Origin of the sequence: Mesorhizobium sp. C089B (assembly GCF_030323125.1) — a bacterium.
Taxonomy (GTDB): domain Bacteria; phylum Pseudomonadota; class Alphaproteobacteria; order Rhizobiales; family Rhizobiaceae; genus Mesorhizobium.
Genome location: NZ_CP100469.1, coordinates 57,672 through 115,342, shown reverse-complemented (window position 1 = coordinate 115,342; position 57,671 = coordinate 57,672). Strand labels below are relative to the sequence as shown.

At 63.5% G+C, this 57,671-nt stretch carries 44 protein-coding genes and 1 tRNA gene (2 of these 45 cut by a window edge); 20 read left to right on the top strand and 25 right to left on the bottom strand.

Annotated elements, in window-relative coordinates; genetic code table 11:
• From NLY44_RS00470 to NLY44_RS00455, 4 genes are all read right to left on the bottom strand, one after another.
• Positions 1–299 carry the 5' portion of a cytochrome c gene (locus NLY44_RS00470; RefSeq protein ID WP_023673685.1) on the bottom strand. The gene continues 652 nt to the left of window position 1, outside the view, so the window shows 299 of its 951 coding nt (coding positions 1–299); it begins with the start codon at positions 297–299; the stop codon falls past the left edge of the window.
• 9 nt (positions 300–308) lie between these two features.
• On the bottom strand, positions 309–746 hold the full coding sequence (locus NLY44_RS00465) for a c-type cytochrome (protein ID WP_023684552.1): 438 nt from the start codon (positions 744–746) through the stop codon (positions 309–311).
• A 159-nt stretch (positions 747–905) separates the two neighbouring features.
• Positions 906–1,508: a superoxide dismutase gene (locus NLY44_RS00460; RefSeq protein WP_023673687.1), complete on the bottom strand. Its 603-nt coding sequence runs from the start codon at positions 1,506–1,508 to the stop codon at positions 906–908.
• Positions 1,509–1,613: 105 nt separating this feature from the next.
• Positions 1,614–2,492: a branched-chain amino acid aminotransferase gene (locus tag NLY44_RS00455; protein WP_023673688.1), complete on the bottom strand. Its 879-nt coding sequence runs from the start codon at positions 2,490–2,492 to the stop codon at positions 1,614–1,616.
• A gap of 166 nt (positions 2,493–2,658) precedes the next feature.
• Here NLY44_RS00455 and NLY44_RS00450 point away from each other — a divergent pair, with 166 nt between their 5' ends.
• The 9 genes from NLY44_RS00450 (at position 2,659) to NLY44_RS00410 (ending at position 13,684) form a co-directional block, all read left to right on the top strand.
• Positions 2,659–3,321, top strand: coding sequence for a haloacid dehalogenase type II (locus tag NLY44_RS00450; RefSeq protein WP_023673689.1), 663 nt, complete (start codon positions 2,659–2,661; stop codon positions 3,319–3,321).
• Between the two features lie 175 nt (positions 3,322–3,496).
• Positions 3,497–4,306: a L,D-transpeptidase gene (locus NLY44_RS00445; protein WP_023673690.1), complete on the top strand. Its 810-nt coding sequence runs from the start codon at positions 3,497–3,499 to the stop codon at positions 4,304–4,306.
• Positions 4,307–4,595: 289 nt separating this feature from the next.
• Positions 4,596–4,796: a hypothetical protein gene (locus tag NLY44_RS00440; protein WP_023673691.1), complete on the top strand. Its 201-nt coding sequence runs from the start codon at positions 4,596–4,598 to the stop codon at positions 4,794–4,796.
• Positions 4,797–6,010: 1,214 nt separating this feature from the next.
• Positions 6,011–6,541, top strand: a complete 531-nt coding sequence (locus NLY44_RS32890) for a helix-turn-helix domain-containing protein (RefSeq protein ID WP_353654475.1) — start codon at positions 6,011–6,013, stop codon at positions 6,539–6,541.
• A 233-nt stretch (positions 6,542–6,774) separates the two neighbouring features.
• Positions 6,775–7,194 carry a hypothetical protein gene (locus NLY44_RS00430; RefSeq protein WP_023805726.1) on the top strand — a complete coding sequence of 140 codons (420 nt, stop codon included), beginning with the start codon at positions 6,775–6,777 and terminating at the stop codon, positions 7,192–7,194.
• A 1-nt stretch (position 7,195) separates the two neighbouring features.
• The gene (locus NLY44_RS00425; RefSeq protein WP_286456420.1) at positions 7,196–11,917 is read left to right on the top strand and encodes a YadA-like family protein; all 4,722 of its coding nucleotides are present in this window, start codon (positions 7,196–7,198) and stop codon (positions 11,915–11,917) included.
• A 9-nt stretch (positions 11,918–11,926) separates the two neighbouring features.
• Complete coding sequence (locus NLY44_RS00420) at positions 11,927–12,502, top strand: invasion associated locus B family protein (protein ID WP_023670757.1); 576 nt, start codon at positions 11,927–11,929, stop codon at positions 12,500–12,502.
• 13 nt (positions 12,503–12,515) lie between these two features.
• A complete protein-coding gene (locus tag NLY44_RS00415; protein ID WP_023805727.1) occupies positions 12,516–13,211 on the top strand; it encodes a hypothetical protein in 696 nt (231 codons plus the stop codon).
• Positions 13,208–13,684 (top strand): DUF4189 domain-containing protein, encoded by a 477-nt coding sequence (locus NLY44_RS00410; protein ID WP_023687219.1) that lies wholly within the window; start codon positions 13,208–13,210, stop codon positions 13,682–13,684. The genes NLY44_RS00415 and NLY44_RS00410 overlap by 4 nt, the downstream gene beginning before the upstream one ends.
• 4 nt (positions 13,685–13,688) lie before the next feature.
• Here the strand turns inward: NLY44_RS00410 and NLY44_RS00405 are convergent, their stop codons facing one another.
• The gene (locus NLY44_RS00405) at positions 13,689–14,558 is read right to left on the bottom strand and encodes an aldose 1-epimerase (protein WP_023705454.1); all 870 of its coding nucleotides are present in this window, start codon (positions 14,556–14,558) and stop codon (positions 13,689–13,691) included.
• Positions 14,559–14,628: 70 nt separating this feature from the next.
• Positions 14,629–16,179 carry a helicase HerA-like C-terminal domain-containing protein gene (locus NLY44_RS00400; RefSeq protein WP_023805728.1) on the bottom strand — a complete coding sequence of 517 codons (1,551 nt, stop codon included), beginning with the start codon at positions 16,177–16,179 and terminating at the stop codon, positions 14,629–14,631.
• A 349-nt stretch (positions 16,180–16,528) separates the two neighbouring features.
• Here NLY44_RS00400 and NLY44_RS00395 point away from each other — a divergent pair, with 349 nt between their 5' ends.
• From NLY44_RS00395 to NLY44_RS00385, 3 genes are all read left to right on the top strand, one after another.
• Positions 16,529–17,971, top strand: coding sequence for a methylmalonyl-CoA mutase subunit beta (locus NLY44_RS00395; protein WP_023805729.1), 1,443 nt, complete (start codon positions 16,529–16,531; stop codon positions 17,969–17,971).
• A complete protein-coding gene (gene scpA / locus NLY44_RS00390) occupies positions 17,968–20,088 on the top strand; it encodes a methylmalonyl-CoA mutase (protein ID WP_023805730.1) in 2,121 nt (706 codons plus the stop codon). Before NLY44_RS00395 ends, scpA begins: the two co-directional genes overlap by 4 nt.
• A 64-nt stretch (positions 20,089–20,152) precedes the next feature.
• Positions 20,153–20,389 carry an AbrB/MazE/SpoVT family DNA-binding domain-containing protein gene (locus NLY44_RS00385; protein WP_023670750.1) on the top strand — a complete coding sequence of 79 codons (237 nt, stop codon included), beginning with the start codon at positions 20,153–20,155 and terminating at the stop codon, positions 20,387–20,389.
• Positions 20,390–20,396: 7 nt separating this feature from the next.
• Here NLY44_RS00385 and greA read toward each other — a convergent pair whose 3' ends face one another.
• Positions 20,397–20,870 carry a transcription elongation factor GreA gene (gene greA / locus NLY44_RS00380; RefSeq protein WP_023670749.1) on the bottom strand — a complete coding sequence of 158 codons (474 nt, stop codon included), beginning with the start codon at positions 20,868–20,870 and terminating at the stop codon, positions 20,397–20,399.
• 139 nt (positions 20,871–21,009) lie between these two features.
• Between greA and NLY44_RS00375 the strand changes: the two genes are divergently transcribed.
• A complete protein-coding gene (locus NLY44_RS00375) occupies positions 21,010–22,365 on the top strand; it encodes a TIGR03808 family TAT-translocated repetitive protein (RefSeq protein ID WP_023805731.1) in 1,356 nt (451 codons plus the stop codon).
• Here the strand turns inward: NLY44_RS00375 and NLY44_RS00370 are convergent.
• Entirely contained in the window at positions 22,358–23,362 is a 1,005-nt protein-coding gene (locus tag NLY44_RS00370; protein ID WP_023805732.1) for an asparaginase, read from the bottom strand. The genes NLY44_RS00375 and NLY44_RS00370 overlap by 8 nt on opposite strands.
• A 27-nt stretch (positions 23,363–23,389) precedes the next feature.
• Positions 23,390–24,556 carry an acetyl-CoA acetyltransferase gene (locus tag NLY44_RS00365; protein WP_023805733.1) on the bottom strand — a complete coding sequence of 389 codons (1,167 nt, stop codon included), beginning with the start codon at positions 24,554–24,556 and terminating at the stop codon, positions 23,390–23,392.
• 199 nt (positions 24,557–24,755) lie between these two features.
• Here NLY44_RS00365 and betI point away from each other — a divergent pair, with 199 nt between their 5' ends.
• Genes betI through betB form a run of 5 tightly spaced genes read left to right on the top strand, consistent with a single transcriptional unit; the run spans position 24,756 to position 31,056 of the window.
• Entirely contained in the window at positions 24,756–25,346 is a 591-nt protein-coding gene (gene betI / locus NLY44_RS00360) for a choline-binding transcriptional repressor BetI (protein WP_023805734.1), read from the top strand.
• A gap of 8 nt (positions 25,347–25,354) precedes the next feature.
• Entirely contained in the window at positions 25,355–26,884 is a 1,530-nt protein-coding gene (betC, locus tag NLY44_RS00355) for a choline-sulfatase (protein WP_023805735.1), read from the top strand.
• Positions 26,881–27,885: a threonine/serine dehydratase family protein gene (locus NLY44_RS00350; RefSeq protein ID WP_023805736.1), complete on the top strand. Its 1,005-nt coding sequence runs from the start codon at positions 26,881–26,883 to the stop codon at positions 27,883–27,885. The genes betC and NLY44_RS00350 overlap by 4 nt, the downstream gene beginning before the upstream one ends.
• Positions 27,886–27,888: 3 nt before the next feature.
• Positions 27,889–29,541 (top strand): choline dehydrogenase, encoded by a 1,653-nt coding sequence (gene betA, locus NLY44_RS00345; protein WP_023687207.1) that lies wholly within the window; start codon positions 27,889–27,891, stop codon positions 29,539–29,541.
• A gap of 51 nt (positions 29,542–29,592) precedes the next feature.
• The gene (betB, locus tag NLY44_RS00340; RefSeq protein ID WP_023805737.1) at positions 29,593–31,056 is read left to right on the top strand and encodes a betaine-aldehyde dehydrogenase; all 1,464 of its coding nucleotides are present in this window, start codon (positions 29,593–29,595) and stop codon (positions 31,054–31,056) included.
• Between the two features lie 73 nt (positions 31,057–31,129).
• On the opposite strand, the gene NLY44_RS00335 is transcribed toward betB, so the two are convergent.
• Positions 31,130–33,367 (bottom strand): mannose-1-phosphate guanylyltransferase/mannose-6-phosphate isomerase, encoded by a 2,238-nt coding sequence (locus NLY44_RS00335; protein WP_023805738.1) that lies wholly within the window; start codon positions 33,365–33,367, stop codon positions 31,130–31,132.
• A gap of 11 nt (positions 33,368–33,378) precedes the next feature.
• Complete coding sequence (locus NLY44_RS00330) at positions 33,379–34,899, bottom strand: phosphomannomutase/phosphoglucomutase (RefSeq protein ID WP_023805739.1); 1,521 nt, start codon at positions 34,897–34,899, stop codon at positions 33,379–33,381.
• Between the two features lie 200 nt (positions 34,900–35,099).
• Here NLY44_RS00330 and NLY44_RS00325 point away from each other — a divergent pair.
• Positions 35,100–35,176 (top strand) — tRNA-Pro (locus NLY44_RS00325).
• 172 nt (positions 35,177–35,348) lie between these two features.
• Positions 35,349–35,687 carry a hypothetical protein gene (locus tag NLY44_RS00320; RefSeq protein ID WP_023805740.1) on the top strand — a complete coding sequence of 113 codons (339 nt, stop codon included), beginning with the start codon at positions 35,349–35,351 and terminating at the stop codon, positions 35,685–35,687.
• Positions 35,688–35,728: 41 nt separating this feature from the next.
• Here the strand turns inward: NLY44_RS00320 and NLY44_RS00315 are convergent, their stop codons facing one another.
• The 14 genes from NLY44_RS00315 to NLY44_RS00250 form a co-directional block, all read right to left on the bottom strand.
• Positions 35,729–37,348 carry an ABC transporter ATP-binding protein gene (locus NLY44_RS00315; RefSeq protein ID WP_023702233.1) on the bottom strand — a complete coding sequence of 540 codons (1,620 nt, stop codon included), beginning with the start codon at positions 37,346–37,348 and terminating at the stop codon, positions 35,729–35,731.
• 47 nt (positions 37,349–37,395) lie between these two features.
• A complete protein-coding gene (locus NLY44_RS00310) occupies positions 37,396–38,523 on the bottom strand; it encodes an ABC transporter permease (protein WP_023670736.1) in 1,128 nt (375 codons plus the stop codon).
• A 9-nt stretch (positions 38,524–38,532) separates the two neighbouring features.
• Positions 38,533–39,456, bottom strand: a complete 924-nt coding sequence (locus tag NLY44_RS00305) for an ABC transporter permease subunit (protein WP_023670735.1) — start codon at positions 39,454–39,456, stop codon at positions 38,533–38,535.
• A gap of 174 nt (positions 39,457–39,630) precedes the next feature.
• Positions 39,631–41,223, bottom strand: coding sequence for a peptide ABC transporter substrate-binding protein (locus tag NLY44_RS00300; RefSeq protein ID WP_023670734.1), 1,593 nt, complete (start codon positions 41,221–41,223; stop codon positions 39,631–39,633).
• 449 nt (positions 41,224–41,672) lie between these two features.
• On the bottom strand, positions 41,673–43,322 hold the full coding sequence (bglA, locus tag NLY44_RS00295; RefSeq protein WP_023805741.1) for a beta-galactosidase BglA: 1,650 nt from the start codon (positions 43,320–43,322) through the stop codon (positions 41,673–41,675).
• A complete protein-coding gene (gene glgX / locus NLY44_RS00290) occupies positions 43,322–45,322 on the bottom strand; it encodes a glycogen debranching protein GlgX (RefSeq protein ID WP_023805742.1) in 2,001 nt (666 codons plus the stop codon). The genes bglA and glgX overlap by 1 nt, the downstream gene beginning before the upstream one ends.
• Positions 45,323–45,479: 157 nt before the next feature.
• Positions 45,480–47,108, bottom strand: a complete 1,629-nt coding sequence (locus NLY44_RS00285; RefSeq protein WP_023752773.1) for an alpha-D-glucose phosphate-specific phosphoglucomutase — start codon at positions 47,106–47,108, stop codon at positions 45,480–45,482.
• A gap of 3 nt (positions 47,109–47,111) precedes the next feature.
• Positions 47,112–48,557 carry a glycogen synthase GlgA gene (gene glgA / locus NLY44_RS00280; protein WP_023692759.1) on the bottom strand — a complete coding sequence of 482 codons (1,446 nt, stop codon included), beginning with the start codon at positions 48,555–48,557 and terminating at the stop codon, positions 47,112–47,114.
• Positions 48,558–48,576: 19 nt separating this feature from the next.
• Positions 48,577–49,842, bottom strand: a complete 1,266-nt coding sequence (gene glgC, locus NLY44_RS00275; RefSeq protein ID WP_023715696.1) for a glucose-1-phosphate adenylyltransferase — start codon at positions 49,840–49,842, stop codon at positions 48,577–48,579.
• Between the two features lie 131 nt (positions 49,843–49,973).
• Positions 49,974–52,187 (bottom strand): 1,4-alpha-glucan branching protein GlgB, encoded by a 2,214-nt coding sequence (gene glgB / locus NLY44_RS00270; protein ID WP_023805743.1) that lies wholly within the window; start codon positions 52,185–52,187, stop codon positions 49,974–49,976.
• A gap of 70 nt (positions 52,188–52,257) precedes the next feature.
• Positions 52,258–54,720: a glycogen/starch/alpha-glucan phosphorylase gene (locus NLY44_RS00265; protein WP_023687197.1), complete on the bottom strand. Its 2,463-nt coding sequence runs from the start codon at positions 54,718–54,720 to the stop codon at positions 52,258–52,260.
• Between the two features lie 140 nt (positions 54,721–54,860).
• On the bottom strand, positions 54,861–55,643 hold the full coding sequence (locus NLY44_RS00260; protein ID WP_023670726.1) for an ATP-binding cassette domain-containing protein: 783 nt from the start codon (positions 55,641–55,643) through the stop codon (positions 54,861–54,863).
• On the bottom strand, positions 55,640–56,701 hold the full coding sequence (locus tag NLY44_RS00255; protein WP_023670725.1) for an ABC transporter permease: 1,062 nt from the start codon (positions 56,699–56,701) through the stop codon (positions 55,640–55,642). The genes NLY44_RS00260 and NLY44_RS00255 overlap by 4 nt, the downstream gene beginning before the upstream one ends.
• Positions 56,702–56,851: 150 nt before the next feature.
• Positions 56,852–57,671, bottom strand: the 3' portion of a protein-coding gene (locus NLY44_RS00250; RefSeq protein WP_081725578.1) for a sugar ABC transporter substrate-binding protein. Its footprint extends 158 nt past the window's final position; the window shows 820 of its 978 coding nt (coding positions 159–978); its start codon lies beyond the right edge, outside the window — the gene reads right to left on this strand; it ends in the stop codon at positions 56,852–56,854.

Below are 57,671 nucleotides of genomic sequence, written 5' to 3'. Positions count from 1 at the left end.
CCGATGCCGTCCTTGGGATCCTGCGAGATGTTGGGCGGCACAAAGGTGCCGAACGGCGTCTTGAGCTCGAGGCCGCCGACCAGTTGCAAACGGGCGTCACCCTGCGAGCCTGGCTTGGCGTGACAGGAGGTGCAGCCGCCGGCATTGAAAATGCGCTTGCCCCTGGCGGCGTCGCCGGGGCCGAGCTGCGCCAGGGTGTCAGTGTCGAGCTTGACCGACGCCGACAACAGCCAGCCGGCGCCGGCACCGACGACACCCAGGACAAGGGCGGCGCCGACAAATTTTTTCCACAAGGGCATTGCCCGGGATCAGCTCTTCTTCACCCGATAGGTCTTGTGGCAGGTGCCGCAATCACTGCCGAGCGTATCGATCTGCGCCTTCAACGCATCGACATCGGCGGGGGCGGCGGCGACTGCGGCCTTGACGTCGGCGAGGTACTTGTCTTCGGTCGATTTGAAGCCCGCCATGTCTTTCCAGATTTTGGGCGAGGCGGTGGTATCACCGCTGTCGCTGCCGGCCGGGAACAGCGTGTCGACATCGAACTTCTCGGCATTGACTTGCAGCGCCTGCAGCGCCGTCAGCACGGCGGCGGCATCGAAGTCTGCCTCGCCCTTGGCGATTTTTGACAGGCCGCCGACGATCTTGCCTCGTTCCTTCATCAGTCCCTGTCGGTCGAGGATCGGGTCGGCAAAAGCCGCCGAGGCGGCGAGGCTGAGCATAGAGATGGCGATAACAAGCTTTCTCATTCAATTGGCTCCAGGATGATGAGGGGTCGCGACCTAACGTTAACGGAGGGCGGGCCGGGATTATTCCCTGTCCGCCGGCCGGATTCTGCCGAATTTTGTGTGCCTGCTGCTTCAGCTGAGAAAGAAAAGCCCCGGAGTACCGGGGCTTCTCTGGGTCGATCAGGCTTTCGCCTCTTCGTACATTTCAAGGACATGGTCCCAGTTGATGAGGCTGTCGACGAAGGCCTCGAGATATTTCGGCCGCGCGTTGCGGTAGTCGATGTAATAGGAATGTTCCCAGACATCGACGCCGAGGATCGGCGATGCGCCATGGACGAGCGGGTTCTCGCCGTTCGGCGTCTTGGATATCGCCAGCTTGCCGTCCTTGACCGAGACCCAGGCCCAGCCCGAACCGAACTGCGTGGTGCCGGCGGCGATGAAGTCGGCCTTGAACTTGTCGTACCCGCCGAGATCCGCGTCGAAAGCCTTCTGCAGGGCGCCCGGAAGCTTGTTGCCGCCGCCGCCCTTCTTCATCCACTTCCAGAAATGGATGTGGTTGTAGTGCTGGGCTGCGTTGTTGAAGAGGCCGGCATTCTTGCCGAACGACTGTTTGACCACCTCTTCGACCGACAGATCGCCAAGGCCCGCTTCGGCGGCCAGCTTGTTGCCGTTGTCGACATAGGCCTTGTGGTGCTTGTCGTGGTGATACTCCAGCGTCTCCTTCGACATGTAAGGCTGCAAGGCCTCGTAGTCGTAGGGCAAGGCGGGCAATTCAAAAGCCATCGGTCATACTCCTCATGGAAAAATCCGGTGCGGATACCGGATTAAGATAGGGCTGCATTGATCTGGAACAACTCCGGAATGAAGCGCCAATTGCCTTTTAGCGGCTCAACCGGCGGAAGTCGAATGCGCCCATTCCCAATAAAGGTCGCGCGCTTTCTTGGCCACCGGCCCGGGCTGCAGATCGCGGTCCTCGATGCGGGTGATCGGCACGACCTTGGAATGGTTTCCGGTCGAAAAGATCTCGTCGGCTTCGAGAAAGTCGCGCACCGACAGCATCTTCTCCGTGGTCTTGAAGCCGTAATCGCCAAGCAGCGTCATGGTGCGCGAGCGGGTGATGCCGGACAGGAAGGTGCCGTTCGGCGCCGGCGTCAACACGTGGCTGTCCTTGACCAGGAAGATGTTCGAGGTTCCGGTCTCGGCGACATTGCCCAGCATGTCCAGCACCAGCGCATTGTCGAAGCCGCGTCCCTTGGCTTCGAGAATGGCGCGGCCATTGTTGGGATAGAGGCAGCCGGCCTTGGCATTGGTCGGCATGGTCTCGATGGTCGGCCGCCGGAACGGCGACACGGTGATCGAAAAGCCGGTCGGCGAGATCATCGGCGATTCGTAAAGGCAGAGGCAGAAACGGGTCGAGGCCGGATCGGCCGGCACGCCCATATAGCCGCCATGCTCGGCCCAGTACATCGGCCTGATGTAGACCGCTGTCTTGCCGTCGAACTTCTTCAGCCCGTCCCAGGTCAGTCCAACAATCTCATCGGCGCTCATCGACGGCGCGAGGCCGAGCGCGGTCGCCGATGCGTTCACCCTGGCGGCATGCAGCTCGAGATCGGGGGCGACGCCTTCGAACCAGCGGGCGCCGTCGAAGACGCTGGTGCCGAGCCACATGGCGTGGCTGCGCGGACCCAGAATGGCGACGTTGCCTTCGTACCAGTCGCCGTCGACGAAGGTCCATGTCGCCGATAGCGCCGCAGTCGCCAGTGTCATTGTTCGTTCCGCTTCAAAGCTGTTTGTTGCCAGGCATTGGAAGATGCTTTGACCGGCGCCGTCAACCGGCATGGAGCGGATTTGTTGAGGCCAGAGCGCCCGAAGAAGCGCTCAAGACTGTAATCGATGCTTGCACCTTGCGCCGCCTGGCCTCAAAACTGTCGCCATGCATTACGCGGCTTACGTTTTCGACGCCTATGGCACGTTGTTCGACGTGCACGCAGCCGTGCGCCGTCATGACGGCGAGATCGGCCCCGACGGCCCGCTGCTTTCGGAAATCTGGCGCGCCAAGCAGCTGGAATATTCCTGGGTGCGCACGCTGATGGGCGGCTATGCCGATTTCTGGCAGCTCACCGAACAAGCGCTCGATTTCGCCCTGCTCAAGGTTCCCTCCGCCGACAAGGGACTGAAGGCCAAGCTGCTCGAAGCCTATTGGCGGCTCGACTGCTATCCGGAAGTGCCGGCCGTGCTCAAGGCGCTGAAAGCATCCGGCGCCAAGCTCGCAATCCTGTCCAACGGCTCGCCCGAGATGCTGGAAGCGGCGGTCAAGTCGGCCGCCCTCGACCAGGTGCTGGACGATATCTTTTCGGTCGACGCCGTCAGGCGCTTCAAGACCGACCCGTCGACCTACGACATGGTGGCGACGGGCTGGCGACTCTATCCGGGCGCCGTCTCATTCCAGTCGTCCAACCGCTGGGACGTCGCCGGCGCCACCAAATTCGGCTTTCGCACCGTATGGATCAACCGCGCCAACCAGCCCGAGGAATACCGGGATTTCCCGCCGGCGCTGATCCTGCCGTCGCTTGAAGGCCTGCTGACCGGCGGCTGATCACTCTGTTGCCTTCGAGCAACAGTGGCAGGGCGGTCACAGCTTCGCCTTTGTTTGTCCACCCTCAGGCCAGAATCGGAACCGCCTATCGCGTCAGGCATTGGGGGAGGCCGACCACTGCGCCGCTTGAAGGCATTCACGCTTTCTTGCGATTCGAGACTTAAAAAAGGCAACCATGTTGAAGACCGAAATCGACCCCTATCGCCTGAGCCGTCGCGGCTTTCTGAATGCTGCAGCCCTTGGCGCCGCTTCGATTGCGGTCTCCGCCTGCACCACCACCGGACCGGCGCCGGCGCCGGTCGAACCGCCACCGCCGACCTATGACGAGCCGCCGCTCGGCGACTATGCGACGATGTACGGCACGATTTCCGACAGCGGGTTCGAGCTCCCGGCCATCCCGATCAAGAAGATGGACCCGCAGTTCCTGCGCCAGATCGTTCCCGATCCGACCGGCCAGCGGCCAGGCACCATCATCGTCGATACGACCAACCATTTCCTCTATCTGGTGCGCGAAGGCGGCCAGGCGATCCGTTACGGCGTCGGCCTCGGCCGCGCCGGCTTCGAATGGTCGGGAGACGCCGTCGTCCAGTGGAAGCAGAAATGGCCGAAATGGACGCCGCCCGATGAGATGGTTGCCCGCCAGCCTGAACTGGAAGAATACAGCGCCAAGAACGGCGGCATGCCCGGCGGCCTCAAGAACCCGCTCGGCGCCCGCGCGCTCTACCTGTTCCACGACAACGTCGACACGCTCTACCGCCTGCATGGCTCGCCGGAATGGAACTCGATCGGCAAATCCGTCTCGTCAGGCTGCGTGCGCCTGATAAATCAGGACATCATCGACCTCTACGACCGCGTGCCGTCGAAGAGCCCGGTCATCGTGACGTCCGACATCGGCCAGCCGATGGCGGCGAGCGCAAACCGCAGAGCCATCCCGATCGATGGCGGGGTGCCGGATGGCTCGGTCCTGCTCGGCCCGGTGACCTGATCGACTTCATCGATGCCATGAAGCGGCAGGTTCCGCTCCATGCGGCAAAGCTCGCCAGGATCCCGATAGCTTTACGCGAATGCCTGGGGTTCGCATCCAAGATATGCAATGCCGGCAACAGGAGGCCAAAAAAGACATCCAGACGAACCATGGAGCCGCTGCAATCGGGGCGGCCATGCCCTGTCAATCTCGACGCTGCTGTGTTTCGTTACCGATTGATGTATATTAGACGGGAGTATGATTGCAGAGACATACATTTCATTAGATCATTGATGGCGGGGGAACGCCGATGGTGGGATTTGATTTCGATAGTCCGCCTGCCGACGGCGCCCAGGCCAACCTGTCGGCCGAATGCGAGCGCCAATTGCTGCCGCTCGTCCGTGGAATTGTCGAGGCGGCGGTTGCCGCCGGGTGGAGCCAGGAAGACGTTCTTCTGGCCATGGTCGAGCTGTCCTGGGATCTGTACGAGAAACGCCGAGGCGATCTTTAGCAGGCCTGCGTGAGCCGGATAATTCCGTAGCGCCGGCCAAGCCAGGCCATGTTTTTCTCGCGCGAACTTTTTTCTTCACTTACAATGTTTTTTCTATCCGCGGGATGCGCTACGCTGCCTTTGGGCAGGACTATGGGGGATACAAATTACCGTCCGGATTTCCGGGTTGGCTGTTTGCACGGCACGGAATTTCGATGGGCTGGCAAAGCGGCTGAGGCAAGGCTGAATGAAAAATGCGGGCGAGGTTCAGGAACGCAGCGCAGGCGCCGATCGGGTCGATCGGCACGCCCTCGACACAATCCCCGAAAATGCCAATCCCAGAAGAGCAACCATGCGGGGGAGCGGGATATGCTCTGTCCGCAGCCCTGGATCGCTCCTGGAGGGTCGCCATCGCCGAAGTCGCTTACCTCGCGGGATTTTCGGATCAAGGCCATTTGGCCACCGCCATGAAGAAGCACAAGGGAAAGAAGCCATGGTTCGGGCGATAACTGCTGCTGGATCGTCCGTGGCAATGACAGATAGTCGACCAGCTCTGTCAATGGCCGCGCGATCTATATTCAGAATACAACGCTGGATTGTGACGGCGCACTATGCACAATAACTAGGCTAAAAATGGTAAGATAAGATCGGAAAATAGTCAGGTAGCCTTGGCTAAAAATTCAAACCTGTAAATTTATAGTCAAAATCCTGGTAAAATTTTCATTTGAGCTCAAATTCTTCTTTGCAATATAAAGCAGCATCTGTAGGATTCGAAGGAACGCCCAGGAGCAAACGTGAATTCTGGGCGCCTCGATACAGCACAGGATTGGATTGATCGGCGCAGCAGTGGCAGAGACGAAGATGCAACATAGAGGCAACGTCCAGGAAAGCGCCGGGACAGAGCGGCGGCGCGCGGATCGTCGCATCTTCGACGGAATTCCGGAAAGCGCGGGGCGCTACCTGGTCACGTTTCGAGGCGGCGCGGCTCATGTCGTTCATGGGCCGGGATCACACACATTCAAAGCGGCGGAACATTTCGCTTCGGTTCTGCTTACACCCTCACCAGGGATTGCGGCATCGCTGGGCAGCGACAAAGTCCACGAATACGACGGCGACGTCGGCATGATCATGATCGTCCCAGCCGACCTCGGCGGCAAGGTGACCCGGTCATCCACCACGGAAAGCGTAATCGTGGCGCTCACCCCCGAGAGTCTCTTCGAGCTGGCAACGCGTGAATTCGACACCGGCCATGCCGAGCTTCAGCCGCCGCCGTACGGGACCGTCGACTTCCAAGCGCTGCAACTCGCGCAGTTGCTGAAGGCGGAACTGACGGATCGGGAAACTCCAAACGAGTTCTATATCGATTCGTTGGTCACCATGTTCGGCGTCCATTTGCTTCGGAACTACGCAGGAGCGCGAAAGTTGCCACAAGCCCCAAAGGGCGGTCTGTCGAACCGCAGCGCCCGGCGGGTGCGCGAATTCCTGGAGGTAAATTTTTCCAGCAAAATCGCGGTGGCCGAGTTGGCCGCACTCTGTGGCCTTTCGCCGAGCCATTTCATCCTGGCATTCACCAAGACCTTTGGCGAGCCGCCGCACAATACCTGCTGCGGCTGCGTCTCGATTTCGCCGAAAAACTTCTCATCGAGAGCGACCTGTCGATTGCGGAAGTCGCTCATCTCAGTGGATTCTCGGACCAGAGCCACTTGACAGTCACCATGTCCAGATACCGGAACAGAACCCCCAGGCAGGTGAAGCTGCAACGTTAACGACTGTTGCGGCGCGCATGATTGTCCGCGGCGATACCTCGATTGATCTTCAGTATAGTCGAAGGTTGTGTGGCAGAGCAGTCACAGTTGTCGCGCAGGGACCAAATACCGGATTTTCCTACAAAGATTCCGGATTATTCCAAAATACCTGCACCGCGAATGTGCTCATGGTCGCGATTGAAGTCATTTGGGGCGGGGGAGCAACCAGATGATACAGCATGTCGGATTGTCCCATGGACATTCAATTCGCGGAAATCGAGGTCTTCGCGCCTAAGGCCGAAGCGGCCTGGGCTGCACTGCAACGCCAATACGCCAGCCGGATCAGCGCTGCGGAACTCGACCATCTCCTGGCCTGTTTCGTGCTTGGACTGACCTCTCCGGCTTGTGGTGAAGGCGATCCGGGATTTCATTTCGATCTCTGCCGCGCGCTGGTGGCGGTAAACCTGCCGCCGGAACGGACGGAGGCTGCACTGCATGCGGTTCCAGAACCGACGCAGCCATGGGTCGCGAGCGCCTATCAGCTGATTGAAAAACAAGGCGCGAAGGTCGCTCTCTCGTTGCGGGAGAAGACGCGCAATTTCGAAGATTTTTTGGCCACCGAGGCGAATGGTGCGGCACATCAGAGCGCCTCGGCAATTGCGAGGAAAAACTAGCATGACCAAACGCGTCGAGGGGCGGAGAAGGATCGAACTTTCTTCAAGCTTTGTCGGAAACTGGATCGCGGGCGCGGCCGACAGCCGCTCGGTGCGGCGCCGCCTGATGGCGGTGCTGCGCATGGCTCACCGGGTTCTTGGATTCGGTCGCAAGAATATGGGTCTGGGAACATTGGGAAGCGGCACCAGCGTGCGTTCGGCTCTGGCCTGTGGCGTGAGCCCGGCCAGCATGCTCGGCGGCCTGGCCGCGATCGCCGCGCTCGGCCTCGCCACACCGGCCCAGGCACAATATCAGGCTGGCGGCGGTTCGGCGACCGGCGGCAACGCCGTCGCTATCGGTAACGGCGCCGCGACGAATGGCAATAACAGCGTGGCGTTGGGCAGTTCCAACAGTGCAACGGGCGACGGCACGATCGCCATCGGCTATGCGATGGGTGTCAATGGCCTCAATTCCATAGGCATAGGTGTCTTCGCAGGCGCAACCGGCGTCAATGCCCTCGCCGTGGGCGGGAACGCCAAGGCCAACGGGGACGCAGCAAGCGCTATTGGCGTCAATTCGGTTGCAACCACAAGCGCGGCCGCTTTTGGCAATAATGCGCGTGCCGACGGAGTCAACTCGACCGCGATCGGCCCTGTTACCCGGGCGACCGGATTGCGCGCCACCGCGCTCGGGTTCGGGGCAACGGCATCCGGCGTGGATTCGATTGCCCAAGGTAACAGCGCCGTAGCAAGCAACCAGAATGCCGTCGCCATCGGATTCCAGTCGACTGCTACGGCGATAAACTCCGTCTATCTCGGCTCACGTACCGCGGCCGGAACGGGAGCGCTGGCCCAAGGCGCGGTCGGCATAGGCACAGATGTGACAGCATCCCAGGTCGATGCCATTGCGATGGGACGTTCGTCCGTTTCGTCGGCGCAATACGCGGTTGCCATTGGCCTGAATGCGAAGGCTACAGGAGCGGGTGGCGCGATGGCGTTGGGCCAAGGCACGATCTCGAGCGGTGTCAATTCCGTTGCACTCGGCGTTCAGGCTAATGCCACTGGAGCCGGCTCCAACGCCTTGGGCACGTTGTCCGTCGCTTCGGGAGGGAATGCCACTGCTCTAGGCACCAGTTCCACGGCCAGCAACAACTATGCGACCGCCGTAGGCTGGGGAACTGTCGCCAGCGGCGCCGATTCCGCTGCCGTAGGACGTGAGGCCATCGCGTCGGCGCTTGACGCAACGGCGATGGGGTACATATCCAAGGCCTCGGGCCAATACAGCACCGCCGTCGGCGCCAACGCAAACGCCACCGCCACGTCCAGCACGGCGATCGGCCAGAACGCGTTTGCAACCGGCGTTCAAGCATCCGCTTTCGGCGTAGGAGCGAATGCCGGCGCCCAGAATGCGGTTGCGCTGGGCGCCCTCTCCACCGCCAGCGCCACGAGCGCCATCGCCGTGGGCAACAACGCCAAGGCGGATTCGGCCGAAGCGGTCGCCTTGGGCACCAATGCGGTGGCAACCGGCGGCAAGGCCGTCTCCATCGGTTCGGGCAACACGGCTTACGGCAACGGCGCGGTCTCCATCGGCGATCCGAGCTATGCCAGCGGCACCGGCGCCTTCACCGGCGGCGCCAACAACATCGCCAACAGCGACGGCACGGCAACCGCCACAGCCGCAAACCAGGCCGCAGGCGCGGTTGCCATCGGCAACAACAACAAGGCCGTCGGGCAAGGCTCCGTGGCGCTGGGCAATGGCTCGACGGCGGGTGCAGCCGGCCTTGCCGGCAATGTCGCGCTGGGCAACGGCGCGACGGCGACGGCAAGCTCCGGCGACGTAGCGCTCGGTTCGGGCTCGGTGACCGCGACGGCGGTCGGCACCAGCGGCGCGACGATCGGCGGCACGGCCTACAGCTTCGCCGGCACGACGCCGACGAGCACTGTCAGCGTCGGCGCGCTCGGCGCGGAGCGGACCATCACCAATGTCGCGGCGGGCCGGCTCAGCAATTCGTCGACCGACGCCATCAATGGCTCGCAGCTCTTCGCCACCAACCAGCAGGTGACGCAGAACACGACGGCCATCGCTGCCAACACCGCCGACATCACCAATCTCGGCAACACGATCAACAGCATCAGCACCGGTGGCGGCATCAAGTATTTCCACGCCAATTCGACGGCGGCGGACTCGTCCGCAACGGGCACGGACTCCGTTGCTATCGGACCAGTCGCGACCGCGACGGGGACAAACGCCATCGCGGCCGGCACCAATTCGAGCGCCTCCGACGCCAACGCCTCGGCCTTCGGCAGCGGCGCCGTCGCATCGGCGCTTGACGCAACGGCGATGGGATACATCTCCAAGGCCTCGGGCCAATACAGCACCGCCGTCGGTGCCAACGCCAATGCCACAGCCACGTCCAGCACCGCGATCGGCCAGAACGCGTTTGCAACCGCCTTTCAAGCGACCGCTCTCGGCGTAGGAGCGAATGCCGGCGCCCAGAATGCAATCGCGCTGGGCGCCCTCGCCAACGCCAGCAACGCCGGCGACGTGGCGCTCGGCTCGGGCTCGGTAACCGCCGCGGCGGTCGGCACCGCCGGCACGACGATCGGCGGCGTCGCCTACAACTTCGCCGGCACGACGCCGGCAAGCACCGTCAGCGTCGGCGCGGTCGGCGCGGAACGCACCATCACCAATGTCGCGGCGGGCCGGCTCAGCAATTCGTCGACCGACGCGATCAACGGCTCGCAGCTCTTCGCCACCAACCAGCAGGTGACGCAGAATACGACCGACATCGCCGCCAACACCGCCGACATCACCAATCTCGGCAACACAATCAACAGCATCAGCACCGGCGGCGGCATCAAGTATTTCCATGCCAATTCGACGCTGGCGGATTCCCAGGCCCTGGGGACGGATTCCGTTGCGGTCGGCCCGAATGCCGTGGCCAACAATGCCGGCGACGTTGCGATCGGCGCGAATGCGGTGTCGACCGTGACCACGGCGGTCGGCGGCACCACGATCGGCGGCGTTGCCTACACCTTCGCCGGCGCGACGCCCGCGGGTGCATTCTCGGTCGGCTCGGTGGGCGCCGAACGCCAGATCCAGAACGTCGCGGCCGGGCAGTTGAGCAACTCCTCGACCGATGCGGTCAACGGCTCGCAGCTGTTTGCGACCAACCAGCAGGTGACGCAGAACACCACCGATATCGCCGCCAATACTGCTGACATCACCAATCTCGGCAATTCGATCAGCAATATTGCCGGCGACACCTCGCTGGCCTACACCGACGCCAATGGCGACGGCATCCGCTATGTGCGCACCAACGACAGGACGCTTGCCGTCGCGGACTCCTTCGCGCAAGGGATCGGCTCTTCCGCCCTGGGCTACCAGGCGACCGCGAGCGCCGACAATGCGCTGGCGCTCGGCCGCGACACCCAGGCCAGCGTCATCGGCGGCGTGGCGCTTGGCGCCGGCTCGGTTTCGGATCGGGCGGTCGCGCCCGTATCGGGATCGATCCTCTCCGGCACCGGCCTCATTCCCTACAACACCGCGGACATGAGCCTGCTCGGCGCCGTCTCGGTCGGCACCTCCACCTCCTATCGCCAGATCATCAACGTGGCCGACGGCACGCAGGACCAGGACGCGGTCACGCTTCGCCAGTTGAAGGGCGCGCTGAGCTCGTTCGCGGTGACGGGGAGCCTGTACTTCCATGCCAATTCGACGGCAGCGGATTCGCTCGCGGTCGGCGTCGATTCGGTTGCGGTCGGTCCGCGCACCACCGTCAATGGCGACAATGGCATCGGCATCGGCAACGGCGCCATCGTGCAGCAGACGGCGCCGGGAGGCATCGCGATCGGCCAGAATTCGACGGTCAACCAGGCCGACAGCATCGCCCTCGGCACCAACGCGACCACCAACGGAGCGCAGGCGGTGGCGCTCGGCGCCGGCGCAAAGGCCAACGAGCCGGGCAGCGTCGCGCTCGGCGCGGGCTCGACGACGGCGGCGGCGGTCGCCACCACCGGCACCACGATCAACGGCGTTGCCTATACCTTCGCCGGAACAGCTCCGACCAGCACGGTCAGCGTCGGCACCGTCGGCAACGAGCGCACCGTCACCAATGTCGCGGCGGGCCGGATCAGCGGCACCTCCACCGACGCCATCAACGGCAGCCAGCTCTTCGCCACCAACCAGGCGGTCGAAGCCATGCAGGGTAGCGTCGGCGACCTGAATCAGTTCGCCGTCCAGTACGACAAGGACGGGAACGGCAACAAGTCCAACTCGATTACCCTTGCCGGCGGCGACCCGAACACGCCGGTGGTCATCCACAATGTCGGGCCGGGCGTTGCCAACACCGATGCGGTCAATGTTCAGCAGTTCAACAGCGGGTTAGCACTCAACCTAGACAATTCGAAGAACTACACCAACCAGGTGGCGGCCACCACGCTGCAGCAAGCCAATGCGTATGCGGACTCCAAACTCAGCCAGCTCAACATGGACATGGGAGAGGTCAGGGGCGAGGCGCGCCAGGCTGCGGCAATCGGCTTGGCGGCCGGCTCGCTGCGCTACGACGATCGTCCCGGCAAGCTGAGCGTGGCCGCCGGCGGAGGCTATTGGCGCGGTGAAGGCGCCCTGGCCTTCGGCGCCGGCTACACCAGCGAGGAAGGACGTGTTCGAGCGAACCTGTCCGGTACGACGGCAGGCGGACACTGGGGTGTCGGCGCGGGCGTCAGCCTTACGCTGAACTAGAGCCCGGCCATGATCAGGCAGGCAGTCCTTGCTGTCGCGATATCCATGACGTCAATGCTCCTGTCCGGCCCGTTAGCGGCCGGGCAGGAAGCAATCCCTTCCGGCTACAGGGTAAAACCTTCCGACGTAGCGATCCCTGCGGATGCGAAGCTTGGCGAATATCAACGGACCACCCGTCCGTTCGAGAACTGGACGCTGATCTGCGACGAGAACCTGAAGGCGCGCCAAAAGGTCTGCAATGTCACCCAGATCATCGAGGACCAGGCAGGACAGGTTGCGTTCAGCTGGTCGCTTGCCGCCACCAAGGAAGGCAACCCCTACATGATCTTGCGCGCCCCGCCGATCGCCAAGAGCGACGCTCCTGTCTCGCTGACATTCGAGGGGCGCAAGGAGCCGATAAAAATTCAACTCGACGGATGCAATCAGGCCGTCTGCGTCGGCATGCTGCCGGTTGGTCCGATCATGCGCGAACAGATTTCGAAGGCCGCGGCATCCGTCATCTCCTTCCCGACCACGGATGGCAGGACGATCAACGTAACCGCGACCCTCAAGGGCTTGGCCGCGGCCGTTGCGGCGATCAATTGACGAGGCAATCGCGATGAACCAGCAATCGATCCATGACCGGATAATGTCCCGCAACCAGGGAAAGGATGCTGTCCGGGTCGGCATCGAAGACCGGAGCAGACCGCAACGAAACCGCGCGAGGACCGCTGTCTTCTCGTTGCTCGCCATTGCCGTCGTCGCCACGGCCGGCTTCGCGGCCATGCGCTACGACCTGCTCCACAATTTACTGCCGCAGCCGGCGGTCGCGGAGACCAACCAGCCCAATCCGGCCCTGGCCGAGACGCCATTTCTGCAACACGCCAAAGAGGCAGGCTTGCAGTCTTGTTCCAACATTTTCCCAGCCCTTGGGCAGATGCTGACGACCGGCACGACGTACAGCGTCCAGTCGATCTGGAACAACGAGGCCCCCGACAAACACCTCGTGGAAGCCTTGGTCGGCATGAACTACGCTACACAGGGCTACAGCGGCCCGGCGGCAGGTCTGGTGTTCGCGGCACCCACCGCATCCGTTTGCGAAGGTACGATGGTCAGGGTGGCGCCATTCGCGGCCAATTGCGCCGATGTTCCGGCCCTGCTTCCGAAAGACAGCAAGCTCGCCAACAATCTTGGACAAATCAGCGTCTATGAACTGGCCAATGGAGGGGGCAACGCGATGCTGCTGCCAACCGGCAACAGCTGCGTCGTCATTTCCGTGGCCTCGGCAGCAGGTAAACACGGAGGCGTACAATGAGGGTGAATTCCGCCATTGCGGCGATCGGCATGCTGTTGCTTTGCGCCGGGCGGCTGGGCGCGGCGGACCTAGCCCCGGCGGCGGACGTGCCCGAGCCGCCGGCCCAGGAGGAGAGAGGCATCTGGGCGGCGATCGCCTATTCGAGCCCCGACGAGAAGCACGGCTTCTTTTGGGGCGCCGACAAGCGGCAGGAGGCGATGGACATCGCGCTGAAGCATTGCCAGAACGCCGGCGGCGGCAGCTGCGCCGTGGTCAGCGTATTCCGCAATCATCGCCATTGGGACGATGACGACAATACCGGCTTTCCCTACAAGCATTGCGGCGCCCTCGCCGTAGGCGAGAAGCCGGAAGGGCGGCTGACCAGTTGGGGCGCCGAGACGGCGCAAACACGCCGGGATGCCGAAGACCTGACACTGCAGGCGTGCGAGCGGAACGGACAAAAATGCAAGATCCGCGAGTGGGTGTGCACATGACGCATCAGAGCGAAGCAGCGGAACGCCAATCGAGGCGCATGTTTGCACTCAGCGTAGCGCCGTGCTCAAGCGGGGTCAGCCCTTTGCCGTGATGCGCATCGACGGTATGCGACACCGGCTCGAAGCAGAAGAAATCGGCATCCTGCGACGGCGAATAGAGGATGAAGACGTCGAGCAATGGCGAGGCGGTGAGCGAGATGGCGATCCTGTCCTCGGGCCGGGTGATCCTGGCGCGGCGGTCCCAGCCGTCGAAGGCGTTGTTGACCCAGCTTCGCGGCAACAGGGAGGCGTTCGAGAAATTCCACGCGGGGTAATCGGCCACCGGCGCCACGCCGACCGGCAGATGATGCTTGTCCTCCAGCCAGACCCGCGCCGCCTTCGCCTCGAGCGTCGTTCCGGCGCTGCGCGGGAACCACGGATGAAAGCCGAGCCCGTAAGGCAGGCGAATGCCGGTGCGATTCTCCACCGTGAGCGTGGCATCCAAGGCCCCGTCATGCAGCGCATAGGCGACCCGCGCCGTATATCGGTAGGGGCCGATTTCACCGGCGTCGAGGACCAGTTCTGCCTCGGTGGCGCTGTGGCTGGCAATCCGCCACTCCCTCTGGAAGCCGTCGCCATGGATTGGAAAGGCCTCCCCCGGCACGTTCGGCTCGATCGCATGGAAGCGGCCGTCGAAGGCGAAACCGCCGCCTGAGATGCGGTTCGACCAGGGAACCAGAAGCTGGCAGCCGGAGGCGCCGGTGCCATCGTCGGGGCGGAGCAGCGGCACCGTTGCGCCGCAGACCAGTGCGTCGAAGCGGGCGATCGCTGCGCCCTTTTGCGGCGCCAGGACCAGACGGGCGCGGTCGTCGCGCAGTTCCAGGAGGCCGGCCATCCCTACCAACCGCCGTCGATGGCGATATTTTGGCCGCTGATCATGTCCGAGGCGGGCTGGCTGACACTTTTCACCGCCCCCTGGACAGGCTGCCCAGAATCCCGCGCACGATCGCGCGGCCGACCGACGAGCCGACCGAGCGCACCACCGCTTTGATCGCGGCTTCGGCCACCGTCTGGCGGTTGGACGGGCGCGGCGCCGGCACGCGCCGGCCACCGGATTGCTGCGGCGGCGGATCGTCATTGCCGAAGCCCGGAATGGTCCAGCGCGAGCGCCCGCTGTCGGCCTGCTGCGCCTGTTCTTCCGCCTCCTGCGCGCCCATGGCTTTCTTCTGCAGCATCTCGAAGGCCGATTCGCGGTCGATGGTCTGGTCGTACTGGCCCGCGACCGGGCTCTGGTCGATCAGCTTGCGGCGCTCGTCCGCCGTGATCGGGCCAAGCCTGGACGACGGCGGCCGGATCAATGTCCGCTGCACCATGGACGGCACGCCCTTGACCTCCAGCGTCGAGACCAGCGCCTCGCCGGTGCCGAGCTGGGTGATGGCGGTGGCGCAGTCGAAATCGGGATTGGGCCGGAAGGTGTCGGCGGCGGTCTTGACCGCCTGCTGCTCACGCGGCGTATAGGCGCGCAGCGCGTGCTGCACACGGTTGCCGAGCTGGGCGAGAACCTTTTCAGGGATATCCAAGGGGTTCTGCGTAACGAAATAAACGCCGACGCCCTTGGAGCGGATCAAGCGAACCACCTGCTCAACGCGCTCGATCAGCACCTTCGGCGCCTCGTCGAAAAGCAGATGCGCCTCGTCGAAGAAGAACACCAGCTTCGGCCTGTCGGGATCGCCGACCTCGGGCAATTCCTCGAACAGTTCCGACATCAGCCAGAGCAGGAAGGTGGCGTAGAGCCTGGGGTTCATCATCAGCCTGTCGGCAGCGAGCACGCTGATGGCGCCGCGGCCGTCGCGGGTGGTGCGCATGATGTCGGCGATGCGCAAAGCCGGTTCGCCGAAGAAATGCGCCGCGCCCTGCTGTTCCAGCACCAGAAGCGTGCGCTGGATTGCGCCGACCGACGGCTTGGTGACATTGCCGTAGCGCGAGCTGATCTCGTCGGCGCGCGCTGCGATGTTGGCCAGCAGTGCTTGCAGATCCTTCATGTCGAGCAGCAGCAGGCCATCCTCATCGGCGATGCGGAAGGCGATGTTCATGATGCCTTCCTGCGCTTCGGAGAGGTTCATCAGCCGCGACAGAAGCAGCGGCCCCATTTCCGAGACGGTGGCGCGGATCGGATGGCCCTGCTCGCCGAACAGGTCCCAGAAGATGACCGGGAATTCCTGGAAGTCGTAAGGGTCGAGCTTGACCTGCTCGGCCCGCTTGACCAGGAAATCCTGCGCCTTGCCCATCATGGCAATGCCGGACAGGTCGCCCTTGATATCGGCGCAGAACACAGGCACGCCGGCATTGGAAAACCCCTCGGCCAGGATCTGCAGGCTGACTGTCTTGCCGGTGCCGGTGGCGCCGGTGATCAGGCCATGGCGGTTCCCATATTGCAGCAAGAGCTGTTCGGCGCGCTGATAGCTGTCGTCGGGCTTGCGGCTGGCGCCGAGGAAAATGCTGGTGTCGTCAGCCATATGACCATGTCTCCGCAAACTGATGTGTTAAAAGCCTGTGGCCGTGCCGCAGGGTATAGTCAGGCCATTGCGCAGCGACAATGCTATTCTCCAATTGGGCTATCCATCCAGTTGGCTATTCATCCAGATTGGGCCAATCGTCTAAATTGAACCAATCCTCCAAATCGGTTTTTGGAACTTGCGGATTTTGCCGCTGTTTGGCAATCGTTCCATGGTTCGTCCACGCAGGCTGCCCTATGTCAGGGAAGCGAATCCCAACCGCGCAAGCGCATTGCATTGCGATATCTGGCAGGGAACCGTAGACTGGACGGCTGACGCTGGTGCGGCCGCATAAAAACGAGGAGCATGGATGGGCGCCGGAGCCTTGACCAGGAGTGTCGAACCCGCTGACGTCGAGCGCCAGCGTTGGCTGGCCTTGGCCGAAAAGGCGCTCGCCGGCGCCTCCTTCGAGGAAAAACTAGTCTCGCATACCGACGATCAGATTCGCATCGAACCGCTCTACGATCGCGCTGGCGGCGCCGAGCCGCTTGTGCGCGCCAACCCCAAATTGCCCTGGATTGTCAGCCAGCGCATTGACGATCCCGATATCGGCCGCGCCAAGGCGCAGGCCCTGGACGATGTGGCACAAGGCGCGACGGGATTGTCGCTTGTCTTCGAAGGTGCTCCGAATGCGTTCGGCTATGGCCTGCCGAGGACGGCGCAGGCGCTGGAAACGGTGCTGGATGGCGTACCGCTCAACCGCACGCAGATCCGCATCGACGCCCATCCCTGGAGCCGTGCCGTCGCCGACTGGCTGGTGGCGTTCCTGAGCAAGCGCCGCTCCGACCCGGCAAAGCTGAACCTCTCCTTCGGCATCGACCCGGCGGCAATCTTTGCCGGAACCGGCCGGCTGCGCATGTCGATCGAGGCGTTGCAGGCATCGATGCCGCAATCGCTGGCGCATTTCTTCTCGCTGGGCGTGCCGGGTGTGCTGCTGGAGGCCGACGGGCGGGTGTTCCACAATGCCGGCGCCACGGAGGCGCAGGAACTCGGCACCATGCTCGCTTCCGCCGTGTCCTACCTCAGGATGTTCGAGGATGCGCGCCAGCCGCTTGTCTATGCCGCTCCCCATATCGGCTTTGCGCTGAGCGTCGACCAGGACCAGTTCCTGTCGATGGCCAAGGTCCGGGCCTTGCGCAGGCTGTGGGCGCGCATCCAGGAAACCTGTTCCATCCCGGCATCGGCAGCCAACATCCATGCCGAGACGTCGTTCCGCATGATGACGGCGGCGGATCCCGAAACCAACATCCTGCGCACCACCATCGCCAGCTTTGCAGCGGCAGCAGGCGGCGCGGATTCGATCTCAATCCTGCCACACACCATCGCCCACGGGCTGCCGGCCGGCTTTGCCCGCCGCGTCGCCCGCAATGCACAGTTGATCATGGCCAATGAAAGCCATATCGACCATGTCGCCGACCCAGCCTTGGGGTCGGGCGCAGTCGAGGCGCTGACCCTGGGCCTGTGCGAAGCGGCGTGGGAAGAGTTCCAGCGGATCGAAGCGGAAGGCGGCGTTCTGGCAAGCCTGCAGCAAGGGCATATCCAGAAGCGCGTCACGGCAGCATCCGAGCGCCGCGCCGAGGCCTACCGGTCGGGTGAACGGGTAATCATCGGCACCACGCTTTACCCGCTGAAAAACGATGCCCCGGTCGAGACGCTGGCGGCTGAGCGGCGGCCGCCTTTCACAGAGGGCGTGGCGGTGTGCGAGGCGCTGTTTCCGGTCCGCATCGACCAGGCAATCGGAGCCGCACAGTGATCCCGGATTTCAGCCATATTGGCTGGTCGGCGCCACGGCGCGCGCCGGTCGAGGTCAAGGGCCAGCGGCTGACGCCGGAAGGCATCGCCGTCAAGCATCTCTACGGCCAGGGCGATCTCAAGGGGCTGCCGCATCTCGACACCTATCCGGGAATGCCGCCCTTCGTGCGCGGTCCCTATCCGACCATGTATGTCCAGCAGCCGTGGACGATCCGGCAATATGCCGGCTTCTCGACGGCCGAGGAATCCAACGCCTTCTACCGGCGCAATCTCGCCGCCGGCCAAAAGGGCCTTTCGGTCGCTTTCGATCTGCCCACCCATCGCGGCTATGACAGCGACCATCCGCGTGTATCAGGCGATGTCGGCATGGCGGGCGTGGCCATCGATTCCATCCTCGACATGCGGCAATTGTTCGACGGCATTCCGCTGGGCGAGATGACGGTGTCGATGACCATGAACGGCGCGGTGCTGCCGATCATGGCGCTCTATATCGTCGCGGCCGAAGAACAGGGCGTTGCTCAGAAGGATCTCGCCGGCACCATTCAGAACGACATTCTGAAGGAGTTCATGGTCCGCAACACCTACATCTATCCGCCGAAGCCCTCGATGCGGATCGTGTCTGACATCTTCTCCTATACCTCCCAGCACATGCCGAAGTTCAATTCGATCTCGATCTCCGGCTATCACATGCAGGAGGCCGGCGCGACCGCGGACCTGGAGCTCGCCTACACCATCGCCGACGGCATCGAATATGCCCGCGCCGGCGTCGCCGCCGGGCTCGATATCGACCGTTTCGCCCCGCGGCTTTCCTTCTTCTGGGCGGTCGGCATGAACTTCTTCATGGAGATCGCCAAGCTCCGCGCGGCGCGCCTGCTGTGGGCGACCCTGATGCAGAAGAATTTTGCACCGAAGGATGAACGCTCGCTGTCGCTGCGCACCCATTGCCAGACCTCCGGCTGGTCGCTGACGGCGCAGGACCCCTACAACAACATCACCCGCACCATGATCGAGGCGATGGCGGCGACGCAGGGACATACCCAGTCGCTGCACACCAACTCGTTCGACGAGGCGATGGCGCTGCCGACCGACCACTCGGCCCGCATCGCCCGCAACACGCAGCTGATCCTGCAGAAGGAATCCGGCACCACCCGCATCATCGATCCGTGGGGCGGCTCGGCCTATATTGAACGGCTGACGCATGATCTGGCGGCGCGTGCGCTCGCCCACATCGAAGAGGTCGAGGCGCTTGGCGGCATGGCGGCGGCAACCGAACAGGGCATTCCAAAACTGCGCATCGAGGAAGCGGCGGCGCGCACGCAGGCGCGTATCGATTCCGGCGAGCAGATACTGGTTGGCGTAAACGCGCATCGCCCCGAGAACGAAATCGACGTCGACGTGCTGAAGATCGACAATGCCGAGGTCAAGGCCCGGCAATTGTCGAAGCTGCAGAACCTGAAAGGCACGCGCAATGTCGGCGCGGTCGAGAGCGCGCTCGATGCGCTGACCCGCGCTGCGCAGGGTAACGAAAACCTGCTGGAATTTGCCATCCGCGCCGCGCGCGCCAATGCCACGGTCGGCGAGATCTCGCTGGCGCTCGAAAAGGTCTTTGGCCGTCACGTCGCCTCGGTGCAAACGATCTCCGGCGTTTATCGCAATGCGCTTGGCGACAATCTGACGGTCGACCGATTGCTGGAGAAGCTCGAAGCTTTCGAGAAGAAGTCCGGCGGCAAGCCGCGCATCCTGGTCGCAAAGATGGGACAGGACGGCCACGACCGTGGCCAGAAGGTGATCGCCACGGCCTTCGCCGATCTCGGCTTCGACGTGACGGTCGGCGCGATGTTCCAGACACCCGACGAGATCGCCAGGCTGGCGGTGGCGCAGGACGTCCATGTCATCGGCGCCTCATCGCTGGCGGCGGGGCACCTGACGCTGATCCCCGAACTACGCGACGCGCTGAAGAAGCTCGGCCGCAGCGACATGCTGATCGTCGCCGGCGGCGTCATCCCGCCGCAGGATTACGGCGCAGTGCTGGAAGCGGGTGCCGCGGAAATCTTCCCGCCAGGGACGGTTATCCCGGAGGCTGCGGATCGGTTGCTGGACCGGCTGCTGGCGGGCTGATTGAAACAGTTGCACTGCTTATCAAAGTTGCGTTGCAATATCGGGCGCAACCTATGGTATAGCTATGAACACCATCATTCACGGACTTGAGGACGGATCGGGCGTTGTAATCCTGCCGCGGGAAACGCTCGACAGCTTGGGCCTGCAGGTGGGCGATGAACTCCAGATCATCGAAACCGACGACGGCATCATCCTAAGGCCGGTGCCGTGTGACGACGTCGAACGGCAAATGCGTGCTGCTCGCGATGTCATGGACAAGTATGAGCCCGCGTTGCGAAAGCTGGCTGTGCAAATAGGGTGAGCTGGCGTCAGGCGTCCGACAGCTTGACGATTTCCCATTCCTTGCCGTTGACGCTTGCGACGTCGCCGACCTTCTTGCCGAACAGCGCCACGGCCATTGGCGAGACGTGTGAGATGCTGCCCTTTGAGGGGTCGGCCTCGTCCTCGCCGACGATCTTCCAGTGCACTTTCTTGCCGTCATCGCTTTCCAGCGTGACACCCATGCCGAAGCGCACCTGGTCGCTGCCCGGTTCCGGCACGGAAAGCTCGGCGCTTTCGCGGCGCGCTGTCCAGTAGCGCAGGTCGCGCGAGACGACGGCAATGCGCTCGCGATCGGCTTTTCGCTCGGCTTTCGCCAAAATGTCGCGCAGATCGGCCAGATTGTCCTCGATCATCGCCAGGCCGCGCTCCGTCACCAGATTGCGGTGTTGGCTGATCGGCCGCTCGCCGATGCCGGCAATGGCGTTTTCGCTGTCTTCCTCGCGGGTGAAAGCCCTGCTCATCGGATAAACTTAGGCCCGCTTCGGCGACTGTACAAGCCACTTGGCGGACCCGGTCATTGGCCGGACTATGGCCGAGCGGAGACCTATGCGGCTGGCCCAATTCCTGCGAAGAACCATTTCATCGCAGGGATCTGTGCCGATGTTGAACAGACGAACGCTTCTCAAGGGGACTGTCGGCTTTGCGGTGCTCGGCGTTTCGCTGGACAACGCCTTGGCGAAGACGGCAGCGCTTGGCTCGATCAATGCCGCCGAGCTTGGCGTGGAGCCGGACGCACCGGACGACCAGAGCAAGGCCTTCGCCAGGATGCTAGCCGAGGCAAGCCAGCGCAATGCGCCGGTGTTCCTGCCGCCGGGCACCTATGTCGTGTCCAACCTGACCCTGCCCGCCCGCGTCAGGCTTTCGGGCGTGCCGGGCGCCTCGCGCATCCTCTATGGCGGCAATGGCCATTTGCTGACGGCCGAACAGGCCGAGCATATAGAGTTCACCGCATTGGTCTTCGACGGCGCCAACGGCGGGTTGGCCGACGATGCGCAAGGCCTGCTCGACCTGCGCCGCGTCGCCCATCTCGTCATCGACAATTGCACGATCACCGGCAGCGGCAAGCATGGGCTGGCGCTGGAGCATGCGTCGGGCCGCGTCGAGCGCTCCGAGATTTCGGGGGCTGCGGACGCCGGCATCTACTCCGTCGAGGCCGCTGGCCTGGCGATATCCGATAATGCCGTATCCGACTGCGGCAATGGCGGCATTCTTGTCCATCGCTGGCAGCAGGCCGAGGACGGCACGATCGTCAGCGGCAACCGCGTGCAGCGGATCGGCGCGCGCAGCGGCGGCACCGGGCAGAACGGCAATGGCATCAACGCATTCCGTGCCGGCAATGTCTCGGTCACCGGCAACATCGTCTCGGACTGCGCCTTCTCGGCGATCCGCGCCAACAGTTCCAGCAATCTGCAGATGACCGGCAACACCTGCTCGCGGTCGGGCGAAACCGCGCTCTATTCCGAATTCTCCTTCGAAGGCGCCATCATCGGCAACAACATCGTCGATGGTGCCGCTAACGGCATCTCGATCGTCAATTTCAACGACGGCGGCCGTATGGGTGTCTGCTCAAACAACATCGTGCGCAACCTCTCGACCACCGGCCCCTACCCCGCCGACGCGCCGGGCTTCGGCGTCGGTATCAGCGTCGAGGCCGACACCACCGTCTCGGGCAATGTCATCGAGAACGCGCCGCTCTACGGCATGCAGATCGGCTGGGGCGCTTATATGCGCAATGTTGTGGCTACGGGAAACATCATCCGTCAGGCCGGAACCGGCATCGCCGTCACTGTGGTAGAAGGCGCTGGAAACGCCATCATTTCCGACAACGTCATCGACGGCGCCAAGAACGGCGCCATCATCGGCCAGCGCTGGGCCGAACCGGCGACCGGCGACCTCGCGCGGTCAAGCGTAAGCGGCTATGCGCATCTGACGGTCGAGCGAAACAGGGTCAGCTGAGCGCCGTCGTCGGCCGCAGCGAGCCGACCTTGGCGCCGATGCGGCTTTCGATCGGCGGATTGGCCCGCTCCAGAAGGTTCGCCGCCAGTGCGCCGTCGGCGCTGAGAAGTTTTGCCAGCACAGTGGCAATCATCACCTCGGCGGCGCGGCCGGCGCCGTCATCGCATTTTAGCGCGATGCCGAGGCCAAGCTCCGGAACGGCAGCGCAATAGACACCCTCGGCGCCCGTCTTGACGAATATGCGGCCGGGCGCGGCCTGCATCAGCGCCACATCCACTTTGCCGGTGCCGGCGACCAGGTAAGGCTCGGCCATACAGGCAGACAGCAGGCGTTTGGCCGCCTTGGCGCGCTCAGGGCCAAAGCTCCTGCCCGTCGCCATGCGGGCAAAGCCAAGGGCAAAACTTTTCAGCGGCACGGCATAGGTGGGGATCAAGCAGCCATCGGTTGCCCGGTGATCCGCATCGTGGGCAGCGCCGGTCACCGCCTGCATGGCGTCGCGCACCATCTCCTGCAAACCATGGCCTGCCTTGACGTAGCCTTGGTGGGCAATCCCTGAGTGCACGCAGGTGCAGAGAAATCCGGAATGCTTGCCCGAGCAATTGTTGTGCAGTGCGTTCGGCGAGACGCCTGTGCGGGCCAGTGCGATCGTCGCGTCGTGGCTCGACGGCCAATGCGCGCCGCATTCCAGCGCCGACTTGTCGAGCCCGGCCTTGGCCAGCATCGCCTGCGCCAGTTCGACATGCGCGGGTTCGCCCGAATGCGAAGCGCAGGCCAGCGCCAGTTCGCGGTCGCCCAAGCCGTACGCATCGGCAGCACCCGTTTCAACCAGCGGCAGCGCCTGGATCGCCTTGACCGCCGAGCGCGGAAACACCGGCCGCGCCGTATCGCCGATCTCCAGGACAGGCTTGCCGTCACCGTCGAAGATTGCGACAGCGCCGCGATGGGCGCTCTCGACGATCGCGCCGCGCAAGACTTCGACCAGAACCGGATTTGTCATCACCACCCCGAAATATACGGGCCGCTTCTACCTGATCCGGTCGAGGATGGAAACGTAGTTGGCGACGGCAGCGCCACCCATGTTGAAGATGCCGCCAAGCTTTGCGTCCGGCACCTGGATGCCGTCTGCTTCGCCGGTCAACTGCATGGCGGTCAGCACATGCATCGACACACCGGTGGCGCCGATCGGATGGCCCTTGGCCTTCAGCCCGCCCGAAGGATTGACCGGGAGCCTGCCGTCTTTTGCCGTCGTGCCGTCCAGCGCCAGCCTGGCGCCCTCGCCCGGCTTGGCCAGGCCCATCGCCTCATATTCGATGAGTTCGGCAATGGTGAAGCAGTCATGCGTCTCGACGAAGGAGAGGTCGTCGAGCGTCACGCCGGCCTTCTTCAAAGCCAGGTTCCAGGCCTGCGCGCAGCCTTCGAAGGACAGGATGTCGCGCTTCGACATCGGCAGGAAATCCTGGACATGCTCGTTGGCGCGGAAGGCGACGGCGCGGCGCATCTTCAGCGCCGTCGAGGTGTCGGTCAGCACAAGGGCGGCTGCACCATCGGAGACCAGCGAGCAGTCGGTGCGCTTCAGCGGACCGGCGACGAAGGGGTTCTTCTCGCTTTCCTGGCGGCAGAATTCGTAGCCGAAATCCTTGCGCATCTGCGCGTACGGATTGTCGACGCCGTTCTTGTGGTTCTTGGCGGCAATCATCGCCAGCGCGTCCGACTGGTCGCCATAACGCTGGAAATAGGCCTGCGCGATCTTGCCGAAGACGCCGGCAAAGCCGGCCGGCGTGTCGCCCTCCTCCGGCAGATAGGAAGCTTTCAGCAGGTTCTTCCCGATCTCAGGCCCGGGCGTCGTCGTCATCTGCTCGGCGCCGACCACCAGCACGATGCGGGCAGCGTTTGCGTCGATGGCGCGGATGCCTTGCCGGACCGCGGCCGAACCGGTGGCGCAAGCATTCTCGACCCGCGTCGCCGGCTTGAAGCGCAGTCGGTCGTCGGCCTGCAACACGAGGCTGGCGGTAAAATCCTGTGGGGAAAAGCCGGCATTGAAGTGGCCGAGCACGATCTCGTCGACCTCATCCGGGCCGATGCCGGCATGGTCGAGCGCGTCGACCGCGACCTTGGTGATCAGGCCTTCCAGCGTCTCGCCTTCCAGCTTGCCGAAGCGCGAATGCGCCCAGCCAACGATGCATGCGGTCATGGCGGTCTCCATTCTTGGCGCCAGCCTAACATGTGGGCAAATGGCGCACTTCGCCTTTATTGTTCAAATATAAACAATCCCGCCCGCATCGAAAAGGGCCGCAAGCCGACAATCGCTTGGTGCAGGTTCCAATCGGATCGTTTTTTGTTGATTGACGCGTCAATAAAAAATAATCTCCGCCGCAAAAGCCGGGAACATCATGCCTAAAGTCGGAATGGAACCGTTGCGCCGCAAGGCGCTCATCGACGCGACGATCTCGGCGATCGGCGAGCGCGGCTCGCTTGACGTGACCATGTCGGAGATAGCGGGGCGCGCCGGTGTGTCGTCAGCATTGGCTCACCACTATTTCGGCGCCAAGGATGAGCTGCTGCTGGCGACGATGAGGCATATTCTGGCCGAGCTGACGATCGACATGCGGCGCGCGCTGCAATCCGCCGGCTCGCCGCGCGAACGTGTTTCGGCCGTGGTGGCCGTCAACTTCTCCGACATCCAGTTCCAGCCGGAAACCATCGCGGCCTGGCTCGCCTTCTATGTCGAGGCGCAGAAATCATCGGCCTTGCGCCGGCTGCTCAGGGTCTATGCGCGGCGGCTGCATTCCAACCTAATGAGCGGGCTGACCGGCATCTTGGCCAGGCACGAAGCCGACCGCGCGGCGGAAGCGGTCGCGGCGATGATCGACGGGCTCTACATCAGGCGGGCGCTGAAGGACGGCGTGCCGGACGCGGCGACCGCGATTGCGCTGGTCGAGGACTATCTCGAAATCAAACTCGGCGGGCGACAGACACAGTGACAGCCTCAGTGATATCAAGGCGACCCAACATCCTGATCGTCATGGTCGATCAGCTCAACGGCACGCTGTTTGCGGACGGGCCGGCGGACTTCCTGTATGCGCCGCACCTCAAGGCGCTGGCCGCGCGTGCCGCGCGCTTCGGCAACAACTACACGGCCTCGCCGCTTTGCGCGCCGGGCCGCGCCGCTTTCATGAGCGGGCAATTGCCGTCGCGCACCCAGGTCTATGACAACGCCGCCGAATTCGCTTCCTCGATCCCGACCTATGCGCATCATCTGCGCAACGCCGGCTACTACACCTGCCTGTCGGGCAAGATGCATTTCGTCGGGCCGGACCAGTTGCACGGTTTCGAGGAGCGGCTGACCACCGACATCTATCCCGCCGATTTCGGCTGGACGCCGGATTACCGCAAGCCTGGCGAACGCATCGACTGGTGGTATCACAATCTGGGCTCGGTGACCGGCGCCGGCGTCGCCGAGATCACCAACCAGATGGAGTATGACGACGAGGTCGCCTTCCACGCGGTGCAAAAACTCTACGACCTTGCCCGCACCTCCGACGATGCGGCCAGCCGGCCCTGGTGCCTGACGGTTTCCTTCACCCACCCGCACGACCCCTATGTCGCACGGCGGCAATATTGGGATCTCTATGAAGATTGTCCGGCGCTCGAACCGGAGGTGGGATTCATCCCCTATGCCGATCAGGACCCGCATTCGCAGCGGCTTTACCGCGCCAGCGACTACGACAGTTTCAACATCACGCCGGAGCAGATCCGCCGCTCGCGGCGCGGCTACTACGCCAACATCTCCTATCTCGACGACAAGGTCGGCGAGTTGATGTCAGTGCTGGAACGTACGCGCATGCTGGACGACACCATCATCCTGTTCTGCTCCGACCATGGCGACATGCTTGGCGAGCGCGGCCTGTGGTTCAAGATGAATTTTTTCGAGGGCTCGGCGCGAGTACCTTTGATGATCGCCGGCAAAGGCATTCCTGCAGGGCTGATCGAGGCGCCGGTCTCCAACCTCGACGTGACGCCGACGCTGTGCGATCTCGCCGGCATCGACATCTCCGCGATCGCACCGTGGACCGATGGCCAGTCGCTGCTGCCGTTGCTTGATGGCGGACAGCGCACCGCGCCGGTGCTGATGGAATATGCCGCCGAGGGCTCCAACGCGCCGTTGGTGGCGATCCGCGACGGCCGCTACAAATTCATCCATTGCGAGATCGACCCGCCGCTTCTGTTCGATCTCGAAGCCGATCCGCAAGAACGCACCAATCGTGCCACCGATCCGGCGCATGCCGATCTGGTGGCGGCCTTCACGGGAGCCGTGCGAGCGCGCTGGGACATGGCGGCATTCGATGCCGCGGTGCGCGTCAGCCAGGCGCGGCGCTGGGTGGTTTATCCCGCGCTGCGCAACGGCACGCATTACCCCTGGGAGTTCCAGCCACTGCAGAAGGCGTCGGAACGCTACATGCGCAACCACATGAACCTCGACAATCTCGAGGAACAGAAACGCTTTCCGCGAGGCGAATGATGACAATTGTCCCCTCCCTCGAGCACCTCAGACAGGCCTATGCCGTGACGTCGAAGGCGACGCAGATCACGCCTTTGCTGGAATCGACAGCCTTGGCCAAGGAGACGGGTGCGGCCCGCGTCTTCATCAAACCGGAATCGCTGCAATGGGCGGGATCGTTCAAGGTGCGCGGCGCCTATTGGCGGTTGAAGCGGCTGTCGCCGGATGAGGCCATAAAAGGCGTCGTCGCCTACTCCTCCGGCAATTTCGCGCAAGGGTTGGCAGCCGCCGGCCAGACGCTCGGCATTCCCGTCACCATCGTCATGCCGATCGACGCGCCGGCCGCCAAGCGCGATGCCACTGCAGGCTATGGCGCGCGCGTCGTGCTGACCGATCATGGCGAGCGCGCCCGTGAAGAGGTCGCAGCCGCCAAGGCCCGCGAGATTGCCGAGACCGAAGGGCTGGCGTTGCTGCATCCATTCGACGATCCGGAGATCGTTGCCGGCCAGGCCGGCGCCGGGCTCGAAGCGCTCGAACAACTCGAGGCAAAGGACGCCAGTGCCGACCTTCTGTTCTGCTCGGTCGGCGGCGGCGGACTGATCGGCGGCATGTCGCTCGCCTTCCACTATCTGTCGCCGGCAACCGAGATCATCGGCGTCGAGCCGGAAGGCTTCAACGGCATGGGTGCATCGCTAGCGCATGGCGCCATCGAGACCATGCCGATCGCGCCGAAATCGATTTGCGACGGGCTGATGTCGCGGCGGCCGGGCGACGCGCCGTTCGCGGCGGTCAAGACCGCTGGCGTGCGCGGCATCACCGTCGACGACCAATCGGTTAGGCGAGCGATGAAGATCGCCTTCGAGCGGATGAAGCTGGTGCTCGAGCCGTCAGGCGCCGCCTCTCTGGCGGCGCTGCTCGGCGGCAAGGTGGATGTGACGGGTAAAACGGTCCTGGTCATGGCTACCGGCGGCAATGTCTCGCTCGCCGATTTTATTTCGCATATGAACGATGGGCGCATGTGAACCATGCTTGAAGCAGACTTCGTCATCATCGGCTCCGGCTCGGCCGGCTCGGCCATGGCCTACCGGCTGTCGGAAGACGGCAAGCATTCGGTGATCGTCATCGAGTTCGGCGGCACCGATATCGGGCCGCTGATCCAGATGCCGTCGGCGCTGTCGATCCCGCTCAACATGAGCCTTTACGACTGGGGCTTTGCCAGCGAACCAGAGCCGCATCTCGGCGGCCGCGTGCTGGCGACGCCACGCGGCAAGGTGATCGGCGGCTCGTCCTCGATCAACGGCATGGTATATGTCAGGGGCCACGCACGCGACTTCGACCACTGGGCCGAACAGGGGGCGGCCGGCTGGGGCTTCGCCGACGTGCTGCCCTATTTCAAGCGCATGGAGGACAGTGACGGGGGCGAGGACGGCTGGCGCGGCCACGGCGGCCCGCTGCACGTCCAGCGTGGCCCGCGCAAGAATCCGCTCTACGGCGCCTTTGTCGAGGCCGGCCGCCAAGCCGGGTTCGAACTGACCGACGACTACAATGGTTCGAAGCAGGAAGGCTTCGGGCCGATGGAGCAGACCATACGCGGCGGCCGCCGCTGGTCGGCCGCATCAGCCTATCTGAAGCCGGCGCTCAAGCGGCAAAATGTCAGCGTGATCAAAGGCTTCGCCCGTCGTGTGATCATCGAGAATCAGCGCGCTGTCGGCGTCGAGATCGAAGCTCACAAACAGATTCAGGTCGTTAAGGCGCGACGTGAGGTGATCGTTGCCGCATCATCGATCAATTCGCCCAAGATCCTGATGCTATCCGGTATCGGCCCGGCCGCGCATCTCAAGGAGAACGGCATCCAGGTCGTGGCCGACCGGCCCGGTGTCGGCCGCAATCTGCAGGATCATATGGAGCTCTACATCCAGCAGGAATCGACCCAGCCGATCACGCTGAATTCGGTTCTCAACCCATTCTCCAAGGCTCTGATCGGGGCGCAGTGGCTGTTCTTCAAGACCGGCCTCGGTGCCACCAACCATTTCGAGGCCGCGGCCTTCGTGCGCTCGCAGGCCGGCGTCGACTACCCCGACATCCAGTATCACTTCATCCCGGCTGCGGTGCGCTATGACGGCAAGGCGGCGGCGAGGGCCCATGGCTTCCAGGCCCATGTCGGGCCGATGCGGTCGAAGTCGCGCGGCTCGGTGACGCTGCGCTCTCCCGACCCGAAAGCGACGCCGGTCATCCGCTTCAACTACATGTCGCATCCAGACGACTGGACCGAGTTCCGCCACTGCATCCGGCTGACCCGCGAGATCTTCCGCCAGAAGGCTTTTGACGGCTTTCGCGGCAAGGAAATCTCGCCGGGTTCGCACGTCCAGTCGGACGAGGATCTCGACGCCTTCATCCGCGATCATGCCGAGAGTGCCTACCACCCGTGCGGCACCTGCAAGATGGGCCGCGCCGACGACATCATGAGCGTGGTCGATCCGGAGTGCCGGGTAATCGGCGTCGACGGCCTGCGCGTCGCCGACTCCTCGATCTTCCCGCGGGTGACCAACGGCAACCTCAACGCGCCGTCGATCATGACCGGCGAGAAGGCCTCCGACCACATTCTCGGCCGCACGCCACTGGCGCCGTCCAACCAGGAACCCTGGATCAATCCGCGCTGGCAGGTGGCGGATCGATAGGGCATTGTCCGGCGGACTGCTCCGCAATAGCGAATACATCTGGAGAACAGCATGCGCGCCCAGCCAACGGCATCGCACTATGTCAACGGCCGCTACATCGAGGACGAAGGCGGCGCGCCGCTGCCGGTGATCTATCCGGCGACCGGTGAGGTCATCGCCACTTTGCATTCGGCGACTCCGAACGTGCTGGAGCTCGCCATCGAAGCCGCGCGGGCCGCACAACCGGCCTGGGCGCGGATGAAGCCGGTTGAGCGTGGCCGCATCCTGCGCCGCGCCGCCGACATTTTGCGCGCGCGCAACGCCGATCTGGCGCGGATCGAGACGCTCGACACCGGCAAAGCGATCCAGGAGACGCTGGTGGCGGATGCACTATCGGCCGCCGACTGCCTCGAATATTTCGGCGGCGCGGTTGCCGCCTTCAACGGCGAGGCGATCGATCTTGGTGGACCTTTTGCCTATACGCGCCGCGAGGCGCTCGGTGTGTGCGTCGGCATCGGCGCCTGGAACTATCCGATCCAGATCGCCGGCTGGAAATCCGCCCCGGCGCTCGCCATGGGCAACGCCATGGTATTCAAGCCTTCGGAGAACACGCCGCTGTCGGCGCTGGCGCTGGCCGAGATCTACTCAGAGGCGGGCCTGCCCGACGGGCTGTTCAACGTCGTGCAAGGCTATGGCGAAGTCGGCGCCGGCCTCGTCGGCCATGATGTCGTTGCCAAGGTTTCGGTGACCGGCTCGGTGCCGACCGGCCGCAAGGTGCTGTCGCTCGCCGGTTCGAAGATGAAGCACGCTACCATGGAGCTCGGCGGCAAGTCGCCGCTGATCGTGTTCGACGATGCCGATCTCGAAAACGCCGTCGGCGGCGCCATGCTCGGCAATTTCTATTCGACCGGGCAGATCTGCTCCAACGGCACGCGCGTCTTCGTGCAGAGCGGCATCCATGACCGCTTCGTCGACCGGCTGGTCGAGCGGACGAAAAAGATCCGCATCGGCGATCCGCTCGATCCTGAGACGCAGATGGGGCCGCTGGTCAACAAGGCGCAGCAGGAGAAGGTCGTTTCCTACATCGCGGCCGGCAGGCAGGATGGAGCAACGCTCGCCTGCGGTGGCAACGTGCCGTCGCTGCAAGGTTTCGATGGCGGCTTCTTTGTCGAGCCGACGGTGTTCACCGGTGTCACCGATACGATGCGCATTGCGCGCGAGGAGATTTTCGGGCCGGTGATGAGCGTGCTGAAGTTCGACGGCGAGGACGAGGTGATCGACCGCGCCAACGACACCGAATTCGGCCTCGCCGCCGGCGTCTTCACCCGCGACCTGCAGCGCGCTCATAGGGTGATCGCCGAACTGCAGGCCGGCACCTGCTGGATAAACGCCTACAATCTGACGCCGGTGGAAATTCCGTTTGGCGGGGTGAAGCAATCCGGCATTGGGCGCGAGAACTCGCTGGCGGCTTTAGCGCTCTATTCGCAGCTGAAGGCGGTGTATGTCGAGACCGGGGATGTAGCGAGCCCGTATTGAGGGGTTGGCGCGAGGCACCCCCCTCTGCCCTGCACGGCAGAGGGGGGTGCCTCGCACCGGCCTCTCAACAACCTCACCCCTTCTGCGCTGTCCCATCAAGATACTGCGTCAGCGCGCAGACCAGATGATAGAAGATGCTGGCCGGCACGTCCGATGCCAAGGAGCGGCCGCGTTCGTCGATGCGGTCGATCCACAGGCCGAGCGGCGCCGGGTCGATGTGCCAGCGGAATAGCCGGCCGACGCGCGCCTCGATTTCGGGCTTGAGGTCGGGACCGCCCGAGCCATCCAGCGCAATCGCCGCCTTGATCGCTTCCGCCTGCGGCCAGCTGCGCGATACGAGGTCGAGCGGCAGGCCCTGCCGGGAGACCGCACCGTAGGCAAGGCCGGTGGCGCGGTTGAGGCCGTTGGCGATGGCCGAGGCGTAGAGCTTGCGGGCAAAATTGCTCAACTCGCCCTGGCCGCTGCGGGCGACGAAATCGGTGAGCAGCGAGGCCCATTCGAAATGATGGCCGGGCTCGGTCCATGTGCCCTTCTCGCCGGCGGCCGGCTTCCACCCGGCGTCGAAATATTCGCCCAGCGTCCAGCTCTCGGCATCGAAGAAATGACTGCGGAAAAGGTCGATGATGCGCGCGGCGCGGCGCAGATAGGTGCGGTCGCCGGTCGCCTCATACCAGGCGAGGAAGGCCTCGAGCAGATGCATATGCGGGTTGGAGCGCCGCTCGCCCTCCCCGTCGGACGTCTCGAGGAAACCGGTCATGCGGCTGTCCTCGAGATGCGCGTCGAGGAACACGAAGGTCTCCTGGCCCAGCCGCAGCGCATCCGGATTGCCGCACATATGCGCATGCGCCAGCGCCAGCAGCACGCAGGAATGGTCGTAGGCATCCTCGGTTGGGTCGGCGACGGAGCCGTTGACATTGAGCGTGCGCACCCAGCCGCCCCGGTCCGTGCGGCCCTTGCCGGCCATGAAGGCGATGCCATGGGAGATCAGGCGATCGGCTGGACCGTCCCAGCCGCGGGCCTTGGCAACGGCGAAGGCGTAGACTTGCCTCGCCGTCGTGCGCATGCGCTTGGGCTTCAACAGCGCCTCGCCGTGGAAGCCGAGCGCCTCGTGGAAGCCGCCATGACGCTCATCGACGCCTGAAGTCGACCACAGCGGCAAGGTCTCCTCGAACAGCCAGTGATGCACGCGCCGACGCCAGGCGCCGCTCTCGATGACGCGGTCGTGTGCCGGCGTAAACCTGGTTTCCAGCCGGCCCGACTTTTCCAGCTGCTCGACGATTTTCTTGACGTGCTGGCTGTGGCTGACCGGGGCGACGAAGGTGGCGTCCGCCGTCGAGACGATGGCGACATCCTTCATACCGATTGCCGACAAAAGCCGGCCGTCGCTTCTGATGTAGGAGTTTTCGCAATCAATGGCGACGACATCGCCGACGACGACATTGCCCTTGGCGTCGGCAGGGCCGACATCGAGCAGCGACTGCCAGGAGCCGAGGTCGTTCCAGCGGAAGCCGGCCGGCACCATGGCGATGTCCTTGGCCCGTTCCATGATGGCGTAGTCGATCGAGTTCGACGGGATGGCGGCGTAGAGGTCGAGCGGCATATAGAGGCCGGACAGGTCGCTCGTTGCCGCCTTGTAGGCGGTTTCGGTGGCCTGCCAGAGGTCGGGTTGGAAGGTGGCGAAGGCGTCGCGCATGGCGCCGGCGCGAAACAGGAAAATGCCGGTGTTCCAGTAGAAGGTGCCCGCACTGAGATAGCTCTGCGCAGTGGCGAGGTCGGGCTTTTCGACGAAGCGCGACACGTCGAAGACGCCGCCGCTTTCGGCTGCGACTTCGATATACCCATAGCCGGTCTCGGGCTGCGTCGGCTTGATGCCGAACACCACCAGACGGCCGGCAAGCGCTGCCTGGCTGCCCGCCTCGACGCTCTGCCAGAACTGCTTGGGCGTGGCGATTTCGTGGTCTGACGGCACCACCAGCACCAGGCTGTCGCCGAACTCCGACAATGTGCGCAGCGCGGCCAGCGCCACGGCGGCAGCCGTGTTGCGCCCGGTCGGCTCGAACAGCGGGCCACCGCCGGCGAGGTCGAGGCCGGCAAGGTCGGCATGCACGCGCTCGGCATGGCGCTCGGCGGCGATCAAGAAGATCGGCGTTTCGCCCTCCGGCCGCGCCGTCAGCCGGCGCAGTGTCTTGGCCAGCATCGAGCCGTCCCCGGAAAGATCGTGGAACTGTTTCGGGTTGTCCTCGCGCGACAGCGGCCACAGCCGCGAGCCGACACCCCCGCTCATGACAAAACTGACGATGCGCTCGCTCATGAAAGGTCCAATCAGAACGTCTGGTTGTAAGCGCCGACTTCGGGGCTGCGGCGCAGCACGGCGTCGACGGCCTCGAACATCTGCCGGCGGCGGTCGGACGATGTCGGGCTTTCGACAACCACGACAAGCTCCGGCTTGTTCGATGACGCCCGCACCAGCCCCCAGGTGCCGTCCTCAGCCACGACGCGCACGCCGTTGACGGTGATCAGGTCAGCGATCTTCTGGCCGGCAAAAGTCTTGCCGGCGCGCTGCATCGCCTGGAAGTCCGCCACCACCCGATCGACCACGCCGTATTTCACATCGTCGGCGCAATGCGGGGACATGGTCGGCGTGCCGAAGGTCAGCGGCAGCGCGCGATAGAGATCGGCCATCGAATTTCTGGGGTTCCGGTCGAGCATCTCACAAATGGCTATTGCCGTGATGAGACCGTCATCATAGCCGCGGCCGATCGGCGGGTTGAAGAAGAAATGGCCCGACTTCTCGAATCCGGCGACGGCGCCAAGCTCGGCGACCCGGCGCTTGATATAGGAATGGCCGGTCTTCCAGTAATCTGTCTTCGCGCCGTTGCCACGCAAAACGCTGTCGGTGTTGAACAGGCCGGTCGATTTGACATCGACGACGAAGGTCGAGCCGGGATGCTGGCTGGAGATATCGCGCGCGAGCATGACGCCGACCTTGTCGGCGAAGATCTCGTTGCCCTCATTGTCGACCACGCCGCAACGGTCGCCGTCGCCGTCGAAGCCCAGCCCGACATCGGCGCCGGTCTCCAGCACCTTGTCGCGGATGGCATGCAGCATCTGCATGTCTTCCGGGTTCGGGTTATAGCGCGGAAAACTGTGGTCGAGCTCGACATCGAGCGGGATCACCTCGCAGCCGATGCGCTCCAGCGCCTGCGGCGCGAAGGCGCCGGCAGTGCCGTTGCCGCAAGCGGCCACGACTTTCAGCTTTCGCGCGATGCGCTTGTCGCTCACCAGATCGTCGAGATAGGTCTCGCGAAAACCGGAGACGAATTCGTAGGAGCCACCGCCGGCAAGATCGAAATCGCCCGACAGCACGATCTGTTTCAGGGCGCTCATCTCCTCCGGTCCGAAGGTCAGCGGCCTCGCCGCACCCATCTTGACTCCGGTCCAGCCATTCTCGTTGTGCGATGCCGTGACCATGGCGACGGATGCCGCGTCGAGCGCGAACTGGGCGAAATAGGCCATGGGCGACAGCGCCAGGCCAATGTCTTTCACCTTTGCGCCCGCAGCCATCAGGCCGGAAACCAGCGCCAGCTTGATGGCAAGCGAATAGGAACGGAAATCATGCCCGGTGACGATGTCGGGACCCGCGCCAAGACGGCGGATCAAGGTGCCCAGGCCCATGCCCAACGCTTGGACGCCGATCAGGTTCAGGTCCGGCGGTTGCGTCGAACCGGCATGGCCAAACCACCAGCGCGCGTCGTATTCGCGAAAGCCGGACGCCTTGATCAGCGCTTCGGTTTCGAATTCGAAGCTGTTGGGCCGGGCGTCGCCTACGATTTTCAGGGGCAAGGCAGCAAAGCTCCAGATGGCGAAAACACGATCTATCGAGGCTGCGACTTAGCACACAAGGCTTTAAGCCGGGTTTATCCCGGGAGGGAAAGCCAAGCTTTGCGGCAATGCCCAACGAAAGCCAACGAAATGCGACAGAAGCGCTGCCATTGCCGCTTGCAGGAACGGTATGCGGCGGCTATAAGCCCGCGGTCTGGTCACGGAGTGTAGCGCAGCCTGGTAGCGCACCTCGTTCGGGACGAGGGGGTCGCAGGTTCAAATCCTGCCACTCCGACCAGAAAAAACAGACACTTAGGTGTTTGTTCTCCCGAGACCCACAAGATGGCGTAATGCAAACCGGCCGCGTCGGCGTTCGCTGTCAGCATGGTGTTTTGACGCGACAACCATCCGCGCTACCTCGATAATAGGAATGCCGCCGAGACAGCGGCCCGGAACGAGGTTTGCGGAAGATGAATTTGTTGATTTCAAGCCGGCTGTCAGCGCTGCTCGCTTTGTCCCTGGCGGCAGGCTGCTCATCGCTGGGCAGCGCGGTGAACCCGGCGAAATACGACAGCATGACATGCGCCGAGCTCAACACCGCCGTAGGCGATACCGCGCGCGACATCTCGCAAACCGCCATCACCCGCGGCAAGGTCGCCAACACCAGCGTGCCGAACTGGCTGCTCGGCGGCACGCGCGTGAAGAGCGCAGTGGCCAAGCGTGAGACGGCCAGAATCGAACTGCTGAAGCAGCGGCAAGAGGCCATTGTCGCGACAAGGGCCAACAGATGCCCCGGGTCAGCGGGCTAAGCGAACTGGCCCTACCCTGACTATCTGCTGAACGTCACGCCTTAAGCACTCAGCCTGAAGCGCGTGACATCGATCGCCGCAGCCATCAGCGTCTGGGTGTAGGCAGCCTGCGGGTTGCTGAAGATCTCTTCCGTCGGGCCTTCCTCGACGATCTTGCCCTGCCTCATGACGATGATGTAGTCGGCCATGGCGCGCACCACGGAGAGATCGTGGCTGATGAAGAGGTAGGACAGTTCGTGGTCGGCCTGCAGCTTGCGCAGCAATTCGACGATCTGCTTCTGCACCGAGCGGTCGAGCGCCGAAGTCGGCTCGTCCAGCACCACCAGTTTGGGCTTCAGGATCACGGCACGCGCGATGGCGATGCGCTGGCGCTGGCCGCCGGAGAATTCGTGCGGGTAGCGGTTGCGTGCGTTGGGGTCGAGGCCGACCTCGAGCAAGGCCTCGACGGCGCGCTGATCGCGTTGCTTGCCTGACAGGTTCGGCTCATGCACCAGAAGCCCTTCGGTGATGATCTGGCCGACGGTCATGCGCGGCGACAGCGAGCCGAACGGATCCTGGAAGACGAGTTGCATCTCACGTCGCAGCGGTCGCATCGCCTGGCGGTCGGCGGTGGAGATGTCGCGGTCGCCGAAGCGGATGACACCGTCGCTGGGCAACAGGCGCAGAAGTGCGCGGCCGAGCGTCGATTTTCCCGAACCGGACTCGCCGACGATACCGATGGTCTGGTTGCGCTTCAGCCGGATCGAAATGTGATCGACGGCGCGTAGCAGCAGCGGTTCGCCGGCAAGGAAGCCGCCGCCGATCTTGAAGGTCACTTCGACATTGCGGCCCTCCAGCAGCACCGGAGCGCTGGGCGGCGGCGCCGCCTTGGTGCCGGTCGGTTCGGCGGCCAGCAGCATTTTGGTATAGGCATGCTGCGGGTTGGCGAAAAGTGCTTCCGCCTCGCCTTCCTCGACCACCTCGCCATAGCGCATGACATAGACGCGGTCGGCAAAGCGCCGGACGATGCCGAGATCGTGGGTGATAAAGACGATGGCCATGCCGAGCTTGCGCTGTAATTCGGCGAGCAGCACCAGGATCTGCGCCTGGATGGTGACGTCGAGCGCCGTCGTCGGCTCGTCGGCGATCAGGATGTCGGGGTCGTTAGCCAATGCCATTGCGATCATGACGCGCTGGCGCTGGCCACCCGACATTTCGTGCGGATAGGATTTCATCCGCCGCTCGGGATCGGGGATATGCACCAGCCTGAGCAACTTGAGCGCCTCGTTCCGTGCCTCGGCTGCGTTCAGCCCGCGGTGCTTGCGGATCGGTTCGATAAGCTGGTTGCCGATCGAATAGAGTGGATCGAGCGAGGTCATCGGCTCCTGGAAGATCATGCTGATCTTGGCGCCGCGCACCTTGTTGAGGTCGGGCTTGCTCATGGTCAAAAGGTTGCGGCCGCGATAATCGACGTGACCCGTCGCCTCGCCATTGGACGCCAGCAGGCTCATCGCCGCCATCATGGTCTGGCTCTTGCCGGATCCGGATTCGCCGACCACGGCAACGGTTTCACCTGCCTTGACGTGGATGTTGATGCCCTTGACCGCTTCGACCGCGCCGTCGAGCGTGCGGAAGCGGACGCGAAGGTCCTTGACGCTGAGGATCGTTTCGGGCGTTTCCATCGCAACGGTCCCCATCTTATCGGTCCCCATCTTTATCGGTCCCATCTTCATCGGTCTCTCGGATCGAGCGCGTCGCGCAGGCCGTCGCCGACGAAGTTCAGTGCAAACAGCGTCGACACGAGGAAGAAGGCGGGGAACAAAAGCAGCCAGTTGGCGGTGCCGATGTTCTTGGCGCCGACGGAGATGAGCACGCCCCAGCTGGTCATCGGTTCCTGCACGCCAAGGCCGAGGAAGGACAGGAAACTTTCCAGGATGATGACCTGCGGCACCAGCAGCGTCATGTAGATCACCACTGGTCCGAGCAGATTGGGGATGACATGGCGCAGCAGGATGCCGCGCTGGCCGACGCCCATGGCTTCGGCCGCCTGGACATACTCCTGCCGCCGGATCGACAGCGCCTGGCCGCGCACGATGCGCGCCATGTCGAGCCACAGCACCGCCCCGACCGCCAGGAACATCAGCACGAAATTGCGGCCGAAGAACACCACCAGCATGATGACAAAGAAAATGAAGGGCAAGGAATAGAGCACGTCGACGATGCGCATCATCACCTCGTCGATCTTGCCGCCGGAAAAGCCGGCCGCCGCCCCGTAGAGGACGCCGATGACCACCGCGACAATGCCGGCAAGCAGGCCGATGGCCAGCGAGATGCGCCCTGCCATCAGCGTTCGCGAGAGAAGATCGCGACCGGTGTTGTCGGTGCCGAACAGGAAGTACTGCTGTTTGACCGACGCAGTCATAGTCAATTCGAGCCCGTCGGCCGATTTGCTCTCTATCTTGGTATCGTCGAAGGCATCGGAGCGGTCAAGATAGCGGATGTTGCGGTCGTCGATCGGTTTGGTCGAGGTGACGGTGACGGTGACGCGACTGCCGTCCAGTTTCCACTCCTTGATGTCGACGCGCATGCGCTTGATGGCATCCTTGAGCGCCGTCTCGATCATGTCGGGCTTCGGATAGGCTGAAAAGCTTGGCGGCGTGCGCACATAGTCGGCATAGATGGTGGTGTACTGATGCGGCACGAACCAGGGGCCGAAGATGCTGATGACGCCAATGAAGGCCAGGTAATAGAGGCTGAACATGGCGGCGCGGTTGGCTTTGAGGCGCGCCCATGCGTCGCCCCAGAGCGAGCGGCCGACGACGGCCGGCGGAGCGGCGGCGGCTGTGATGTCAGTCATAGCGCACCCTCAGTCATAGCGTACCCTCGGGTCGACGACCGCGTACATGACGTCGACGATCAGGTTGAAGACGATGGTGAAGAGCGCGATCACCACCACGGTCCCCATCACCAGCGTGTAGTCGCGGTTGAGCGCGGCATCGACGAAATAGCGGCCGACACCGGGAATGGAGAAGATGGTCTCGACGATGACCGAACCGGTGAGCAGCGCCGCGGCTGCGGGGCCGGTGAAGGAAACGATCGGCAGGATGGCGCCGCGCAGCGCGTGCTTGACCACCACCGACCAGTCGGAGAGGCCGAGCGCACGCGCCGTTCGGATATGATGCGAACGCAAGCTCTCGATCATCGACCCGCGCATCAGGCGGGCAACGATGGCGATCTGCGGCAAGGCCAGCGTCAGCACCGGGCCGATCTTGTTGATCAATGCGCCATCACCCCAGCCGCCGATCGGCAACAGCTTCCAGGTCAATCCGAACACCAGCTGAATCACAGGAGCGATGACGAAGGTGGGGATAGTGCTGCCGGCGGTCGCCAGCGCAATCACCGTATAGTCGCCAAGCTTGTTCTGGTTGAGCGCGGCGATGGTGCCGAGCACCGAACCAAGCAGCAGCGCCAGGATCAGCGCCGAGGTGCCGAGCTGGACCGATATCGGCAGCCCCTTGGCAAACAGTTCGGTGACGGTGAAGTCAGGCAAATTGTAGCTCGGCCCGAAATTGCCGCGCAGAAGATTGCCGAGATAGTGGGCATATTGCAGCCAGAGCGGATCGTCGAGGCCGAACTGTGTTTCCAGATTGGCCCTGATCTCGGGACTGAGGCCCCGCTCCTGATTGAAGGGGCCGCCCGGTGCGACGCGTATCAGGAAGAACGCCATGGTCACGATGACGAATAGCGTCGGAATGGCGGTCAGAAGCCGCCGTAAGATGTATCGCAGCATCGGCGCCCCGCTTCGGCCAGAGCGACATACGTCCATGCGGACGCATTGCCACGCTCCGGCGCCAAATCTTCGCACCGGGCTTGCCGAAAATCGACCACGACTTTCGGACCGGTGCGATGACCGACCAGTCCGCCGCGCCCAAATGGGGCGCGGCGGTCCAGTCAAGGATGATTATCAGTCCTTGGAGACGAAGCGGGACGGATGGATGTCCATCACATTGTCATCGAAGCCATGCAGCTTCGAGGAAACGATATCGTGGAAGCTGTAGTAGAGAAGCGGAATGTTGCCGACGTCATCGACAAGGATGCGCTCGGCCTCAGTGAGGTCCTTCATGCGCTCTTCCGGCTTGCCGCCGGCAGCCGCGGCCTTGTCCATGGCCGCCTCATATGCCGGGCTGACGTAGTTCGAATAGTTGTTGCCGCTGGCCTTGCGGGTGATGCCGAGGAAGGTCTCGGGATCCTTGTAGTCGGCGATCCAGGCGGCACGCGCCACGTCGTAGTTGCCCTTCTGCTCGAGGAAGGAATAGTGGGTCTTGGTATCGGTGTTGAGCAGCGTAATCTCGACGCCAAGCGGCTTCAACTGTTCCTGGATGGCAACCGCGGTGTTCTTGTGGTTTTCCGAGGTGTTGTAGCGGATCTCCATCTTCAGCGGATGCTCGGGCGTATAGCCGAGTTTCTCAAGGATCTTCTTGGCGGCGTCCTCGCGGTCGATCTGCGGCATGTCGGCGTATTTGGCCATTGCCGGCGTGTAGCCGGCGATGCCCGGAGGCACCATCGAATAGCCAGGCAGCATGGAATTCTGCCAGACCTTTTCGGCCAGGAAGTCGCGGTCGATAGCCATCGAGATGGCGTTGCGCAGCTCGACATTGTCCCAGGGCGCCTTGTCGGTCTTGATCGCGTAATAATAGGTGCCGAGATACGGTCCGACGCGGACCTGATCGCCGAACTTGGTCTTGAGGTCAGCGAGCTGTTCGGTCGGCAGGTCGCCGTAGCTGTCGAGTTCGCCTGCCTCGAAGCGCTTCATCGCCGAAGAGCGGTCTTCGGTCGGGATGTAGTTGACGACGTCCATCTTGACGGTCGCGGCATCCCAGAATTTCGGATTCTTGACCAGCTTCATGTGGTCGTTGGGAATCCACTCGGCCAATGTATAGGCGCCGTTCGAAACGAGATTGCCCGCCTTGATCCAGTCGGCGCCGAGCTTGTCGATCGAGGCCTTGTTGACCGGGTAGGTAGCCTGGTGGGTCAGCATCTCCAGGAAGTATGGCGTCGGCGCCTTCAGCGTCACTTCCAGGGTGTTGGCGTCGATCGCCTTGACGCCCATGTCCTCGGGCTTGCCTTTCTTGGTGTTGACTTCCTCGGCGTTCTTCACGGGATAGAGCATGGAAGCGTATTCGGCGGCGGTCGCCGGATCCTCCAGCCTACGGAAGGAATAGACGAAGTCGTCCGCCGTCACCGGGCTGCCATCCGACCACAAGCCGTCCTTGCGCAGCTTGAAGGTGTAGACGGTGCCGTCATCAGATACCGTCCAGCTTTCGGCGGCGCCCGGGATGAGGTTCGTCTTCTGATCGTGCATGACCAGTCCCTGGAACAGGTCGCGTATGATATCGGCTTCGTAGACGGTCGAGGTCTTGTGCGGATCGACCGTCTCCGCTTCGGCGGCGCTGCCTCTGTTATAGACGGTCTCGGCAAGGGCCGGCGTCAGGAACGTGCCTGCGGCAAAGGTCATGGTCGCGGCGACAAGCGTCGCCTTCAGCATATTTTTCAGCATGAAGTCTCTCCCTGTGGCGCTGCCCATCGGCTGCGCCTTACGAGTGTTGACGCCCCGGAACCGATTTCTGGCCCCTTCGAGCGCGCCGCCGGTTCCCGTTCCGGCAGCTGGTGGCAGGAGACTAGACAGACGGAAATATTATTTCAACCGAGTCTTGCTTGACGCTAAGTGAGCATCCTCACCCTAAACCAGCCATAGCTAATCTATACTATCAGGTTCAATTGGGTGCAGCTCGAGGTTGTCCTGTAATTTTGCCTTTTGCCCTCAGCAGTTGTCATTAGCGCAACCAACTGGAAACATTTCAGGAATGCCGTTCGTGGCCAAGCTCGACGAAAGTACCGAAGAAGCCCGAAAATGAAAAACGTGGCGCCGGTGACGTTGCGCGGATCACTCGGCACGGTTGCATGCGGACACGATCTTTTTTGAAGGCGGACGGCGTCCCTGAAAGATCAGCCTACCTTGCCGACAAACCAGCCCAGGGCAGGCAGCAACAGCCCCTCCTCCTGCAGGACGGCACCGCCACCCAGAGCGATCGCCTCGACAAGCTGGAGATCCGGCGGCAGCCGCCAGTCGGCCGGCTTGTCGGCGAAATTGAAGACGCAGAGCAATATCTCGTCCTCGCCCTGCCGGATGAAGGCAAGGACATCGCCGTCGGTATCGAGAAAGCGGATCGGGCCCTTGACCAGCGCCAGATGCGCCTTGCGCAAGGCGAGCATCGTCCGGTAGCCGGCGAGCACGGACTTGTCGTCGGCGTTCTGGATATCGACCGCCCGAGCGCGGTGGCTTTCCGGCACCGGCAGCCAGGGTTTTCCCGAGGAAAAACCGGCATTGTCGGCGCCCGCTTCCCAGACCATCGGTGTGCGGCAGCCGTCCCTGCCCTTTACCCCCGGCCAGAAACGGATGCCGACGGGATCGCGCAGATCCTCGAAGGTCAGTTCCGCCTCCTCCAGCCCAAGCTCTTCGCCTTGGTAGAGACAGATCGAGCCCCGCAGGCAGGAGAGCAAAGCGATAGCGAATGTCGCCACCGCATCTGGATCGCCGCCCGGCCGCGTCCAGCGGCTGACATGGCGCACGACATCGTGGTTGGAGAACGCCCAGCAGACCCAGCCGTCGGCGACAGCTGCCTCGAAGGCCTCGACGCAGCCGCGCACATGGGCGGCTGAGAATTGCTGACCGAGCAGGTCGAAGGTGTAGCACATGTTGAGCTTGTCGCCGCCGGATGTGTAGGCGGCCAGCGTCTGCAGCGAACGGCCTTCGTCGCCGACCTCGCCGACACTGGCGCGGCCGTCATATTCGTCGAGCAAAGCGCGGAAGCGCCTGAGGAAACCGAGGTTTTCCGGTTGCGTCTTGTCGAACAGATGCTCCTGGAAGAGATAGGTGTTGGTTTCGCCATTGGTGCCGGCGACGCTCGACGCCAGCGGCGGATTGCTGCGCATCCAGCGGTCGTGAACATAGTAGTTGACCGTATCCAGGCGGAAGCCGTCGACGCCGCGCTCGAGCCAGAACCGCACCGTCTGCAACAACGCGTCTTGAACCTCAGGATTGTGGAAGTTGAGGTCCGGCTGCGAGGCGAGGAAATTGTGCATGTAGTATTGCCGGCGGGTCGCGTCCCACTCCCAGGCCGGGCCGCCGAAGACCGACAGCCAGTTGTTGGGCGCGTTGCCGTCCGGTCTGGTGTCGGCCCAGACATACCAGTCAGCCTTGGGATTATCCTTGCTGGCACGGCTCTCTACAAACCATTCGTGCTTGTCGGAGGAGTGCGACAACACCTGATCGATGATCAACTTCAGGCCGAGCCTGTGCGCCTCGGCAACCAGCGCGTCAAAGTCGTCGAGCGTGCCGAACATCGGATCGACCGCCTGATAGTCGGAGACGTCGTAGCCCATATCGGCCATTGGCGATTTGAAGAAGGGCGACAGCCAGACGGCGTCGACGCCGAGCGAGGCGACGTGCGCCAGCCGTGAGGTGATGCCTGAGAGATCGCCGCTGCCGTCGCCGGTGGTGTCCTGGAAGGAGCGAGGATAGATCTGGTAGATGACGCAGCCGCGCCACCAGTCGGCGCTCTGTTCGGGTCCCGGCTGGGCATTGTCGTCGGCCATCACGGACCCTTCCTGGCGCGGGCCTTTGCGGTCCGGCGCTCGATCATGAAACTGACACTGCGGCCGGGCAGCGGCCACGCGAGGTCGACCGCTTGCGCTTCAACAGCCGGCTGCCATTCAAACCCTTGCCGCGCGGGCAGCGTGAAGACGCATTGGCGGCGATCGCCATTGACGATCACAGCCAGGCGGCCTTCCCCGCCATCGCCGAGCAGCATGACGAGGCGATGGCGCGAGCCATCGTTCCAGTCGGCTTCGCCGAGCGGCGCGCCGGTCTCGGTCAGCCACGCGACGTCGGGCACATCAGAACCGTCCGGCGGCTCTCCGGTCAGGAAGCGCGTATCGGAAAGCGCCGGCACCGCGCCGCGCAGAGCTGCGAGCGCGGACACATGGGCTTCCAGCCCGACGTCGCGCCCGGCCCAGTCGAGCCAGGTGATGGCGTTGTCCTGCGCATAGGCGTTGTTGTTGCCCCCTTGCGTGCGGCCGAATTCATCGCCCGCCGTCAGCATGATGGTGCCGCGCGAGGCAAACAGAGTGGCGAGCAGCGCGAAGCGATCATGGGAACGGGCCTCGGCAATCGCCTTGTCCGAGGTTTCGCCCTCGACGCCGTTGTTCCAGGACAGGTTCTCATTGTGGCCGTCGCGGTTCTTCTCGCCATTGGCTTGGTTGTGCTTGGCTTCATAAGCGACGATATCGGCCAGCGTCATGCCATCGTGCGCGGCGATGAAGTTGACCGTGCGGCTGGCGGATTGTCCCTCCCTGCCGAACACATCGGAGGAGCCGGCGAGCCTTGTCGCCAGCGCACCGACCGTGCCGGCATCGCCGCGCCAGAAGCGCCTGACGTCGTCGCGGTAGCGGTCGTTCCATTCGAGGTAAGGCGGCCGGAAATTGCCGAGCTGATAGCCATTCGGGCCGATGTCCCACGGCTCGGCGATCAGCACCCTGTCGGCAAGCAGAGGATCGCCAGCGATGGTTTCGAGCAACGGGGCTGCCGGATCGAATGCGCCATCGACGCGACCGAGGACCGGCGCCAGGTCGAAGCGGAAACCGTCGACGCCGGCATGGCGGACGAAATGGCGTAGCGTGTCGAGTACCATGTCGCGAACGACCGGATGATCGCAGGCAATGGTATTGCCGGTGCCGGTATCGTTGGCCAACCTGCCGTCCGGCTCGCTGCGGTAGTAGGCTTGATTGTCGAGGCCGCGCAGCGACAGCGTCGGCCCGAGCCGGTCACTTTCGCCGGTATGATTGAAGACGAGATCGAGGATGGTGCCAATGCCAACCCTGCGCAGCACCCCCACAGTATCGCGCAACTCGGCGAGGCCGCCCGGCGCCAGCCGCGGATCGAGCGCCATGAAGGTGACTGGGTTGTAGCCCCATGCGTTGCTGAGGCCGAGCGGCGGTAGATGGCGCTCATCGATCCATGCCGTCACGGGCATTAGCTCAACGGCGGAGACGCCGATCTTTCTGAGGTGTTCGAGGATGGCCGGATGCGCAAGTGCCGCAATGGTGCCGCGCTGCGCTTGGGGCACGTCCGGATGCAGTCTGGTGAAGGAACGGACATTGAGTTCGTAGATCAGGCCGCCCGGCTGGAACAAAGGCGCCTTGGCCGGCAGCGGCTTGGGCAGCGCGCGGGCGACGGTCTTCGGCATCAGCGGCGCGGTATCGGTGCCTTCGTTGCGCCGGGCGGCAAGCCGCCAATGATGCTGGTAGGGCCGGTCTATCTCGACAGCGTAGGGATCAGTGAGCAGCTTGTCGGGATCGAACCACAGCCCGCGCTCCGGCGCATATTCGCCGTCGGCGCGAAAGCCGTAGCGCGTACCCGCGGCAAGGCCGGCGACGAACAGCGCATGGACGCTCTCGCCTTCCGGCTGAAGTTCGAGCCGGTCGATTTCACGGGCGCCGGTGTCGTCGAAGATCGACACCCACAGGCGCCGCGCGGACGACGACCAGGCGGCGAAGCGGATGCCTTCGGGAGTGACCGTTGCGCCGAGCTGGGTCATCGGCGCATCCTCCACCCTCCCCCTTGTGGGGAGGGTCGCGAACGAAGTGAGCGGGGTGGGGGTCGGCGCGGGGAAAGCGCTTTACGAGCACCCGCAACCCGAGCCGCTGCGCGGATCGACCCTCCCCACAAGGGCGAGGGTAAAGACGTCACCACCCTCAAGTAATCACGCTCGGCTTGTTGCGCCCGGTGTGGCTCTTGATCCCGGCGATATCATCGGCAGCCGCGATCAGGTCGGCGAGCGCCTCTTGCGTGTCGAGATCATGCCGCGCTCTGTCCGGCTCGTAGCGCTCGATGTAGACGCGCAGCGTAGCACCCGACGTGCCGGTGCCGGACAAACGAAACACGACACGCGAGCCGCCTTCGAACAGGATGCGGATGCCCTGGTTCTTGCTCACCGAACCGTCGACCGGATCGTGATAGGCGAAGTCGTCGGCATTGGCGATCTTCAGGCCGCGCACGCTGGTGCCGGGCAGCGAGGTCAGCTTGGCGCGCAACTCGTCGACCAGGGCGTTGGCGCGCTCGGTTTCGACCTCCTCATAGTCATGACGTGAATAGTAATTGCGGCCGTAGGTCGCCCAATGTTCGGTGACGACGTCCTTGCAGCTTTCGCCGCGCACGGCCAGGATGTTCAGCCACAACAGCACCGCCCACAGCCCGTCCTTTTCACGGACATGGTTCGAGCCGGTGCCGGCGCTTTCCTCGCCGCAGATCGTTGCCATGCCGGCATCGAGCAGATTGCCGAAGAACTTCCAACCGGTCGGCGTTTCGTAGATGCCGATGCCGAGCTGTTCGGCGACGCGGTCGGCAGCGCCGCTGGTCGGCATCGAGCGGGCGATGCCTTTGAGGCCGTCCTTGTAGCCCGGCGCCAATTGCGCATTGGCGGCAAGCATGGCCACCGAATCCGACGGGGTGACGAAAATGCCCTTGCCGATGATGAGATTGCGGTCACCGTCGCCGTCGGAAGCGGCGCCGAAATCGGGCGCATCCGGTCCCATCATCTCGTCATAGAGATGCTTGGCGTGGACCAGGTTCGGATCCGGGTGATGGCCGCCAAAATCCGGCAGCGGCTTGTAGTTGCGGCAGGTGCCATTCTCCGCGCCGAGCCGGCGCTCGAGGATTTCCTTGGCATACGGGCCGGTGACCGCATGCATGGCGTCGAAGCGCATGCGGAAGCCGTATTTGAAATTGGCGCGGATGGCGTCGAAGTCGAACAGGCTCTCCATCAATTCGGCATAGTCGGTGACCGGGTCGATAATCTCGACCGCCATGCCGCCGGCGGTCACCGTGCCGATCTTGTCGATGTCGATCTGGTCGATGTCGGCGGTCTTGAAGCTCGAAATCGTCTTGGTCTTTTCGAAGATCGCGTCGGTCAGCTTTTCCGGCGCCGGGCCGCCATTGCCGGCATTGTACTTGATGCCGAAATCCTCGTGCGGGCCGCCCGGATTGTGACTGGCCGACAGGATGATGCCGCCGAAGGTCTTGTATTTGCGGATGACATGCGACGCCGCCGGCGTCGACAATATGCCGCCCTGCCCGACCATCACCTTGCCGAAGCCGTTGGCCGCCGCCATGGCGATGGCCTTCTGGATGACCTCGCGGTTGTAGAAGCGGCCGTCGCCGCCGATCACCAGCGTCTTGCCCTCAAAGCCCTCCAGCGCGTCGAAGATCGACTGGATGAAGTTCTCGGCATAGTGCTCCTGCTGAAAGACAGGCACCTTCTTGCGCAGGCCGGACGTGCCGGGTTTCTGGTCGAGATAGGGTTTGGTGGCGACGGTCCGGATCATGCTTCAGGCAACCCTTTTCGAAAGCAGCAGGCGGTAGAGTTCAACGTATTTGTCGGCGCTCTTGTCCCAGGAGACATCGGCCTTCATGCCCTGGCGCTGGATCTGTTCCCAGACGGCCGGGCTCGAATGCGCATCGACCAGCCGGCGGATGGCGTGCAGCATGGCGCCGCCACTATTGGGCGCGAACTGGAAGCCGGTGGCGACACCGGCCGAGATCGCTGCTTCATTGGCGTCGATGATGGTGTCGGCAAGGCCGCCGGTGCGGGCGACGACCGGCACGCAGCCATAGCGTAGGCCGTAAAGCTGGGTCAGCCCGCAAGGCTCGAAGCGCGACGGGATGACGATGGCGTCGCAGCCGCCCTGCATGGTGTGGGAAAGCCCCTCGTCATAGCCGACGACGACGCCGACACGGCCGCGATGGCGGGCGGTGGCAGCCAGCAGCGCGCCTTCCAGGCCGGCGTCGCCTGAGCCGAGGATCGCCAGCCGCGCGCCGGTGGCGACGACGCCGTCGACCACAGCCGCCAGTATGTCCATGCCCTTCTGCCAGGTCAGCCGGCTGACGACGCAGACGATCGGACTGTCGTCGCGCTCGAGGCTGAAGCGGTCCTCGACAACCGCCCGGTTGGGAAGCCGAGCCTTGAGCGTCGCGGCGGAGTAGGCCGACACCAGATGCTTGTCGGTCTCCGGGTTCCAGATGTCGGTGTCGATGCCGTTGACGATGCCGTAGAGGTCGGAAGAGCGCATGTTGATCAGGCCGTCGAGGCCCATGCCGAATTCCGGCGAGCGGATTTCCTGGGCATAGGTGGGGCTCACCGTGGTGATCGCCCAGGCCGCCTGCAGGCCGGCCTTGAGGAAGCCGACGCCGCCATAGTATTCTACGCCGTCGAGCGCCATCGCCGCGGCCGGCAAGCCGAGCTCGCCAAAAATGCCGGCGCCGAACTGACCCTGGAAGGCAAGGTTGTGAACCGTGATCAGCGACGGCACGCCGACCGCCTTGCCGTAGCGCATATAGGCCAGCGTCATCGCCGACTGCCAGTCATGGGCGTGGACGAGATCCGGCTGGTAGCCGGAAATGGCGCCGCCGGCGATATCGCCACCGACCTGGCTCAGGGCAGCAAAACGCCGCCAATTGTCGGGCCAATCGGCGCCGGCCGCATTGCCGTAAGGGCCGCCGGGACGGTCGTAGAGATGCGGCGCGTCGAGCACGAACAGGTCGAGCCCGGCGATCTTGACGGCATGGACCGAAGCCTTGCCGCCCTGCAGCAGCGGGTATTGGTAGACAGCCTTCTTTTTCTTGAAGGCGTCCATCACCTGGGGAAAGCCGGGGATGAGCGTGCGCATGGTCACGCCCTTGGCGGCCAGCGCGATCGGCAATGCGCCGGTCACGTCGGCAAGTCCGCCGGTCTTGATCAGCGGGAATATCTCGGGCGTGACCGACAGAACCTGCATGCGTTTATGGTACCCCGTCTTACAGCTTCAGCTTGTCGATCATGTCCTGCGTGACCAGGCAGATGCCCTTTTCCGAAACCCGGAAACGCTTGGCGTCGAGAACAGGGTCTTCGCCAACCACCAGCCCTTCCGGTATCCTTACACCGTGGTCGATGACGACGCGCTTCAACTTTGCGTTCCGGCCGACATGAACGTCGGGCAGCATGACGACCTCTTCCAGCGTCGAATAGGAGTTGATGCGCGCGCCGGTGAAGATCAGGCTGCGCTTCAGCGAAGCACCCGAGACGATGCAATCGCCTGAGACCAGCGAGGAGACGGCCGAACCACGCCGGCCATCCTCGTCATGCACGAACTTTGCCGGCGGCTTCAATTCGGCATAGGTCCAGATCGGCCAGTCACGGTCGTAGAGGTCGAGTTCGGGGGTAATATCGGTCAGGTCGATATTGGCTTCCCAGTAGGCATCGACCGTGCCGACATCGCGCCAATAGGCCTCGTTCTCGGCAGTCGAGCGCACGCAGGATTTGGCGAAGCGATGCGCGATCGCCTTACCATGCTGGACGATGTAGGGGATGATGTCCTTGCCGAAGTCGCGGCTGGAGCCTGGCTCGGCCGCATCGCGGCGCAGCTGTTCCATCAGGAACTTGGTCTTGAAGACATAGATGCCCATCGAGGCCAGCGCGAATTCCGGCTTGTCGGGAATGCCGGGCGGGTCGGCGGGCTTTTCGACGAAGGCGATGATGTTGTCCTTGCCGTCGACATGCATGACACCGAAGCCGGTCGCTTCCAAGCGCGGCACTTCAAGGCAACCGACAGTGACATCGGCATTGGCATCGACGTGCTGGCGCAGCATCAGCTCGTAGTCCATCTTGTAGATGTGGTCGCCGGCCAGGATGACCATGTATTCGGGGCCATAGGCCTCGATGATGTCGATGTTCTGGTAGACGGCGTCGGCCGTGCCTTCATACCACTGGGTTTCCGAGACACGCTGGGAGGCCGGCAGGATGTCGAAGCTTTCGTTCCGCTCCGGGCGCAGGAAGTTCCAGCCGCGCTGCAGGTGGCGGATCAGCGAATGCGCCTTGTACTGGGTGGCGACACCGAGGCGGCGGATGCCGGAATTCAGCGCATTGGACAGCGCGAAATCGATGATGCGCGTCTTGCCGCCGAAATAGACAGCCGGCTTGGCCCTGCGGTCGGTCAATTCCTTGAGCCGGCTGCCGCGGCCGCCGGCCAGCACATAGGCCATGGCATCGCGCGCCAGCGGCTGGGTTCTCTTCAAGTCTGCCATTTTTACCCTCCCAAATTACCAGTCTGGAGCATCGCCCGGTCCGCAACGAGTCGACGGACCTAATCCGAAACGAGTTGACGGATCTAGTCCGCAACGAGTTGACGGACCTAGTCCGCAACGAGTTGACGGACCTAGTCCGCAACGAGTTCAAGCATGATCGTCGACAGCGGCGGCAAAAGCATCGTTGCCGAAATGCCTCCTCCTTCCGCCCTGGCTTCGACCACACCGCCATTGCCCTTGCCCGAACCACCGTAGTCCGAAGCGTCGGTGTTGATGATTTCGCGCCATTTGCCGACCTTGGGCAATGGCACGCGATAATTGTCGCGCGGCACTGGCGTGAAGTTGGAAATGACGGCGATCGGGTTGCCGCCGGGCGCGCTGCGCAGCCAGGCGAAGACCGAGTTTTCCTTGTCGTCGACGATCAGCCAGGAGAAGCCGTCCGGCTCGCAGTCGCGTGCATGCAGCGCCGGGCGCGAGCGATAGAGATAGTTGAGGTCGCGCACCGTCTGCCAGACGCCGCGATGCGGGTGGAAGTCGAGCAGGTTCCAGTCGAGCCCGCGCGCCTCGCTCCACTCGCGGCGCTGGGCGAATTCCTGGCCCATGAACAACAGCTTCTTGCCGGGATAGCCCCACATGAAGGCATAGAAGGCGCGCAAAGTCGCGAACTTCTGCCAGTCGTCGCCGGCCATCTTGCCGAGCAGCGTGCCCTTGCCGTGCACGACCTCGTCATGGGACAGCGGCAGCACGAAATTCTCGGAAAAGGCGTAGGTCAGGCCGAAGGTCAGGTCGTTGTGGTGATGTTTGCGGAAGATCGGCTCCTTGGCGAAATACTCCAACGTGTCGTGCATGAAGCCCATGTTCCATTTGAAGCCGAAGCCCAGCCCGCCTTCATGCACCGGCGCCGAGACCTTCGGCCATGAGGTCGATTCCTCGGCGATGGTCATCACGCCGGGATGGTGGCCGTAGACCTCCTTGTTCATCTTCTGCAGGAAGGAGACTGCTTCGAGGTTTTCGCGGCCGCCCTTCTCGTTGGGGATCCACTCGCCGGCCTTGCGCGAATAATCGAGGTAGAGCATCGAGGCCACCGCATCCACGCGCAAACCGTCGACATGGTATTTCTCGGCCCAGAACAGCGCGTTGTTGACGAGGAACGACACCACCTCGCGGCGGCCGAAATTGTAGATCGCGGTGTTCCAGTCGGGATGAAAACCCTTGCGCGGATCGGCATGCTCATAAAGCGCTGTGCCGTCGAAATTGGCCAGGCCATGCGCGTCGACCGGGAAATGCGCCGGCACCCAGTCGAGGATGACGCCGACGCCGGCGCGGTGCGCACCGTCGACGAAACGGGCGAAGCCGTCGGGGTCGCCGAATCGCGCCGAGGGGGCATAAAGTCCGGTTGTCTGATAACCCCATGACGGGTCATAGGGATGTTCGGAGATCGGCAGGAACTCGATGTGGGTGAAGCCGGTCTCGACAGCATAGGGGATGAGCTGGTTGGCGAGTTCGTCCCATGACAGGAAGCTGCCATCATCGTGCTGCTGCCACGAACCGGCATGGACCTCGTAGATCGATATGGCTTCGCGCCGCGGATCGGCCTTTCGCCAGTAATTGCGATGCGCCTCGTCGCCCCATTCATGCGCCGGCGGCACCGCCGTCACGGATGCTGTGGCCGGGCGCAGTTCAGACTTGAAGGCGAACGGATCGGCCTTGAGCGGCAGGCGCACGCCGTCGGGGGCAATGATCTCGTATTTATAGGGGTGGCCGGCGCCGATATCGGGAATGAACAGCTCCCAGATGCCGGTGTCGCGGCGGTCGCGCATCGTGTGCCGACGGCCGTCCCATTCGTTGAAGTCGCCGACCACCGAGACACGCCGCGCATTGGGCGCCCAGACGGCGAAGTGTACGCCGGAGGCGCCCTCGTGATCGATGAGATGAGCGCCGAGCTTGTCGAACAGCCTGAGATGCGACCCTTGGGCGATGTAATAATCATCCATCGGGCCGAGTACCGGGCCGAAGGAATAGGGATCGGTCAGCCACCAGTCGCCGCCGGCATTCTTGGCGTGATACCGCAGCGGCTGGCGCTTCTTGATCGACAGTCTGCCTTCGAAGAAACCGGCGTCGTCGCGCCGCGTGAGTTCGCCGGCGTTCTTGCCGGCCAGCGTGTATGCGGTGACGAACTCGGCATTGGGGACGAAGCAGCGGGCAACCAGGCTCTTGCCGGCATCATGCACGCCCAGGATTGCAAAAGGATCGCCATGCGTGCCTGCAACAATTGCGGCGACATCGCCGGCTGACGCCAGCCCGTCCGACCCGCTCGTCGTCGCGGTCGCGCGCGGTTTCTTCATCAGGCGGTGTCCCTCCCTGGGAACCAGTTCTTGTGCACAAGACCCATTGTCGTGGCCTCATGCAATCATATCAGGCGGGCACGTTCCAGATTTCTTTCGCATATTGGCGGATCGTGCGATCGGAAGAGAACCAGCCGACGCGGGCAACGTTGCGGATAGCGCGCGCGTACCAATCGGGGCTGTTGCGCCAGACGGCGTCGACATCGCGCTGGGCGGCGGCATAGGCGTCGAAATCCGCCGCCACCATGAACCAGTCGCTGTTGTAGAGACCGTCGACCAGCTCGCGGTAGCGATCCGGCTGGTCGGGCGAGAACACGCCCGACGATACTGCGGCAACAGCCTGCGCCAATTCAGGGGAGCCCTCGATCACGGCGCGCGGGTTGTAGCCATTGCTGCGCCGCTCGGCGACTTCCGCCGTGCTCAGGCCGAAGATGAAGATGTTGTCGTCGCCGACGCATTCCTTGATCTCGACATTGGCGCCGTCGAGCGTGCCGATGGTCAAGGCGCCGTTCAGCGCGAACTTCATGTTGCCGGTGCCCGACGCCTCCATGCCAGCAGTCGAAATCTGCTCGGACAGGTCGGCGGCCGGCATCATCACCTCGGCCAGGCTGACATTGTAGTTCGGCACGAACACCACTTTCAGCAGCCCGCGCACCGACGGGTCGCTGTTGATGACCTTGGCGACGTCGTTGGCCAGTTTGATGATCAGCTTGGCATTGTGGTAGCTGGGCGCCGCTTTGCCGCCGAAGAATTTGACGCGCGGCATCCAGTCCTGCTCGGGATGCGAGCGGATCTGGTCGTAGAGCGCGATCGCTTCCAGGATGTTGAGCAGCTGGCGCTTGTATTCGTGGATGCGCTTGACCTGGATGTCGAACAGCGCCGACGGGTCGAGCTTGATGCCGAGCCGGTCTGCGACCAGATTGGCGAGCTTGACCTTGTTGGAGCGCTTGACGGCGGCGAACTTGTCGCGGAAGGCGGCGTCGCCGGCAAAGGCTTCGAGCCCCTTGATGGCGTCGATGTCGTCGAGGAAACGGTCCCCGATCGCCGCGCGGGTGAGCGCGGTGAGGCCCGGATTGCACTGGATCAGCCAGCGCCGTGGCGTGATGCCGTTGGTCTTGTTGTTGATGCGATCGGGATAGAGCTTGTGGAGATCGGCAAACACCGTCTCCTTCATCAGTTCGGTGTGCAACGCCGACACGCCATTGATCGAGTGCGAGCCGACAAAGGCCAGGTTACCCATGCGCACGCGGCGGTCGCCATTTTCCTGGATCAGCGAGATGCGGCTGATCTGCTCATTGGAAAACTGGTTGGTGGCGCGGGCCTCAAGCAGCACCTGAGCATTGATGGCGTAGACGATCTGCATGTGGCGCGGCAAAAGCCGTTCGAACAGCGGCACCGGCCAGCTTTCCAGCGCTTCTGGCAGCAGCGTGTGGTTGGTGTAGCCGAAGGTGCGCTTGGTGATGTCCCAGGCCTGGTCGAAATCCATGCCATGGACGTCCATCAGCAGGCGCATCAGCTCTGGCACGGCGATCGCCGGATGGGTGTCATTGAGATGGATCGCCGCCTTGTCGGGCAGCGAGGCGAGATCGCCATACTGGCTGAGATGGCGCTGGACGATGTCCTGCAGCGATGCGGTGGAGAAGAAATATTCCTGCCGCAGCCGCAGTTCCTGGCCGGCCTTGTGGGAATCGGCGGGGTAAAGCACGCGCGACAAGGCATCGGCCTTGTTGCTTTCGGCCAGCGCGCCGATGTGGTCGCCGGCGTTGAACTTGTCGAGCAGGATCGGATCGACCGGCATGCCGGACCAAAGCCGCAGCGTGTTGACGCGGTTGGCCCGCCAGCCAACCACCGGGGTGTCGTAGGCGACGGCCTGGACATGCTCGGTCGGCTTCCAGACGTGACGTTCGAGCCGGCCATCCTTGGAGGTGATCGATTCCACCGAGCCGCCGAAGCCGACTTCGAAGGCGCGTTCGCGGCGCTCGAACTCCCAGGGGTTGCCGTGGTCGAGCCAGGTTTCGGGCAGTTCGACCTGCCAGCCGTCATGGATCTCCTGGCGGAACATGCCGTTGGCGTAGCGAATGCCGTAGCCATGCGCGGGAATGTCGACGGTCGCCATGCTTTCCATGAAGCAGGCGGCGAGCCGGCCGAGACCGCCATTGCCGAGCGCTGCATCCGGTTCGAGCCCGGCGATGAGGTCGAGGTCGACGCCCAGCGACTTGAGCGCTTCTCGCATATTGTCCATCAGGCCGAGATTGGAGAAGGCATCGCGCATCAGCCGGCCGATGAGGAATTCGAGCGACAGGTAATAGACGCGCTTTTCCTGCTGGGCGTAGGCCTCCTGCGTCGCCTGCATCCAGTGATCGACGATGCGGTCGCGCACGACCTTGATCGAGGCTGTCAGCCAATCATATTGCGTGGCAACGGAGGTGCCTTTGCCGACCCGGTATTTGAGAGCCAGCAAGACTTCGTCGGCCAGCGTCTTGGGATCGGGTATTTCGAGATCGGGGGCTTTGGCTGTCATTGTTCGCGTCATACTGCCTCTCGTGATCGTGCTGCGATCATACCGGCTTTCGCTCTCAGTCCCAGCCTATCCTAGTGCATCGCAACATACGTTCAATCGATTTAGACCAGCATGCCGCCAGTTCCCCTGCGGCAATTTATCCGTCGAGCGGATCAGGCAGCGAGTGCAGCCTCCGGCGGAACCTTCGCTCCCGTCATGAAGGCGACGGCGTCGGACATGGTATATTGCTTGGGATCGATGACGCAGAGGCGGCGACCCAGCCGATGGATATGGATGCGGTCGGCAACCTCGAAGACATGCGGCATATTGTGCGAGATCAGCACGATCGGCAGGCCTCGTTTCTTGACGTCGAGGATCAGTTCCAGCACGCGGCGGCTCTCCTTGACGCCGAGTGCGGCGGTCGGCTCGTCCATGATCACCACGCGGCTGCCGAAAGCAGCGGCGCGCGCCACCGCCACGCCCTGGCGCTGGCCGCCCGACAGCGTTTCCACCGCCTGGCTGATGTTCTGGATGGTCATCAGCCCAAGCTCGGTGAGCTTGTCGCGGGCGCGCTTTTCCATTGCGGGCCGGTCGAGCATACGAAGCCAGTCGCCGAGGAAGCCGGGTTTGCGGATCTCGCGGCCCAGGAACATGTTGTCGGCGATCGACAGGGCCGGCGACAAAGCCAGGTTTTGGTAGACCGTCTCGATGCCCGCCTCGCGCGCCTCCATGGGCGATTTGAAAGCGACAGCCTTGCCTTCAAGACGGATCTCGCCTTCGTCGGGCACGGCGGCGCCGGAAATCGCCTTGATCAGCGATGATTTGCCGGCGCCATTGTCTCCGATGACGGCCAGGATTTCGCCGGGGTAGAGGTCGAAGTCGGCATTGTCGAGGGCGGTGACACGGCCATAGCGCTTGATCAGGCCGCGCGCGGTGAGGATGGGTTCCACGGTCATGCCGAAACCTTTCTGATCCATTGGTCGATCGCCACGGCGCCGATGATCAGCACACCGGTGAGCAGCACCTTCCATTGCGGATCGGCGCCCAGCATGTTGAGGCCCATCGAGACGACGCCGACGATCATCGCGCCGAAAAGCGTGCCCAGAATTGAGCCGCGCCCGCCGAACAGTGAAATGCCGCCGATCACCGTCGCGGTTATCGCCTGCAGGTTGTAGTCGGTGACGGCGGCTGACGGCGAGATCGAGCCGTTGCGGCCGATGGACACCCAGGCAGCGAAAGCGGCGATCAACCCGGCAAGGGTGTAGACCGTCATCAACACCTTCTTGGTCTGGATGCCAGACAGCTTCGCCGCCTCCTGATCATCGCCAACGGCGTAGACATGGCGGCCCCAGGCGGTGTGATTGAGCACGTACCAGAGGATCAAAACGAGCACGACCGTGGCGATGACGCCCAGTGTCAGCACCGCCGTGCCGATCTTGAAACTCAGGGCAAAGAGATGCAGCAGCGGCGCCTGGGCGTCGACGTCGGTATCGCGGATCGTCTCATTGGCCGAATAGATGAAGTTCGTCGCCATGACGATGTTCCAGGTGCCGAGCGTGACGATGAACGGCGGCAGCTTCATGTAGGCGACCAGCAAGCCGTTGAGCAGGCCGCAGGCTGCGCCGGCGGCAAGCCCGATGGGCACTGCGAGCACGGCCGGCATGCCGTAGCTGACCGCGCAATTGCCCATGATCACGGCCGAAATCACCATGATCACGCCGATCGACAGGTCGATGCCGGCGGTCAGGATGACCAGTGTCTGCGCGGCACCGAGGATGCCGACGATGGCGATCTGCTGCAGGATCAGCGTCAGCGTATAGGATGAGAAGAAACGCCCGCCAATGGCGATGCCGAAAATGACGATCGACAAGACCAGCACAATCAGCGGCACCGCCGCCGGCGTGGAGTGCAGGAAATGCTGGATCCGCTTGACGGCCGATTTGTGCTCGTCAAAGGCGGCAACGCTTGTGTCGCTGCTCGAGAGAACCTTCTCGAATTCCTGTGCTTGAGCCATGTTTCCTCCCCTGGGCTTCAGCTCCATGCCGATACCCGCTCGCGCCTGTCCGGTCTGCTGCCGGGATTATTCGCGTGACGCATCGTCCACCCGAAGCGGCCGGGGATCAAGCCCCCGGCCGTCAGCTTGCCGCTGGCTGTCAGGCAGCCATCAGCCCCAGCACTTGGCGAGGCCTTCCTTGGTGTCGATCGACTTCACGCCATTGGCCGGCTTGTCGGTGACGAGGTTGACGCCGGTGTCGAAGAAGTTCTTGCCTTCGGTCGGCTTCGGCTTGGCGCCGTCCTTGGCGAAGGCGGCGATCGCCTCGATGCCGAGTGCCGCCATCTGCAGCGGGTATTGCTGCGAGGTGGCGCCTATGACGCCTTCGGTCACCGACTTCACGCCGGGGCAGCCGCCATCGACCGAGACGATCAGCACCTGGCTTTCGAGACCGACCGCCTTGAGCGCCTGGTAGGCGCCGACAGCGGCGGGCTCGTTGATGGTGTGGATGACGGTGATGGAGTTGTCCTTCTGCAGAAGGTTTTCCATCGCCTTGCGGCCGCCTTCTTCATTGCCGTTGGTGACGTCGTGGCCGACGATGCGGGCATCGTCCTCATCGCCGATCTTGTTGGGATCCTTCACGTCGATGCCGAAGCCCATCATGAAGCCCTGGTCGCGCAGCACATCCACGGTCGGCTGTGAGGGGGTCAGGTCGAGGAAACCGATCTTGGCGTCCTTGGCCTTGTCGCCGAGGGTCGCGGCTGCCCAGGCGCCGATCAGCTTGCCGGCTTCCAGATTGTCCGTCGCGAAGGTCGCGTCGGCGGCATCGATCGGGTCCAGCGGGGTATCGAGCGCGATCACCAGCAGGCCGGCGTCACGCGCCTTCTTCACCGTCGGCACGATGCCCTTGGTGTCGGACGCGGTGATCAGGATGCCCTTGGCGCCGTCGGCGATGCAGCTTTCGATCGCCGCCACCTGGCTCTCGCTGTCG

Bases quoted from the DNA above. Each gene is read 5' to 3' on its own strand.
- NLY44_RS00365 (WP_023805733.1), bottom strand. From the start codon at position 24,556: ATGACCGCATGCATCGTTGGCTGGGCGCATTCGCGCTTCGGCAAGCTG.
- NLY44_RS00460 (WP_023673687.1), bottom strand. From the start codon at position 1,508: ATGGCTTTTGAATTGCCCGCCTTGCCCTACGACTACGAGGCCTTGCAG.
- NLY44_RS00350 (WP_023805736.1), top strand. From the start codon at position 26,881: ATGATGACAATTGTCCCCTCCCTCGAGCACCTCAGACAGGCCTATGCC.
- betB (WP_023805737.1), top strand. From the start codon at position 29,593: ATGCGCGCCCAGCCAACGGCATCGCACTATGTCAACGGCCGCTACATC.
- NLY44_RS00375 (WP_023805731.1), top strand. From the start codon at position 21,010: ATGTTGAACAGACGAACGCTTCTCAAGGGGACTGTCGGCTTTGCGGTG.
- NLY44_RS00300 (WP_023670734.1), bottom strand. From the start codon at position 41,223: ATGCTGAAAAATATGCTGAAGGCGACGCTTGTCGCCGCGACCATGACC.
- bglA (WP_023805741.1), bottom strand. From the start codon at position 43,322: ATGGCCGACGACAATGCCCAGCCGGGACCCGAACAGAGCGCCGACTGG.
- glgA (WP_023692759.1), bottom strand. From the start codon at position 48,557: ATGCAGGTTCTGTCGGTCACGCCCGAGATATTCCCGCTGATCAAGACC.
- glgC (WP_023715696.1), bottom strand. From the start codon at position 49,842: ATGGCAGACTTGAAGAGAACCCAGCCGCTGGCGCGCGATGCCATGGCC.
- NLY44_RS00455 (WP_023673688.1), bottom strand. From the start codon at position 2,492: ATGACACTGGCGACTGCGGCGCTATCGGCGACATGGACCTTCGTCGAC.
- NLY44_RS00415 (WP_023805727.1), top strand. From the start codon at position 12,516: ATGAACCAGCAATCGATCCATGACCGGATAATGTCCCGCAACCAGGGA.
- NLY44_RS00305 (WP_023670735.1), bottom strand. From the start codon at position 39,456: ATGCTGCGATACATCTTACGGCGGCTTCTGACCGCCATTCCGACGCTA.
- NLY44_RS00445 (WP_023673690.1), top strand. From the start codon at position 3,497: ATGTTGAAGACCGAAATCGACCCCTATCGCCTGAGCCGTCGCGGCTTT.
- NLY44_RS00285 (WP_023752773.1), bottom strand. From the start codon at position 47,108: ATGATCCGGACCGTCGCCACCAAACCCTATCTCGACCAGAAACCCGGC.
- NLY44_RS00385 (WP_023670750.1), top strand. From the start codon at position 20,153: ATGAACACCATCATTCACGGACTTGAGGACGGATCGGGCGTTGTAATC.
- NLY44_RS00465 (WP_023684552.1), bottom strand. From the start codon at position 746: ATGAGAAAGCTTGTTATCGCCATCTCTATGCTCAGCCTCGCCGCCTCG.
- NLY44_RS00400 (WP_023805728.1), bottom strand. From the start codon at position 16,179: ATGGCTGACGACACCAGCATTTTCCTCGGCGCCAGCCGCAAGCCCGAC.
- NLY44_RS00410 (WP_023687219.1), top strand. From the start codon at position 13,208: ATGAGGGTGAATTCCGCCATTGCGGCGATCGGCATGCTGTTGCTTTGC.
- NLY44_RS00430 (WP_023805726.1), top strand. From the start codon at position 6,775: ATGGACATTCAATTCGCGGAAATCGAGGTCTTCGCGCCTAAGGCCGAA.
- NLY44_RS00370 (WP_023805732.1), bottom strand. From the start codon at position 23,362: ATGACAAATCCGGTTCTGGTCGAAGTCTTGCGCGGCGCGATCGTCGAG.
- NLY44_RS00420 (WP_023670757.1), top strand. From the start codon at position 11,927: ATGATCAGGCAGGCAGTCCTTGCTGTCGCGATATCCATGACGTCAATG.
- NLY44_RS00310 (WP_023670736.1), bottom strand. From the start codon at position 38,523: ATGACTGACATCACAGCCGCCGCCGCTCCGCCGGCCGTCGTCGGCCGC.
- NLY44_RS00260 (WP_023670726.1), bottom strand. From the start codon at position 55,643: ATGACCGTGGAACCCATCCTCACCGCGCGCGGCCTGATCAAGCGCTAT.
- NLY44_RS00425 (WP_286456420.1), top strand. From the start codon at position 7,196: ATGACCAAACGCGTCGAGGGGCGGAGAAGGATCGAACTTTCTTCAAGC.
- NLY44_RS00335 (WP_023805738.1), bottom strand. From the start codon at position 33,367: ATGAGCGAGCGCATCGTCAGTTTTGTCATGAGCGGGGGTGTCGGCTCG.
- NLY44_RS00315 (WP_023702233.1), bottom strand. From the start codon at position 37,348: ATGGAAACGCCCGAAACGATCCTCAGCGTCAAGGACCTTCGCGTCCGC.
- NLY44_RS00440 (WP_023673691.1), top strand. From the start codon at position 4,596: ATGGTGGGATTTGATTTCGATAGTCCGCCTGCCGACGGCGCCCAGGCC.
- greA (WP_023670749.1), bottom strand. From the start codon at position 20,870: ATGAGCAGGGCTTTCACCCGCGAGGAAGACAGCGAAAACGCCATTGCC.
- NLY44_RS00450 (WP_023673689.1), top strand. From the start codon at position 2,659: ATGCATTACGCGGCTTACGTTTTCGACGCCTATGGCACGTTGTTCGAC.
- betI (WP_023805734.1), top strand. From the start codon at position 24,756: ATGCCTAAAGTCGGAATGGAACCGTTGCGCCGCAAGGCGCTCATCGAC.
- NLY44_RS00265 (WP_023687197.1), bottom strand. From the start codon at position 54,720: ATGACGCGAACAATGACAGCCAAAGCCCCCGATCTCGAAATACCCGAT.
- NLY44_RS00255 (WP_023670725.1), bottom strand. From the start codon at position 56,701: ATGGCTCAAGCACAGGAATTCGAGAAGGTTCTCTCGAGCAGCGACACA.
- glgX (WP_023805742.1), bottom strand. From the start codon at position 45,322: ATGACCCAGCTCGGCGCAACGGTCACTCCCGAAGGCATCCGCTTCGCC.
- NLY44_RS00320 (WP_023805740.1), top strand. From the start codon at position 35,349: ATGAATTTGTTGATTTCAAGCCGGCTGTCAGCGCTGCTCGCTTTGTCC.
- NLY44_RS00395 (WP_023805729.1), top strand. From the start codon at position 16,529: ATGGGCGCCGGAGCCTTGACCAGGAGTGTCGAACCCGCTGACGTCGAG.
- glgB (WP_023805743.1), bottom strand. From the start codon at position 52,187: ATGAAGAAACCGCGCGCGACCGCGACGACGAGCGGGTCGGACGGGCTG.
- betA (WP_023687207.1), top strand. From the start codon at position 27,889: ATGCTTGAAGCAGACTTCGTCATCATCGGCTCCGGCTCGGCCGGCTCG.
- NLY44_RS00405 (WP_023705454.1), bottom strand. From the start codon at position 14,558: ATGGCCGGCCTCCTGGAACTGCGCGACGACCGCGCCCGTCTGGTCCTG.